The sequence below is a fragment of the Senegalimassilia faecalis genome, assembly GCF_004135645.1.
Classification (GTDB): domain Bacteria; phylum Actinomycetota; class Coriobacteriia; order Coriobacteriales; family Eggerthellaceae; genus Senegalimassilia; species Senegalimassilia faecalis.
In genome coordinates, this window is sequence record NZ_SDPW01000001.1 from 1 (window position 1) to 57,671 (window position 57,671).

Genomic DNA, 57,671 nt, shown 5'->3' on the forward strand with positions numbered 1-57,671 from the left:
GCCTGCGCGATCGCGACACCGTTGGCAAAGCGGGGCGGAAATGATGCGCGGGGCGGCGCGCGAGCAGGACAAGGTCACCTACGCGTGGCTGTTCGCGCAGTCTAAGGCTCAGCATGGCCGCATCGTGGCGCTATCGGCGCTGTGCGCATTGCAGGCGGCGGTGCTCGTGAGCTTCGCGCTGGCGTGCCGCGCCGTCATAGACCAGGCGGTCGCGGGAAACGTCGACGGCTTGCTGGCAAGCGCGGCGGCTCTTGCGGGCGTTATCGTCTCGCAGCTGGTGTTGCGTCTGGCCATCAACGGCACACAGGAGCGCATCCGCGCCCGCTTTGCCCTTGAGCTGCGAAAATCCATGCTCGACAGTATCTTCACCGCGCGCTACGGCAACGTTTTGCGCTTCCATTCCGGCGAGCTTTCCAACCGCATGTTCTCCGACGTGCAGGCTGTATCGAACGGCGTGTCCACCATCATCCCAAGCTTCGTGTCCATGATCGCACAACTGGTGTTCGCCATCGCGGTGCTCGCGCTGATCAGCCCGCCCATGGTGGCGCTGTTCGTCGGGGCGGCGCTGCTTTCGTTCGTGCTGGCGCGCACGTTGCGCGGACGTTTGAAGGCGCTGCACAGGGCGGTGCAGGAAAAAGAAGGAGCCGTGCGCGTCTTCTTGCAGGAGGCGCTTGAGCATCAGCTGGTCATCCGTTCGTTCGGTGCCCAGCCTGCCACAAGCGCGCATGCTGATGTGCTGCAGGAGGACCATTTTGCAGCGCAAATGCGCCGCCGCGGATGGTCTATCGCCGCGAACGCCAGTTTTGCGTTCTTCTTCAACGCGTTGTATGCCGTGGCGCTCACGTGGTGCGCGTTTGCGCTTTTACACGGCACCATGAGCTACGGCACGCTTATGGCGGTGCTGCAGCTGGTGGCGCGCATCCAGGCGCCGGTTTCCAGTTTGTCGGGCATGCTGCCGCAGCTGTATCAGGCGCTCGCGTCGGCGGAACGCCTAATGGAGGTTGCGGAGCTTTCGCATTCGGAGAACCGCTTGCCCATGACGGCTGCGGAGTTTTATCAGCGGTTCTCAGGCGTGCGGATATGCGATCTGGCGTTTTCCTATAGGGACGAAGAGGGCGGTAGCGAAGCCGAAGCGGCGCCGCAAGCTTCGGGTTGCGATGCTGCCGGCGGTGAGGGTGCGGGGGCTTTGAGCGATGCGGTCGGCGGCGTGCTTGCTGGTGACGCTGCCGAAAAGACGGCCCTAGCATCTTCCGAGGGCGAAGTTGCAAGCCTTTTCTGTGATGGCGCGTTTGTGCCGAAGGGCTCGTTCGTGGTGGTAGAGGGGCCTTCAGGCTCGGGAAAGTCCACGCTGTTCAAGCTGGTGTTGGGTGCCTACGACGCTGATGGTTTCGCATATGAGTTTGCCGACGATGCACCGGAGTGCGGAGAAGCTGCAGATGGGGAAGATCCCGGAGCGCTCGTCGCTTTCGATGCCCCTGCGGTTTCGTGTGGGCTAGTCGCACCTGCGATTAACGCAGCGGTTACGGCTTGCCCCGCGTCTCAGGTGCCGCCGAGGGTGTTCGCCTATGTGCCGCAGGATAACTTCCTGTTTGCAGGTTCGGTGCGCGAAAACGTGGCGTTTGCGGCTTCTGATGCGACCGATGACCAGGTAAAACGTGCGTGCGAAGCAGCGTGCGCGTGGGGTTTCGTGAAAGAGCTTCCGCAGGGGATCAACACGATGATAGGCGAGCACGGGCAGGGGCTTTCCCAAGGGCAGCTGCAGCGTTTGGCTATTGCGCGCGCGGTGTGCTCGGGTGCGCCTATCATGGTGCTCGACGAGGTCACAAGCGCGCTCGATGATGCGACCGAAGCGGCTGTGCTAGCCAACATAGCCGCATTGCCGGGCAAAACGGTTTTCGTCGCCGCACACCGTGCAAAAGCTCGCGAGTTCGCCACCATGCGCCTTCGCGTGGAGAACGGCATGATGCGCGAAGTGCGTTAGAGGATTTTCGGGCGTCGGTTGCTTTGGGCGCTTCGAGGCCTTTTGCCCCTTGTGCCGCCCTGATTTCCCGGTTAGACACTTAGGGGCTGTATCAAAACTATTGCTACAGCATGGCCCGCCAGGACCGAAAGGTCTTGGCGGGCCTTCCTTTTTCAGCCTCCCAGATTATCGCCTTACTATTGCGAATATCGATTCGTGTTCTTATAAAATGGCTTTTGACCTGCGCATATAGTATACGCGGCCTGCGCCATCCCGCGCTGCGAGCACGTCAAGGAGAGGATCGGGCGCCTGCCCGCAAGCTTCGCGGCCGATGCCGGCTACGGCAGCGAGGAGAACTACGCCTACGTCGAGCGCGAGGGCGCAGACGCCTACGTCAAGCACAGCGAGCTCTTCCGCGAGTGCCGCAACGAGAAATGGCGCGACGACGAGATGGGGGTCGCCAACTGGGCGCACGACGAAGAGTCCGACGAGCACGCCTGCCCGGAGGGCCGGACGCTTGCCTTTTGCGGAGAATCGCGGCGGGTGTCGGACCTGGGCTACGAGAGCGCGGTGCGGACATACGAGCGCGAGGACTGCTCGGGCTGCTCCCGCAGGGCGAGGTGCTCGAAGTCGGCGGACCCGGATTTCCCGAAGCGGATCCAGGCGAGCCCGGCCTTGAACGCCTTCAAGAGCCGCGCCGGCGAGATGCTGCGCACGGAGGCGGGGTCCGCCTTGCGGAAGAGGCGCTCCGTCGACGTGGAGACCGTGTTCGGCGACGTCAAGAGAAACCTCGGGTTCACGAGGTTCACGATAAGGGGTGTTAGCGTCAATATAGTTTTCACCATTTTCGCCAACGTATTTTCGCCAATCGCGCCAACGCGCTTTCGCCGAATCCGCCAACGCGGATGCGCCGCTTTCGGCGCCTAGCCGCGCTCGTCCTTCCCCTCGTCGCCGCCTATCGACACGTCCTTCAAGCGGTACGACCGCCCCGTTATCTTAATCATCGCGCAGTGGTGGCACAGCCTGTCGGCCACCGCCGACGCCGTCACGTTGCTGCCGAACACGTCGCCCCACCTGCCCACCGGCACGTTGGTCGTGACGATGGTCGACCGCTTGAGCGTGTAGCGCCTGTTGACCAGCTGGAACAGCAGGTCGGCGCCCTCCTTGCCGATGTCGAGGTAGCCGAGCTCGTCCACTATCAGCAGGCTGCAGTGCTCGTAGAAGCGCATCCTGCGCGCCAGCGCCTCCTTCGCCGAGGCGTGCTTGAGGTCCTCGACGAGCCTCGAGCAGTCGGCGAAGTACACCTGCTTGCGCGCCATCACGGCCTCGTAGCCTATGGCTATCGACAGGTGGGTCTTGCCCACGCCCGGGCTGCCGACGAGCACGACGTTGTCGCCGCGGTCGATGAACTCCAGCGTGGCCAGCTGCTCGACCAGCCCGCGCGGGACGCTGGGCTGGAAGCCCCAGTCGAAGTCGGCCAGCGTCTTTATGTAGGGGAAGTTGGCCATCCTCGTGCGCCGGTCGTCGTCGGCGCGCCGCTTGAGGGATATCTGGGCGTCGGTGAGCTCGAGCATGGCGTCGACCAGGCCCTTCCTGCCGTCGGCGACGAGCCTGACGTACTCGGGCACCGACGAGGCCATACCCTCCAGGCCGAGCTCCTCCAGGTTGGCCGCCAGCCTGTTCAGCGGGCTGGCCTGCACGGCGGCGCTCACAGCGAGCCCCCTACCGAGTCGAGCAGGCCGAGGTTGGCCGCGGCGGCGGCCTCGATGTCGCCGGCGGCGTCGCCGAACCACCGCTTGCCGGCCATGGCCTCGGCGTAGTGGGCCGGGTCGTAGGCCGGCCCGCCCGCCACGTGCGTCGCCACCAGCTCGCCGCCGACGTAGCAGTCCATCGCGCCGCCGGGCATGCAGACGATGCGGGCGGGCCTGCCGATGCAGCGCCTGGGCACCGACATGGGCTCGCCGTGCGCGCTCACCAGCATCGTGGCCGGCACCCTGGCCACGCGCACCACGTCGCCCATCGCCTCCTCGAGGGCGCGCAGGTTGCCGACGGGCAGCAGCGCGTCCTTCTCCTCCATGAACAGCGCGGAGGGCGGCAGCCCCGTGGTCTCGTTGGGCTCGGAGTTGCTGGCGTCCTCGATCCGCGCGACGATCTCGTCGATATCGTCCCAGCCGTCGAAGTCGCCCTGGTAGGCCATGAGCCGCGACAGGAAGCGGTTCGACGACTCGACCTTGCCCTTCGTCTGGGGGCTGCGCGGGCGGCACAGCTTCAGCTCGAAGCCGGCGGCCTTGGCGAACTCGTATGCGCGCTGGACCTTGAGGCGCCTGCCGCCCTTGATCGTCACCAGGGCGGACATGTTGTCCGTGACCCACTCGCGCGGCACGCCGCCGAGCCTCGCGATCGTGGCGTACATGCACCTGACCAGGTCGTCGGTCGTCCTGGTCCTCGACCGGATGAATATGTGCCTGCGGGAATGGCCCAGCGTCGCCGCGAACACGTTGAACTCGAACAGCTCGCCGTCGCGGTTTGCCATCTTGACGGACTCCTTCCAGTCGAACTGCAGCTGCAGTCCGGGCGGCGTCTCGAAGCGCGGGTGCGGCTCCGGGCCCCCGGAGGCCCCGACGGCGATGCCGTTCTTGCGCATGAACTGGGTGAAGGCGTTGTAGCCGGCCAGGTCCTCGCCGGGATACCTGTGCAGCAGCCACTCGTGGATGCCCTTCTTGGTGACTCCCGGCAGTTGCGCCTTGGCTGCCACCTCCTCGATGTGCGCGTCGAACGAGCCCGCCCTGTCGCCGCGCCCGTCGTGGGGCCGCCCGCCCTCGGCCCTCCAGTACGACGCCACGGTGTGCCTGTCCTTGCCGTAGCGCTTCGCTATGTCGCTGAAGTTGGGCTTTATGCCCGCTTCCCTGTACATGTCCAACTCTCCGATCAGGTTCTTCTCCGCCACGGCCCGCTCCTCCCGAAAGCATCGTTCGCTCGTCGATCGAAGCGTAAGTCCCGGCGTTGGTGGAAATGGTGAAAATGCGTTGGCGGAGATGGCGGGATTGCGTTGGCGGAGATGGCTAATGAACGTTGGCGAAAATGGTTGTTTTTAGAGTAGCGCTAACAAGGGGCCTTGAGAAGGTGACGCTCGAGTGGAGATTGGTCGCCGCGGGCCGCAACATACGGAAGCTCTTCCTGGCGGAATGCGAAAAGGGGAAGAGGGCGGCAGGGGCCATGGCGTAAGCCGGCCCCTCTTTGCTTTTTCGCAGCAAGCCGCATCGTCTGAATGCTTTGGATGCAAGAAAAGGGCGCTGTATCGAAATCACTTTGGATACAGCCCCATCATAAAAAAGGGCCGGAAACAAATGTTTCCGGCCTTCGTGCTTCAGACAATACATAGTATAAGACAAAACCTAATAGTAGACAAGGTCAAATACCTAGAAAGTTTGGCGATTTCTCTCAAATCGAAATCTTCAGACCGTCAGCGGCCACGCGCACGCGGTCGTCGTAGGGGGCGAGGTGCGCCTTAAGCTCCGCCAGCGTGACGGGCGTGTTGTAGTGCATGGCCAGGTGGGTAAGGTAGATCGTGCCCGCATCCAGCTCCAGGCCCTCCTCGATGGCCTCCTGCACGCTGTGATGGGCGGCGGGGTTCCAGTTGCGGCCCCAGAAGGTCGCGTCCAGAATGAGCGTCTCGCAGCCGTGCACCCGCTCGGCGGTCTCGGCCGGCAGGCGCCCCGTGTCCGAGGCGTAGAAGGTGCGCCCGCGCTCGGTCTCCATGAGGTAGCCGTAGGTGCCCGCAGCGTGGGTCACCGGCAGGGCCGTGTAGCGCACGCCGTCGAAGGCCACGGTATCGAAGGGGGCCACATCGTGGAAGTCGAGGATATCGTCCAGGTAGTGGAACTCGGCGAGGATGCCCCGGCGCGCCGTCTCGCTTGCGAAGCAGGGAAGCGACGGTCGGCCGCCGAGACGTACCATATACTCCAGCTCACCGAGACCGCCCAAATGGTCGAAGTGGCAATGGGTCCACAGGACGCGGTCCACCGATCGCACGGATTCCCGTTCCAGCTGGTGGCGCAAATCCGGCGGCGTGTCGATGAGGGTCGCCTCGGCGTTGCGCACGAGCACGCCGCAGTCGCCGCGCCGGGCCCGCGGGTCGCGCCGGGCCTCCTCGCAGGCGGGACACTCGCAGAAGAAGGCGGGGACCCCGCAGCCGGCGCCCGTGCCGAGGAAGGTGAGCGTGGGGCCTGCGGACGAGGGGGTCTCGGCCGTGCCGATGGCGTACGATGGTGGTTCAGGGATGTTCATGGCGATTCCTTGGAATGTTCGGGGGGCGCTAGAGGGCAAGTCCGAGCCGCTCGCAGCCGCGGCGCCAGCCTGCCAGGGCGTCGGCGAGATAGGCCTGCGGATCGGCGATGACGGGGACGCTCACCGTCGCCCGGGGCGCGCCTGCGGGCGCGGGCTCGAGGTAGCCGACGGACAGCATCCGCTCGTCCAGGGCGACGTCCATTTCCCGCTGTTCGAACAGCTCGGGCTTGATGAGGGCCGCCGCGGCCACCTGGTCCCAGACGGCGAAGCCGTCCCAGGCGTAGCGCTCGCCCATGTCGGCGAACCAGTAGTCGATGGCCCGGGCGAGCCAGGAGTCCGCCGAGAAGGAACGTTCTGTCAGCTCGCGGGTCACGTGGGCCGGCAGGCAGTTCTGGGCGCAGGCGATGGTGACGGCGGCCGGGGAGGCCAGTGCGGCGAGGGTGGCCGTCGGATCGCAGGACAGGTTCAGCTCGTCCATGATGCGTCCGTTGATGACGAGGCTTTCCGTGATGCCGCCCATGAAGGTGAGGTCGGCCACATTCCCGAAGAACGCCGAATCGCAGCGCCGGGCGCCGAGCAGGTTGGTCGTGGCGCCCGTGACGAGGACCGATACCTCTCCCGGCGCGGCGGCGCAGATGCCCGCGAGGAATCGTGCGGCCGGCGTGTCGACGTCTTCGGGGGCGCCCGCGCCGCGATAGACGGGAACGTCGAGTCCCCATTCGGCGAACAGGCGCCGGGTGTTGCCGTCGACGGTGCCGATGTCCGCGTTGCCGAAGCAGGTGCACAGGCCCTCCACCGTACAGCGCTCCGGATTCCCCAGAAGGTACAGAAGGGCGAGCCCGTCGTCGACGTCGCAGCCGCGCACGCCCATGGTGTTGTCGCAATCGAGGACGATTCGCTTCACGATGGATCCTCATCTCCTGTCGTCCGGCGTCTCGGACCGCCGCCGTTTCAAAGTCATTTATAGTATACTCTCACATATAGTAGATTATATCAACTAAATGAGCCATCGAAACGATGAGGGGGAGAGGTTCCATGGAAGAGGCGATTCGCTTCGTGGAGGGAAACGACGAGTTGGCGCGCGCCCTCGGCGTGGAGGGGCCCGAGGAACTTGCCGTGCGCCCTTTGGCCCAGGGCGAGCACAACGCCAACTTCCTCCTTAGGGCCGGCGACGGGCGCCGTTTCGTGCTGCGCATCAACTGCGCCAGCCAGCTGGGCCTCGCCGATCAGATCGGCTACGAATACGGGGCCCTGCGCGTTCTGGCCCCGATCGGGCGGACGCCCGAGCCGCTCTATGTGGACGGCACCCACCGCCGCATCGGGCACGGCGTTCTGGTGGAGAGCTTCGTGGAGGGCTCGTGGATCGATCTTCGGGATCCGCGGCAGGTGCGGGAGGCGGCCCGGGCCCTCGCCGACGTGCACAGCGTGGCCGCGCCGCCGGACGGCGTGCTCCTTCGCCCGGAGGATCCGCTGCGCGCCCAGCTGGAAAGCTGCCGGAGGCTCTTCGACGGCTATCGGGGAAGCGATCTTGCCGAGGCGCGGGTAGTGGGCGCGGTGGACGAGCTGCTCGCCTTGGCCCAGCGGGCCGTCGACGCGGCCCCGGCGGCGTCGACGGCCGAGTGTTCCCATGTCCTCAACACCGAGGCGGTGCCGTCCCATTTCCTCATCGATGCCGCGGGGCGCGCCTCCATCGTCGATTGGGAGAAGCCGGTGCTCGGGGAGGTGGCGCAGGATGTCGCCTACTTCCTTTCCCCGACGACCACCATCTGGGACAGCGATGTCGTCTTCGACGCAGAGGGGCGGACGCAGTTTCTCGACGCCTACTGGGAGGCGGTGGGCGGCCGCTTCCCCCGGGGTTCCTTCGACGCCCGCTTTCCGGCCTATCGCATGGTCAACGCCCTGGTGGGCATCACCTGGAGCTGCAACGCCTGGGTGGAGTACCGCGATCCGGCGCGCCCCTTGCGCAACGAGAGGACCTTGCGGCTGCTGCCGACCTATTTCTCCGAGGAGTTCCTCGATCTCGTACGTCGGGACTGCTTCGCCACGCAATAAAGGGAGAGCCCCTCGCAATGAGGGGCTCTCAGGAGATAGGAAGCTTGGTTGGAAGGGGAGCGGGCCTACCAGTTGCAGGGAGCCTCGCCCTTCTCCTGGCGCTCGGACTTGAAGATGGTGTCCGGTACTTCCTCGCCGTGCCAGCACTTGATAGCGCCGTCGGCTTCGGCCTTCGCGATTTGCTCATCGGTGTAGCCCAGCTTGCCCATGATCTCGGCGGTGTGATAGCCGATGGGCTTGGACAGGATGACCGGCGGGTCGCCATAGCCACCGAAACGCAGCGGGGACATAGGCAGAGCCTTCTTGCCGTACTCCTTGTACTCGACCCAGCGCAGGGAGTCGTTGTCGTAGGCTTCCTGGTCCTTGACGATGTCGGTGTAGCGGAAGCACTTCTGATGCGGAACCTCATGCTCGCGCAGGATTTCGTCCCACTCTTCGAAGGTCTTCTTGGAGAATCCTTCCTCGAGCCAGCTGATGACCTCAGGCTGCTTGCCGGATTCCTTCAGGGCAGGCAGGTTGCAGGTGTCGGGCTGATCGATGTGCTCGGCGTTGCCGGTGATCTCCATCATCATGTTGTAGTACTTGTCGTACTGCGGCATGCAGATGAGCATCCACTTCTCGTCAGCGGTGCGGTAGGTGTTGTTGAACGGGTTGGGCACGTGCTTACGCGACTTCGGGTACGGAGCGCCGAACTGCGTAGCCATGATGCCGATGTTGCCGCCCCAGATTGCAGCGCCGTACAGGTTGCAGGTGACCTTGTCGCCCTTGTTGGTGCGGGTGCGGTTGAACAGAGCAGCCAGGATGCCGCCAGCCATGATGGAAGCAGCGTTGTAATCGCCGAATGCCTGCGGCGGGATAGCCGGGGACTCGCCGTCCTCACGGAAGCAGTTTGCAACGCCACCGCGAGCAGCCCAGCACACAGCGTCGAATCCAGGCGTGCCGGCCTCAGCGCCGAACTCGCCGTAGCCGCGCAGCTGAGCCCAAATCAGCTGAGGATACTTAGCAGCCAAGGTCTCGTAATCCAGACCAAGCTTCACCAGCGCCTTGTCGCGCAGGTTGCAGACGAACACGTCAGCCTCGGAGAGCAGCTTGTCCATGACAGCGAAGCCCTCTTCGCTCTTCAGGTTCAGAGCGAGCCAATTCTTGTTCGTGTTGTTCAGGTCGATCGTGGGATCCTCGGTGTCGTTCTGCTCGCAGCCGAAGCCGGGGCCCTGGGTGCGCTGAGCATCGCCGTGAAGCGGCTCAACCTTCATGATTTCAGCACCCATCTCGGACAGGATACGAACAGTTGCGGGGGCAGCAACCCACTCGCAGAGCTCGACGACCTTGACGCCGTTCAGCGGACCGTAACCGTTGAGTTTTTCAGTCACCGACATTTGCGGCGCTCCTTTCTTTTCGTCTTTGGGCGGTTCTTGCGTTTGCAGAACATATATTTACAGGTAAGTTGCATGAGTTCTATGGACAAACAATCAGAAATGTGTGGTTGCCTATAAGAATCGATGCAAAACATATAGGGAAATCTTTGAAAACAAGCCCATTACGCTGGACAATCGTCCTTATATGTTTCCGGTGCTCAGGAAGATAGCGGTCAAAAGTGGAAGAATGTGAGACATTTTCGGTACATTTTGAGTGCAAATGCGTTGGTCGAATTGGCTATATTGGCCGGCCGGGGATTTTGCGGTCGCTGGTATATTGTTCAGCAGAGTAATTGTCAGGCGATTTTGTACGGTGGTTAAAGGGGAAAGCCCCATGGATTTCAATTTATCTTCTGAGCAGAAAAAGCTCGTAGCTTCGTTTCGCGCTTTCGGCACCGAAGTTTTCACGCCCGATCATGTGTCGCAGTGGTGCAAAGACCAGGGTTTGCCCGACGATGTGATGAAGCGGTTTGTCGATACGTATTATAAGTTCTCCGACAAGGAATCTACGAGCGCTGCGGGCCATAGCTTGCTTGATCAAGCGCTTATCATCGAAGAGCTTTCGCGATGCGCGGGCGCTACGCTGCCATTCCAAAACGATTTGTTCAACCTTCAGATCGTTGACGCGCTTTCCGAGGCGGGAAACGTCGACTCAGCCGTTGCGGATTATCGCGAGACGGGGCGCTTGATGTTCGCGTTGGCCATCTCCGAGCCCGATGGCGGTTCGGACGTCATGTCGATGAAGACAAGCACCAGGACGCTTGACGGCAAGATTGTGCTGAATGGTCGCAAATCGTATGTGAACAACGGCGAATACGCACCTTATATTGTTGTTGCTGCAATTGATGCAGACGCGCAGACCGACGATTCGTATCCTGCGCTGGCTCTGTGGCTGGTCCCTCGAAATCTCAAGGGCATCGCCGCCGTTCCCATCGATAAGATCGGTCAAGACATGCTTCCGTTCGCCTCGCTGTCGTTCCAGGATGTCGAGTTGAAGCCGGAATATCGCATCTCGGCCGAGCACGGTGACTTCCGCCGCCTGTTCCAGATGTTGGAATATGGCCGCGTTTTGCTGTGCGCCTCTTCTTTGGGCATGGCTCAAGCTGCCATGGAGGATGCTTGCGCACACGCCCGCTCTCGCAAGGCGTTCGGCGTGCAGGTCGGTCGTTTCCAGCAAATCGAGACCATGCTCACGGATATGGAGCTTCGTTTGACGAACATGCGGTCGATTCTGTATCGCGCGGCATGGGCCGTGGACAAAGGCGATTCGGAGCGCCGTCTTGCCGTTGCCCTCATGAAACGCTATATCCCGGAAACCTCAGTTGAGGTTGCATCCGATGCCATGCAGATTCTTGGCGGCCTTGGATACACGGAAAGCTCCCGCACGTGCCGCGTGTGGCGCGATTGCCGTGGCAACCAGATCGCTGAGGGAACCGATCAAATCATGGTGTATATCGCAGCGCCTTTGATTGTTGAGAAATACCGCGATTTTTAAAATCTGTCCTGTCGTAGTTTTTGTGAACCCTCTTTTGCTGCCGAAACAGGCTCATTTAACGATTCCTATAGCTTATAGTTGATTCTGATATATGCACATATTCACAGAGTTGACCACTTTAATTCTACGGAACCGGATAAATGAGTGAGTTCTGTCCATTTTTTCTGTGCTGCGCGTGAGGTAAAAAGTATCTCGGATAAGCGGAAGGGTGCTTATCCGAGATATCCACCAGGGGTTCTAGGTTTGCGTTTTGCGAAGGAAAACCTACGACAAGGAGGTATGTTTTGGCATCATCGACGAAAGAGAAGATGAGCGTACGCCATCTTCTCGTGGTGCTCACGGGCATCATGATCACCTTCGGCTGCTCTGCACTGTGCTTTTCCACGTGGGGTCTGTTCCAGCCGGTAGTTGCCGAGGGTCTGGGCGTTGAAAAGACCGCTTTTGCTATGTACGTTACCGTTATGTATTTGACGATGACGGTTGCGTCCCCGTTCGCTGGCAAGCTCCTGCAATCCATGGATGCTCGCGTTATCCTGTCTGGTTCTGCCATCCTGGTTATCGCCGCGTTCGTGCTCATGAGCTTCTCGAACACCATTGTTCTGTTCTACGTTGCCGCTGTTATGCTTGGCCTTGGCGAGATCACGCTGCTGTGGCTTGCGGTTCCTACGCTGATCAACCGCTGGTTTGCCGACCGCGCCGGTTTCTTCATCGGCCTGTGCATGGCCTTCACCGGTATCGGTGGCGCTATTTGGTCTGCTGTGTTCACCGCTCTGCAGGCTTCTGGTATGGACTTCCACACCATCTATCTGATCTGGGCCGTTATTGCTGCTGTCACTTCTCTGCCGTTCACGTTGTTCTGCGTGCGCAGCACGCCTGAGGAGTGCGGCCTGCAGCCTTATGGCGCTGCCGCTGCTGCCGCTGCTGCCGGTGGCTCCACGAAGCCCTCTGGCCTGTCCGCTTCCCGTGCGATGAAGACCCCGACGTTTTACGCTGCGTGCGTGTTCGCCGGCATCATCAACATCGCCATCCTCATCGCCATGCAGTTCCCGAGCTACACCAAGACCCTGACGAGCGCTCCGTTCGACGTGGCCGTTGTCGGTGGCCTCATGACCACGGTCATGATGGTCGGCCAGGCTCTGTTCAAAGTTATCCTGGGCACTGCTGCTGACAAGAGCGCGAAGGGTGCTTTGATCTTCGCCTTCATCGCTGGCGTTGCTGGTATCCTGCTTTGCTGGTTCGGTGCAGGCTCCGAGTACATGCTGTACGCCGGCGCGTTCATCTTCGGCGGCTGCTACGCTACCGCTGTGGTTCTGGTTCCCGTTGTGGTTCGCCAGTCTTTCGGCTCTCGCGAGTACTCGCTGATCTACTCCCGCGTTTCTACCGTGTTCAATCTGATCGCGGCCTTCGCTTCCATGATCTGGGCTTGGGTGCAGACGTCCTTCGGCTTCACCACCGTCTTCATCACTGGTCTGGTCATGCTGGTCGTCATCCTGCTGCTCGGTCTGTACGTCTTCCAGAGCGCGAAGAAGTACAAGTCTGAGTGGACTACTGATTAAATGGTTTTCCGCCAGAGCTTACTCTAGAACCTAGTACAAGGGCGGCTCCACAAAGGGGCCGCCCTTGTTCGTTTAACCCGGTTCGGGGGTTGAAATTCGCTGGCGAGGTCAGTAATATTTATCGGCGTTTTGGTGGGTATGGCATTATAATGGAATCTGATGGTTTTCATCATTTATTGATGCTGGTTGCTTGTTTGTTTGGGGGTAGGGGATATGAATTTATCGCAACTTCATTACTTCAAGAAACTTGCCGAAGTGCTTCACTACACTCGTGCTGCGCAAGAGCTGTTCATCACGCAGCCGACGCTTTCCGGCGCCATCTCTTCTTTGGAAAACGAGCTTGAGGTATCGTTGTTTGAGCGGTCTGGCAGGTCGGTCAGCCTGACGCCTCAAGGTGAGGTTTTTTACGAGCACGTTTGCCTGGCGCTGCGTGCCCTTGATGATGGTATTGCTGCCGTACAAGACCGCGGCCACTCTGTTGTCGGTTCCGTGAGCATCGGTACGACATTCACGGTGCAAGACGACTATTTACCGTCGTTGATGAAGGATTATTGTGCAGTTTGCAACAACACGGTGCTTACGAAAACGTATCAGGGCTTCACGAACTATTTGCTCGATCAGCTTCGTAAGGGCACTGTTGACGTTGCATTTTGCGGCAAGCGCGAAGGCGATCCGGAGCTCGTGTATTATCCGGTCACGTATCGCGATTTGAAACTGTGTGTCCGTGAAGACCATCCGTTGGCTAAACGCGATCACGTGAGCTTCGCTGAGATTTCCCGCATGGATTTGTGCACGTATCGACGCGGGGCCCCCATCGGAGAGATGGTTAACAAGTTGCTTATCGAGCAGGGGCTTGAAAACGCGAAGCAGATTTATGACGACGATGTGTCCATGGGCTCGTTCATTTCCTTTAACGCGCCTGTGTGCGGGGCGCTCATGCTTGATTCGCTGGCTACACGTTTGTTCTCGAACTTGAAGTTCCTGGTGGTTGATGAGGTGCCCCAGGAGTTTTACCGCATTTACATGGTGTACAACAAGAAGCACAACCACTCCCGTGCGGTGAAGGACTTCGTCCAGTTCGCTCGCACCTATCAAGGCAACGATACGTTCGATGACGAAGAGCAGGATGCGTAGGTCGTAAGATGCATGCCGAGGTACGGGATTGCATGCAATCGTATTATCGCGCCTTACCGCGCGATGGGCGCTTGCCGGGTCGTTGTTCGATGGACGTCCCGGACGATTTACTCGGCAAGCGCGTTATCGACGTGTTGTGCCGTAAAGGGAAGGGCGCTTATCAGCTGAGTGACTTTACGGGCGATAAGGGGTTTGTTCTGGGCGTTGATCCCGATGCGTCTTTTGTTGATGCGGCAAGCGCTTGCGCGGCCGACAACCACTGGAGCGGCGCGCAATGGCAGCGTTATCTTCGTTTTGAGGTTGGCTGCCCTGAGGATTTATCGGAAGCGGGCGTTCGAGACGGTTCGTTTGATGTGGCGTATGTGAACTCGGCCATCAATTGCGTCTTTGACTTAGCGCTTGCCTTGGCGGAATGCGCCCGATGCTTAACGCCTGATGGATATCTTTGGGTAGCTCAAGGCGTGTTTCGCAATGCCGATGCACCTTCGATTGGCGCTGCCGCTTCTGGATCTGTTTGGGGCAACGTGTTCTTGCGCGCTGTTTCACTCGAACAGTTCGAGGGGTTGTGCCTGCGCGTAGGCTTTCGCTCTGTTGAGGTGTTAAGCAGGGCGGTCATCGTGCCTGATGGGGATGATGCGCGGGAAACGTGTGGTGCAAGCGAGTATTTGCAAGCTACGGTGCGCGTGCGGCGTTAGCGCGTCCCTTGGCTCGATGCGAGCTCAGTTTCTCTGCATGATTATGGGGAACTTGCGACCAAGCCTGCCTAGGATGGCAATCGGCTGCTTCGTGTGGTATAAATTGGTATGCATTGCAGCAAGCGCGCGACGGCGCGCACCATACTTTCGAAGACAGAAAGTGGGTTTTTACCCGCTTTTTTGTATGTTTGGGCACAGAAAGGAGCTTTGAGCGTGCTTAGCAAGAAAGAAGCGCAACTGCTTGACGCGCTTGAGCCCCGAGCGGCTACCGAGGGCATCGAGATCGTGACCGTGCAGGTTGTTGGCGCTAAAAAGGCGCCGACAATTCGCGTGTTTATAGACACGCCCGAGGGCGTGAGCTTTGATCAGCTGGCGAAATCTCAAGCCTGGATCAACGAGATCATGGACGCTATAGACCCGTTTCCGGGTGCGTACACGCTTGAGGTCTCTTCGCCGGGCATTGACCGTCCTTTGCGCACGCCCGAGCATTTTGCGCGGTTCGCCGGGCAGGTGGCCGTGGTCAAGATGGGCCATCCGCTTGACGGGCGAAGCAACTTCACGGGCAAGATCGTTTCAGCGGACGATACCTGTGTGGTGATGGAGATTGACGGCGAGCAGATCAGCTTGCCGATGGACGATATGAAGCGTGCCCACTTGAAAGGCATCGTAGATTTCAGCTCGTAGTCGGGCTGTTAGAGAAAGGAAGCTAAGACGTGGCAAGTTCGGAACTGATCGAAGCTTTGCAGGCGTTGGCGCATGAACGCAAGATCGACGAGTTCTACCTCATCGATCGACTTGAGGCGTCGCTGGCGAAAAGCTATCAGCATATTCTTGACCTCGAATGGGATGCTCGCGTCACCATCGACCGCCAGACCGGCCATATCTATGTGTATGAGCTTGTTCCCGTTGGCGAGCCTGATGAGGAGACGGGCGAATACACCGAGTTCGAAGAGCGCGACGTGACGCCGGCCGACGTGAGCCGCATCGCTGCGCAGAACGCCAAGAGCGTAATTTCCTCTATCGTGCGTGAGGCTGGCCGCCAGTCCATCTATGAAGAGTTCGCCGGTCGCGTGGGCGATTTGGTCACGGGCACCGTGCTTCAGGGCACGCCCGATTTCACCATCATCAAGATTCGCGATGGCGTTGAGGCCGAGCTGCCTCATTACGATGTGAAGCGCTATCCCGGCGAGCGCAACGAGCGCCCCAACGGCGAGCACTATCGTCACAACCAGCGCTTGAAGGTGCTCATTATCGAGGTTCGCGATCCCGGTTCGGATGCTCCTCGCATGCGCGGTGAGCAGGCTCGTCCGGCCATCGTTGTGTCGCGTACGCACCCCGATCTGATCCGCCGTCTGTTCGAAATCGAAGTCCCCGAGATTTACGATGGCCTGGTGGAGATCAAGTCCATCGCCCGCGAGCCTGGTGCTCGTTCGAAGGTTGCCGTGGCTTCTCGCGAGCGCAACCTTGATCCGGTGGGCGCGTGCGTCGGCCCGAAGGGCAGCCGCGTGCGCATGGTGGTCGAGGAGCTGCGCAACGAGCGCGTCGACGTGATTCAGTGGGACGAGGACCCGGCTCGTTACGTGGCCAACGCGCTGTCTCCGGCGAAGGTCGACCGCGTGCTCGTCGACGAGGAGAACAACTATGCCACGGTTATCGTGCCCGATGACCAGCTGTCTTTGGCTATCGGCAAAGAGGGCCAGAACGCTCGTCTTGCCGCTCGCCTGACCGGTTGGCATATCGACATCAAGTCTGCCAGTTTCACAGGCGCCCCGCTGCCGCAGGCAGATAATATGCTCATCGACGAAGACGACTTCGACGATGATGAGCAGCTGTGCGCGTTCGTCGATGACGAAGGCGTTCGTTGCCGCAACCATGCTCGCCCCGGCAGCATCTATTGCGGCATCCATGATGATATGGACGAGGAATAACAGGTAGGTAGCGTATGGCAACGGCAGCCCAAACGGTAAAGCGGCAACGCAGCTGCATCGCGTGCGGCGCTCAGGCTGACAAGGTCGGCCTGCTGCGCATCGTGCGCTCGCCCGAAGGCGCCGTTGCCTTCGATCCCTCTGGCCGCGCACCGGGCAGAGGGGCCTATGTGTGCTCCGCGGAATGCTTCGCAGCCGCGTGCAAGAAAAAGAAGCTCGACCGAGCGCTGAAGGCGACGCTCGGCAGCGATGATTATGACCGGATCGCCGCCGATATCGCCGCGCACGCGGACGATGCGAGGAAGATGTAGAGGAGTGGTATATGGCCAGTATGCGAGTGCATGAGTTGGCGAAGGAGTTCAACATGTCGAGCAAGGACATGCTTGACAAGCTCCATGAGATGAAGATTCCCGCTAAAAGCCACGCGAGCATGCTGGCTGAGGCCTACGTGGAGAAAGTTCGCAAGAACCTTGCTCCTGAAATCAAGGAACGCGCCGGCGAGCTGCCCGCGGAAGAGGCGAAGCAGCTTGCTGAAGAGCGCGCCGAGGCAAAGCGCCAGAAGGCCGAGCAGGAGCGTGCTCGTCGCGAAGCCGTCGAGCAGGAGCGTGCGGCGCGCGAAGCCGAGCGCGCCCGTCGCGCCGAAGAGGGCGGCCATGCCCCGAAGCCTGCGCAGGACAAGGCGCCGAAGAAGGTTTCGAACAGCCCGTTTGAAAGCCTGCAACATCAGATCGAGTCCGAGAAGGAGCGCGTGGCGCGCGAAGCCGCCGAGCGCAAGGCTCGTGCGCGTGCGGCTGCCATGGCCAAGGAGGTAGCGAAGAAGCAGGCCGTCGAAGAGGCGCTGCGCAACCGCAATTCCAAGGGAGGCTCGAAGGCTTCTGCCCCGGCGGCCCCGAAACGCCAGGCCCCTGTTTTGGGCGCTCGCAAGTCCAGCTTCGACAGCCTGCTTTCCCAGATTGAATCTGAAAAGCAGCGCATCGAGAAGCAGAAGGCCGAGCAGCCTGCTCGCGGCAACAACGGCAACGGCAACCGCCAGCAGCGCGGTGCCGGCCGCAAGCATGGCAAGAAGGGCATGCATATCGAGCAACACGTGCCCGAGCTTGAGCAGCAGAATCCTGCGGAGGATCGTTACGCCCAAATGGCCGTGAAGGCCGAGGAGCTGCAGCGCGACAAGGTGTTGGCCGAGGCCCGCGCCGCTGTTGCCGCCGCTAGCTCTCACGAGGGCGAAGGCCGTCGTAAGAAGCGTAAGCAGAAGCGCGAAGCCGAGGCGCGTGAGCGTTTGGAGATGGAAGCTATCGAGCGCGGCCTTGACCCGAGCCTGGTGCTTGACGACTCCGTCGTCGAGATCCCCCAGGGTTCCACGGTTGCCAAGTTCGCCGAGCTGCTTGGCGTGCAGCCCAACGATGTGATCAAGCGCCTGTTCATGCTTGGTCAGGTGCTTACGCTTACGCAGTCCATGTCCGATGAGCTTGTTGAGCTTATCGCTGACGACATGGGCCGCAAGGTGCGCGTCGTGTCGCCCGAGGAAGAGTTTGCGGTCGTGTATCACGACAGCGAGGAAGACCTTAAGCCGCGTCCGCCTGTGGTTACGGTCATGGGCCACGTTGACCACGGCAAGACGTCCCTGCTTGACGCCATCCGCCACACCGGCGTTGCCGAAGGCGAGGCCGGCGGCATTACGCAGCACATCGGTGCTTCCGTCGTGCGCATTGCCGATCATCAGATCACGTTCATCGATACGCCTGGCCACGAGGCATTTACTGCCATGCGCGCCCGCGGTGCGCAGGTCACTGACGTTATCGTGCTGGTAGTTGCCGCCGACGACGGCGTCATGCCGCAGACCATCGAGGCAATCAACCACGCGAAGGCCGCAGACGTGCCGATCGTTGTTGCCGTCAACAAGATTGATAAGCCTGGCGCGAACCCCGATCGCGTGCGTCAGGAGCTGACCGAGTACGGTGTCATCCCCGAGGACTGGGGCGGTCAGAACATGTTCGTCAACGTGTCGGCTAAGAAGAAGCTGCACATCGACGAGCTGCTCGAGACCATCTTGCTGCAGGCCGACGTGCTGGAGCTGAAGGCGAACCCCGATGCCGAGGCTTCCGGCTTCGTTATCGAGGCGAATCTTGACAAGGGCCGCGGCCCGGTTGCCACCGTGCTGGTGCAGCGCGGTACGCTGCATCCTGGCGACACCGTGGTTGCCGGCACTTCTTACGGTCGCGTTCGCGCACTGGTCGACCCGCACGGCAAGCACGTGGACGGCGCTCGTCCGTCAGACCCGGTTGAGATCCTGGGTCTGAACAGCGTGCCGACGGCAGGCGACGAGTTCCGCGTGTTCACCGACGAGCGCGATGCCCGCAAGCTCGCTGAAGAGCGTGCCCTGCGTGCGCGTCTGGCCGAGCAGGAGACGAAGGCCCACATGAGCCTGGACGACCTGTTCAACCGCATTGAGGAAGGCAAGCAGACCGACTTGAACCTGATCGTGAAGGCCGACGTGCAGGGCTCCATCGAGGCGCTGCGCGATGCATTCAACAAGATGGACCAATCCGAGGTGCGCATCAACATCGTGCACTCGGCTGTTGGCGGCATCACCGAGACCGACGTTACGCTGGCTGCGGCTTCCGACGCCATCATCATCGGCTTCAACGTGCGCCCGACCGGCAAGTCCAAGCAGCAGGCCGAGAAGGAAAAGGTGGACATTCGCCTGTATCGCGTTATCTACCAGGCCATCGAGGACATCAACGCTGCACGCGTTGGCCTGCTCAAGCCCGAGATCGTGGAAGAGGACACCGGCACTGCCGAGGTTCGCGAAACGTTCAAGGTCCCGAAGGTGGGCACCATCGCCGGTTGCTACATCATCGAGGGCGAGCTGCATCGCGACGACAAGGTGCGCATCGTGCGCGACGGCACCGTTATCTTCGAGGGCGAGCTTGCTTCGCTTAAGCGCTTCAAGGACGACGTTAAGTCCGTCAAGCAAGGCTATGAATGCGGCATGGGCGTGAACGGCTATCAGGACATCAAGGTGGGCGACACCATCGAGGGTTACACCGTCAAAGAGGTTGAGCGCACCGAGTAGCATCAACGCTATGGCAGCCTGGAATGCAGGCTGCCATATGCTTTTGTGGGCAGGTGATTTGGGCTCGATGCGGTATGCGGCAAACGGGCCTTGCGCATGAAGCGGTATTTGCTTTCGCGCGGGGTTATTGCCGGCATGCCGCAGCGGGCCCTTTCGCTGCGCTATCATGAATTCGCGGCTTTGGCGATGTGCATGTGCGCTTTTCGCAAGGTCGTTAGGTTATCGTATCCCTCTCTTCGCTGAAGACGTTAGGAGCAAGAGGTATGAAGCAAGGTTCTACGAACCGCAAAGTGAATGAGCAGGCGCGCGAAGTCATCGCGTCTATCCTGCTGTTTGAAATTTCCGATCCGCGGCTTACGCTGGTCACCATTACGGGTTGCGAGGTCAGCTACGACCGTAGCGTGTGCAACGTGTATTATTCCGCCGACCGAAACGAATACGAAGACGTGGCGGCGGCTTTCGAAAAGGCATCAGGCCGTATTCGCTCGCTTATGGCGCGTAAGCTTTCTTGGCGTGTGGCCCCTGCGCTACGTTTCATTCTCGATAAGTCCGTTGACGAGGCCGAGCGCATTGCTTCGGCGCTTGAGCGAGATGCCCAGCGCAATCGCGAATCCGCTGAGATTGCAGCAGCTCACGAGACGGCTCTTGCTGCCGAAGAGCGCGACGAGGAGGAATAGGTAACGCTATGGCAGTTTCTCCTCAAACGAATTGCACGCTCGCTGAGGTTGCGAATCGCATGCGCGAGCTTGACGATTTCGTGGTGTGCGGACACGTAAGCCCCGACGGCGACTGTTTAGGGTCGCAGCTGGCTTTGGCTGCAGCGCTGCGGCGTCTTGGCAAGCGCGTTACTTGCGTGCTGGTGAAAGACGAGCCGGTGGAGGTGAACTTGCTGCGCGTGCTGGATGGCGCGCAGGACCTGGTGTTCGCAGGCGCGTACAAGGGTGCACCCGGCGCGTTCGTGGGCGTTGACGTGCCTACGCGGGAACGCATCGGCGAAGCTGCGTGCGCGCTGCTTGACCAGGCGCCTTTCTCCTTCACTATCGACCATCACGCTGTTGACACGACGATGTGCGACATGGTGTATGTCGATCCCGATGCGGCATCCACCACTATGCTCATCTGGGAGCTTGCGGGCTACCTTGGCGTTGAGCGTACCGGCGCCGTTGCTAATTGCTGCTATACCGGCCTGGTCACGGACACAGGGCGCTTCCAGTTTCAAAACACCGACGAGCGCTGCATGAGCCTTGCCGCTGAGATGGTTGCCGCGGGCGCCGATCCAGCAAGCGTGTCGCGCGAGGTGTTCCAGAACCGCACGTACGCCTCTATGCGTCTTGAGGCAACGGCTATCATGCGTGCCGAGTTCAGCGAAGATGGAGCAACTGCTCTTGGCTACCTGACGCGCGAAGATTTCGCTCGTTTCGGTGCGCAGAAATCAGATGCCGAACCTGTCATCGACGCGCTGCGCCGCATCGAGGGCGTGCGCGTGGCATGCATGCTGCGCGAGCAGGAGGATTGCATCCGCGGGAGCCTCCGCGCAAAAGACGATACGGATGTGTCGGCCATTGCGCGCACGTTCGGCGGCGGAGGTCATGTTGCCGCGGCGGGCTTCACGCTGCACTGCACGCTTGATGAGGCCGTTGCGCAGGTTCGCGTTGCGCTGGCAGAGGCGGTGCGCGCTTCGTGAAGCGAGGGGAATCTGGGCTGTCGCTGGTCGTCGGAGTGGACAAACCCTCGGGCATGACATCGCACGACGTGGTGAATCGGTGCCGTCGGATTTTCGGCGAGAAGCGTGTGGGGCATACCGGCACGCTTGATCCGCTTGCCAGCGGCGTGCTTCCCATTTGCATCGGCCCTGCAACCCGATTGGGTGCGTACCTGACAGGGCATGACAAGGCGTATCGCGCCACCATCGCGTTCGGCGTGGGCACGGATACCGATGACTGCGAAGGCGCGGTAACCAGAACGGCGCCAGTGCCGGTTGAAGTTGGTGACCGGGCGTTTGCGGAGCAGTTCGTCGCGCAGATGGTGGGGCCTCAAAAGCAGCTGCCGCCTGCGTATTCCGCTATCAAGGTTAACGGTAAGAAGTCGTATGAGGCTGCACGCGAAGGCCATATCATCGAGCTGTCTCCTCGAGATATCGAGGTGTATCAGGCTGTTTTGCTTGCCGTGCGCGAAGGTAGCGGCGATGCGCTGCCCGAATGGGACGTGGAGTTCCGCGTTTCGAAGGGAACCTATATTCGAGCCTTGGCCCGCGATATGGGGCTGCGCCTTGGTTGCCCTGCGCACCTCAGCGGTTTGCGCCGCCTAGAGGTTGGCGGGTTGCAGCTTGACGAATGCGTTTCGCTTGAGGCGCTTGAGGATTTGAAGCTGCGCGCAGCGCTTGACCCGGTACGTTTGCTGGGCGTTCGCTTCGTGTATGCCGATGGCGCGCTGGCGAATGCCGTCAAGAATGGCAATGCGCTTCCTGCTGCTGCGTGCGCGTTGTTCGAGCGGCGCAGGACGACGGTGCAGGCCGAGCTGTGCGCCTGTACTGCAGGCGTTTGCGAAAGCGCCGAGCCGCCCGCCGATGGCGAAGTGGTGGCGGTGATCTTCGAAAACAAGGTCATCGCGCTGTATAAGTATGAAGAGAAGCATGCTCGTTTTAAGGCATGCTGCGTTTTTCAGACGGGGGTGCTTCGTGGCTCCGATATTTAAGGCCGACGATTCGTTTGACCGTAGCTTGTTCAAGGGTGCCTCGTGTGCGTTCGGCGTCTTCGATGGCGTGCATTGCGGGCATCGCTTCCTGCTTTCCTGCGCGCAGCAGACGGCTGCCGAAAACGGCGGGAGGTCGATTGCGCTGACGTTTGACATCGATCCTGACGAGATGTTCAACGCTGATCGTCTTCGCAAACTTATGTCGAACGATGAGCGTTTGGAGATGCTGACGCAAACGGGCGTCGACGCTGTGGTGGCGCTGCCGTTCACGAAGGATTTCGCTGCCAGTTCGCCTGAGGAATTCCTTGATCGCACGTTTGGGGGGCATGTTCCTGCGCATCTGCATGTGGGCTCCGATTTCCGTTTCGGCGCGAAGGCTGCCGGCACGGTGCCGGATTTGAAGGCATGGGCGAACTCGCATGGCATGGTGGTAGATGCCCATGACTTGAAAAGCGAGGACGGTGCACCCATCACGGCCACGCGCATCCGCAAGCTTTTGGCTGCGGGCGAGATTGTGAAGGCGAATCATTTGCTGGGGCGACCGTATTTCATGACCGGCATCGTCAAGCCGGGGCGCGGAGAGGGTGCCGACATGGGCATTCGCACGGCAAACCTGGTGGTGGGCGATCAGCTGCGCCCGCTCGGCGACGGCGTGTACGCGGCGTATGCGGATGTGGAAGGCAAGCGTTACAAGGCTGCGGTGAACGTTGGCATTGCCGCTTCGTTTGCCGATCGAGCCATCGCCACGTGCGAAGTGCATATCCTTGATTTCGATGGCGATATCTATGATCAGTACATGAAGGTGGAATTCATCGAATGGCTGCGCCCGATGCGCAAGTTCGATGACATCCAGGAGCTCATTGCCACCATTCAGGGGAACATCGATTGGGTTCGCAAGAACCTGTAGCCATACGTTTCGATAGTGCCTATTGTTAGGGCGGTCGGATTAGCAGTCCGGCCGCCCTTTCTGCGTTTCGCCATGAAAAAAGCGGCTCCGAAGAGCCGCTTTCGTAGAACCAGTTGAGCCTGAAATGCTTACACGATGCCCTGGGTCATCATGGCGTCGGCAACTTTCAGGAAGCCCGCGATGTTGGCGCCCATGACGAAGTTGCCCTCGTGGCCGAACTGCTTGGCGGTGTCGTCCACGTTGTGGAACATGCCGCGCATGAGCTGCTCGAGCTTGCCGTCAACCTCTTCGAACGTCCAGCTGAGGTGCTCGGCGTTCTGGCTCATCTCAAGGCCGGAAACCAGCACGCCGCCGGCGTTTGCAGCCTTGCCCGGCATGAACGCCACGCCGTTGGCCTGGAAGTACTCGGTTGCCTCAAGCGTGGTGGGCATGTTCGCGCCCTCGCCGACAACCTTGCAGCCGTTGGCCACCAGCGCCTTGGCGTCCTCGAGGTGCAGCGTGTTCTCGCGAGCGCAGGGAAGCGCGATGTCGCAGGGAAGCTGCCACACGCCGCGGCCGTCTTCGGCATGCCATGTTGCGTTCGGACGCTCGTCCACGTACATGGCCAGGGAAACGCCCTTGTCGTTGCCGGAGCGCTTCTTGTTGTAGATGTGCTCGAGCACCTGGTAATCGATGCCGTCGGGGTCTTCCACCCAGCCCTTCGTGTCGGAGCAGGCCAGCACCTTGCCGCCAAGCTGAGAAACCTTCTGAATGGCGTAGATCGCAACGTTGCCGGAGCCGTGCACCACAACGTTTTTGCCCTCGAAGCTGTCGCCGTTGCTCTTGAGGTACTCGTCCACAAAGTACACCAGGCCGTAGCCGGTGGCTTCGGTGCGGGCCAGCGAGCCGCCGAACGACAGGCCCTTACCCGTCAGCACGCCGGTCCACTCGTCGCGGATGCGCTTGTACTGGCCGAACATGTAGCCAACCTCGCGGCCGCCGACGCCCAGGTCACCTGCGGGAACGTCGGTGTTCGGGCCGATGTGACGGCACAGCTCGGTCATAAACGACTGGCAGAAGTGCATAATCTCGTTGTTGGACTTGCCCTTCGGGTCGAAGTCAGAACCGCCCTTGCCGCCGCCCATGGGTAGCGTGGTCAGAGCATTCTTGAAGATCTGCTCGAAGCCCAAAAACTTCAGCATGCCCAGCGTGACGGTGGGGTTGAAGCGCAGGCCGCCCTTGTAGGGGCCGATTGCGGAGTTGTATTCGACGCGATAACCGCGGTTGACCTGCACATTGCCGGAATCATCGACCCACGGCACGCGGAACATGATGATGCGCTCGGGCTCGATGATGCGCTCAAGAAGGGCGGCCTGCTCGAACTCCGGGTGGGCATCGAGTGCCGGCTGAAGGGTGCCCAGGATCTCGGTAGCAGCCTGGATGAACTCGGGCTGGTCGGCGTTCTTCGCCTTCACCTGCTCGATGATACGCTCGGCATAGCTCATTGAATGCCTCCTAGAAACGAAGTGGTAATACTCACAAGCCGCATTATATGATTCGCAATTGGGGCGTAACGGGAAGTTAACGAAGCCGAAACAATGGGCGTCGGCGGCCGGTTACTGGCTCTTCTGCGCGCGTGGACGGCACGTGAATGTTGCTTGAACGTGACGTGTTTCAGACGCGTTCTTCGCAGGGTGCGCATACAATCCGAACCTCGCGCTAGCAAATATCGGAAAGGCTTTTACCCGCAATGTCTCAGTTCGTCGACAAGAAGCTCTCGCTGTCCGAATGGCTGCCGCTTATCGGCATCACCATTTCCGCGTTCGTGTTCAACACCTCGGAATTCATGCCCGTGGGACTGCTGACGGATATCGGTGCCACGTTTTCAACCACGGAAGGCGAGACGGGGCTCATCATCTCGATGTACGCCTGGGCCGTTATGATGCTGTCGCTGCCGCTTATGATTTTGGGTTCGCGTTTGGCGTTTCGCCCGCTCATGCTGCTGGTGCTCGGCGTGTTCTGCGCTGGCCAGGTGCTTTCGGCGCTGGCGGTCAGCTATGGCATGCTCATGTGCGCGCGCCTGGTGGTGGCTTGCGCGCATTCCGTGTTCTGGGCTATTGCGGCGCCGGTTGCGGTGAAGGTGGTTGACGAGCGGCACGCGCCTATGGCCGTCAGCGCCGTGGTGACGGGGTCGGCGCTTGCCATGATCGTCGGTTTGCCGCTTGGCCGTGTTGTGGGGTTGGCGCTGGGCTGGCGACAGACGTTCGCGTGCGTGGGCATTGTTTCGGCGGCGGTGCTGGTGTACCTGGCATTCGTGTTCCCGAAGATTCCGCCTGCGAAACCGTTCACGCTCAAGCAGCTGCCAGGTATTTTGCACAACAAGGTGCTGGTGGGCATCTTCGTGGTGACGGCGCTGTACGCGATGGGCTATTACACGGGGTACAGCTACATCGAGCCGTTTTTGCTGCAGGTGGGCGGCATGGACGAGGTGGTGGTCACCCTTGCCTTGGTGGCGTTCGGCATTGCGGGAATTGTTGGCAGCATGATTTGCTCGCGGTTTTACCGGGGGCACAGGCGGGCTTTCGCCGTTGCGGTTGTTGCGGGCGTTGCCCTGGCGCTGGTGCTTCTGCGCGTAAGCGCGGTGTCGGTGGCCCTGCTGTTCGCCGTATGCGCGCTCTGGGGCATCGCGGGATCAGGCTACAGCATTGTGTACCAGGCAGAGATCATCGAGTTTTCGTCCGAGGGTGAGCAGACGGTTGCCATGGCCATCTTCTCGGGCATTTTCAACCTTGGAATCGGCACGGGAAGCTTCATCGGCGGCGGGGTGTGCACGTACGCATCCATTGCCGATGTGGGCTTTGCAGGTGCCGCTATTGCGCTGATCGCTTTGCTGTACTGCGCGTTTGTGCTGGTCAAGCACATGAAGGCGCAAAGCGATTGCTAGCTGGCTTGTTGTGCAGCGTCCTTTGCAGGGCGGTGTTTTCCCGCTTAGAGTAAACGAGCGAATTCTTACTAGAACAAACGTTCTATTTCTGTTATACTGCCTGCATGGAATCTTTGACGACATATCATGAGCTTGCAACTAGCGAGGCTGCGCCTCGGCTGAACGAGGCGCAACTTGAGGCGGTAACCGCTACGGAAGGTTACGTGCGGGTTATCGCGGGCGCCGGCACAGGCAAAACAAGGGCGCTTACCGAAAGGTTCGCCTATTTGGTGAATGACCTGGGCATTTTTCCGGGAAACATTCTGTGCGTCACGTTCACGAACAAGGCCGCCAACGAGATGAGGCACCGTATCAGGTGCTTGACGGGCGACAACGATACCGGCTATATCAACACGTTTCACGGGTTTTGCGTTTCGGTTCTGCAGGAAGACGCCCATGCGGTGCAGTACCCGAAAAGTTTCATGGTGCTCGATAACGTCGATATCGACGCCATGTTGCAGATCGTGTACGAGGAACGCGGGTTGACGCTGCGCGACATGACGTTTTCTGCCGCGCGCGACATGATAGAGATGCTGAAGCTGAAGGAGCGGCCGGATTATTTCCTGGACATGCTGGCAATGCCGCTTGAAAACCTGCATCAGAAATATCTTTCGGCCACCGAAGCGCGCGACATCATCTTCTATGGGTACCTGTATCAAGAGAAGAAGTGCTTTGGGCTTGATTACAACGACCTCATCGTGTTCACGCTGTATATCTTCGATGTGCACGAGGATATCAAGCTGAAGTGGCAGCAGCGTCTGGAATACATCATGATCGATGAGTTTCAGGATATCGATGCGTTGCAGTATCGGCTCATGGACGTGCTGCAGGGCTACCATAAGAACTTGTTCGTGGTGGGCGATCCCGACCAAACCATTTACACGTGGCGCGGCGCTGACGTGCGCTTTTTGCTTGATTTCGACAAGCATTATCCGGGAACCCATACGGTGCTGATGCTGGAGAATTATCGCTCGGTGCCGCAGGTTTTGGCGGCATCGAACTCGCTGATCTCGAAAAACCGCATGCGCATCGCGAAGAATCTGGTTCCCATGCGCGAGGCATATGGCCCTACGGTGTGGCACCATGCGACGTCAAGCGAGCAGGAGGCCGCTTGGATCGCGCAAGGTGTTGAAGCGTTGCACGCAGAGGGCGTTGCGTATCGGGATATGGCCGTTTTGTATCGAGCGCACTATGCCTCGCGTTCGGTGGAGGAAGCGTTTCTGAAGGCTCACATTCCCCATACGGTCTTTAGCGGTGTGCCGTTTTTCGGCCGCCGGGAAATCAAGGACGCGCTTTGCTATTTACGGTTGATCGCTTTGCAAGATGACCTGGCATTCCAGCGCGTTGCGAATGTTCCCAAGCGCAATCTGGGTATGCGGCGCATGGTGTATCTTCGCCAGTATGCCGACGAGCATGCGTGCACGCTGTATCAAGCGCTCGAGCAGACGCTTGACGACGACATCTTCAAGCGCACGAAGGCAAAACAGCTTGTTGCGCTCGTGCGAGACTTTCGCGCCTCAAGCGAGGGGAGGCCCGTTTCCGAAGTGCTGTCTTCGGTGCTTAACGTCAGCGGCTACGAGCAGATGCTGCGCACGGAAGGCAGCCAAGAGCGCTTGGACAACCTTGCGGAGCTGAAGCAGTCGGTGCACGAATTCGAAACGTCGTGTGGGGAAGAGGTGACGCTTGAGCATTACCTAAAACATGTGGCGTTGCTTACAAACGCCGATGCCGCCGATGGGTCGAAGGACAGCGTGAAGCTCATGACCATCCATGCCGCAAAGGGCTTGGAGTTTCGGCAGGTTTTTCTGTGCTCGCTTTCCGAAGGCGTTTTGCCTTCGCGGAAAACCCGCACTGCCGAAGCCATGGAAGAGGAAAGGCGGCTGGCGTTCGTGGCCTTTACCCGTGCGCAAGATGGTCTGTACCTTTCTGAAGCGGAGGGTTTCAATCACCAAGGGGCGGCGCGCTATCCTTCTCGCTTCCTGCTTGATATCGATCCTGCCGCCTTGGAGTTTTCCGATAAGCCCGCAGACGATAAGCTCGACGAGGCGCGCAACGCGTATGCTCTTACGGACAGATGGATTGCGGACATGGCGCAGCAAGCGTCGCATCCCGTGGGTTCGCGTGTAAGGCACAAAGCGTTCGGCGAAGGTAAGGTTTTGGGCATCGACGAGCAAAAACGGGCATACGTGATTGCATTTGACGGCCTTGAAACGCCGCGGAGCATTTCGTTTCGCGTGAAGTTGGAAACGGTGGGGTAGCACTACGTGAGCAAGCCAGAGGATTTTCAACAGTACAACCAGGCAAAGGGGTTTACGCCCGGCGGCGCCGGCGAGGACCCCGAATGCCCGATTGATCTTGCACCTGGGCGGCAACCGGGGCAAGGCTGCGCTGAAGCGGCGGGTGACGATGAACCGTTCGAGCAGAAGCTTGCTCGCATCAAACGGGAACTCGATGCCGTACCTGCCCTGCCGGGCGTGTACCTGTGGAAGGACAAGACGGGCCAGGTCATTTACGTTGGAAAAGCGAAGCAGCTTCGCGCGCGTATGCGCCAATACGTGAACTTCCAAGATGATCGCGCGAAGATTCCGCTGCTTGTCGATCAAATCAGCTCGTTCGAGTACATCGTGGTGGGCAACGAGCACGAATCGCTGGTGCTAGAGAAGAACCTCATCAACCAGTACGCCCCCTGGTTCAACGCAGACTTCAAGGACGACAAATCGTATCCGTTCATCGCGCTGACGAAAGGCGACGTGTTTCCCGCAATCAAGTACACGCGCGAAAAACATCGTGCTGATACGCGATATTTCGGGCCATATACCGATAGCCGCGCCGCTCGATACATGGTCGACATCGCGCGCCGCGTCGTGCCGATTTGCGCTTCCAGCTGCGCCGACTGGCGTTCGCTGAAACGGAAGCTGGAAAAAGACCCGCTTGCCTGCATGACAACCGATGTCCGCCCATGCTTCGATGCGCATGTGGGGTTGGGGCCCGGCGCGTGCTGTGGTCGCGTTACCCCTGAGCAGTACGCCGCCAACGTGAAGCGTGTCGAGCGATTTTTGTCGGGCCAGCATCGTGAGTTCGTCGAAGAGCTGGCTGAAGAGATGCAGCAGGCCGCCGCGGAACTCGATTTCGAGCGCGCTGGCCGCATCAAGGCGCGCATCGACACCATCAACGGCTTGTGCGACAAGCAGCACGCCGTCAGCTCGCGCAACTTGAATGCCGACGTCATCGGCTTCTATCGCGAAGAGACCATCGCTGGCGTGCACGTGCTTATGGTGCGCGAAGGTCGCATCATCAACAGCAACGAGTTCGTGCTCAACAGGGGCCTTGACGTACCCGACGAAGACTTGCTGCACATGTTCTTGCTGCGCTACTACGACACCACCACCTCCATTCCTCATGAGGTGATCGTCCGCCGTCTGCCCGAGGACGTCGATGCTATGTGCGACTGGCTTACCGAAAAGCTTGCCAGCTCCCACGGTGCGAAGGTGCGGTTCGCTTCGCCCGAACGCGGCGAAAAGGCAGACCTGGTGACCATGGCCGAGCAAAACGCGAAGCACACCCTCATGCGCTATAAGGTTCGCACGAATTATGAGGATAAGCGCATCAACGATGCGCTGCTGCAGCTGGAAAGCGCCTTGGCGCTCGATGCGCCGCCTTTGCGCATCGAATGCTTCGACATCTCCACGAACCATGGAACGTATACCGTGGCTTCCATGGTGGTGTTCACGAACGGGCGGCCTGACAAAAGCCAATACCGCAGGTTCAAGATCAAGGCGCAGCTTGACGAGGCCAATGACTTCCTGTCCATGCAGGAGGTGATGAGCCGCCGGTACTGCGCCGAGCGCATGGCTGATGAGCGATTCGGCAAAAAGCCCGACCTTATCATCCTTGATGGTGGTTTGCCCCAGCTCAATGCCGTTATCGAGCAGTTTGACCGCATGGGCGTTACCGACATCGCGCTGTGCGGCTTGGCGAAGCGCGACGAAGAGCTGTTCGTGCCGTGGCAGGACACCGGCCCAGTTGTGCTGCCAAGCGGAAGCGCAAGCTTGTACCTTGTCAAGCAGGTGCGCGATGAGGCGCACCGGTTTGCCATTACGTTCCATCGCGAGCTTCGCGGCAAGGGCATGACGGCAAGCATCCTCGACGAGGTTGCAGGGTTGGGCCCGGTCAGGAAAAAAGCGCTGCTCAAGCACTTCAAAAGTTTTAAGAACCTCAAGGCCGCAAGCCTGCAGAGCATCTTAGATGCCAAGGTGGTGCCGGTTGAAGTGGCCAACGAGCTGTATGCAGTGCTTCGGCAGTATAATAGCGAAGCGAAAAGCGAAGTTGTTGTCGGCGGGGAAGGAGAAGCATGATGGACGACCAGGCGAAAACGGACGACATGATGAAGAACATGCCCGAGCTGGTCATCGTCAGCGGCATGAGCGGTGCCGGTCGAACCGAGGCCATGCACGCGTTTGAGGATTTGGGCTATTTCTGCGTTGATAACCTGCCCAGCGCGCTTATCGGGAACCTGCTTGACTTGACGGGCATGCCCGGTCAGCCTGACAACCATCGGCGCATCGCCGTGGTCTGCGATGCGCGCAGCGGCGGCTTCTTCAAAAGCCTGATGGAAGAGCTGGGCAAGCTTAAAGCCGAGGGCATCGATTATCGCGTGCTGTTCCTTGACGCCGATGACGAAAAGCTTATCGCCCGCTATAAATCAAGCCGCCGCCGTCATCCGCTGTGTACCGATGGAAGCTCCATTGCGCAGGGCATCGCTCGCGAACGCGAGATGCTCTACGGCTTGCGCAAGGGCGCGCATCACGTTATCAACACCACCGATATGCTGCCGCAGCAGTTGCGCAGCACCATACGCGCCCTGTTCGCGCCGGGCGAAGAACGGCAGGGGCTGCAGGTTACCGTGTACTCCTTCGGTTTCAAGCACGGCGCGCCCGTTGATGCCGACCTGGTCATGGACGTGCGTTTCTTGCCGAACCCTTACTACGATCCCGAGCTGCGTCCGCTCACCGGTCTTGACAAGCCGGTGCGTGACTTCGTGCTGTACCGTCCCGAGACGGAGGAGTTCCAGAAATGTTGGCGCGCGCTGCTTGATTGCGTCATGCCCGGCTACGTGGCGGAAGGCAAGCAGCAGCTTGCCATAGCCGTAGGGTGCACGGGTGGACAACACCGCAGCGTGGCCCTAGCCGAGTCGACGGGCGATTATCTCAAGCAGAAGGGGTATCGCGTAAGCGTGGCGCATCGCGATTTGAAGCTGGCCGAAGGTGCCGACGGCTCCATCGTCAGCGCCCAGGGGGCGCGCTAAGGGGCCGATATGCAAGTAACGAACACACACCTGAATGATGGGGCGTTTCCGCACGACCCTTCTATGACCGAAGCGTTTGCCCCGCTGTACGCTGCAGATCCTGTTGTTCCCCAAACGGCGCACTTGCGTGCCGTTGTCATCGGCGGCGGCACGGGTGCGCCTGTTTCCATTCGTACGTTGCTGTCCATGGGCGTGGAAACGTCTGCCGTTGTGGCCATGGCCGATGATGGCGGATCGACGGGCATCCTGCGTGAGGAAGCGAACGTGACGCCTCCCGGCGACATCCGCAAATGCATCTGCGCCATGGCCGCCGATCCGGAAGATCCGCTTACGAAGGCGTTCAAGTATCGTTTTCCGTTTGCGGACAACCATACGCTTGGCAACCTCATGCTGTCTGCGTTAGAGGAGGCCACGGGCGCATTTCCCGAGGCGGTAAGCATCTGCGAGAAGCTGCTGCATGCGCGCGGGCACGTGTACCCTTCCACGCTCGACCGCGTGTCGCTGGTGGCGCGCACGCGCGATGGCCGCTATATCGAAGGGCAGGCGGTGGCGTGTCATTCGCGCACGGCCCTTGCTCACGTGCAGCTGCGCAGCGCTGGCAACATCGTGGCGTATCCGCCTGCGCTTGAGGCAATCCGCAACGCGGACCTTATCGTGTTAGGGCCGGGAAGCCTGTTCACGTCCATCATCCCGAATCTGCTTGTCCCCGGCGTTATCGATGCTATTCGTCAGTCGCGCGGGGCCACGCTGTTCGTGTGCTCGCTTGCCGATATGCAGGGCGAGACGTGGGGGCTGACTGCGCGCGAGCATGTTGAGGCGCTTATGGAGCACGGCATGCGCGGCCTTCTAGACTACGTGCTTGTTCACAGCGCCGTGCCCATCAAGCCGGATTCCTCGGAAACGGGCGTGTTCCGCGCGGTGACGGGCGCCAACATCGGTGCAAGCCGCTTCGTTGTCGACGACGAAGCCGAGCAACGCCGCGTGCGCCCCGTGCGTATAGACTATGCCGACCTGCGGCTTATCCAAAGCAAGGGGCCGGTCGTGATCGCTCGCAACCTTGTAGACCCCGAGCATCCCACGTGGCACGATCCGTTTGCGTTGCGCGAGGCATTCACGGGGGTGTTGCGTCTATGTCATTCACGGCGGAGGTAAAAGACGAGCTGGCGCGCGTTCCCGCGGTTTGCAGCCATTGCGACAAGGCGGTGCTTGCGGCGCTGGTGCGCATCGAAGGCACGCTGTTCGTGTCGGGGAAAAACCGCTATCGCGTGGAAATCGCCACGGATGCGCCGTCGGTTGCTCGTCAGGTCATCAAGCTGCTGCACGAACTGTACCAGCTGAAAACGAACTTGACGGTTCGCCGCAGCGTGCTGCATAAAACGCCGAACTACCTTATCGAGGCGCCTGCGCAGCCCAATCTTGCGCCGGCGTTGCTTGACATGGGCGTGCTCTCTCCTGAAGGCGGCCTGGTGCTCGGCATATCCGACCAGCTTGTTGCGAAGGATTGCTGCGCGGCGGCGTATTTGCGCGGCGCGTTTCTGGGCAGCGGTTTCGTGTCGGACCCGCGCGGCGATTTCCACTTCGAGACCATCGTGGAATCCGAAGAGCTTGCCGAAGGGCTTGTCGGCCTGATGGCGCGCAAGAACATCAAGGCGCGCATCATGCAGCGGCGCAACTCGTATATGGTGTACCTGAAAAGCGGTAGCGCCATCCTGGAGTTTTTGGCGCTTGTCGGCGCGCACCAAAGCGCGCTTGCCATGGAGAACGCGCGCGTCATCAAAAGCGTGCGCAACGACGTGAACCGGCAGACAAATGCCGAAATAGCCAACCAGGCGAAAACGTCGCGAGCGTCTATCGACCAGATTCGCGCTATTCGCATGGTGCTTGAGGCTCACGGCATGGAGAACCTGCCGCCCGCGCTGCAGGACTTCATCAAGCTGCGCGTTCGCTATCCCGATGCCACGCTCAAAGAGCTTGGCGAGCTCGCGAACCCGCCTTTGTCGAAGTCGGCCGTCTACCACCGCGTTCGGCGCATCGAGCAGATGGCCAAAGAGCTTGGATAGGCGCGTTTGCCGCCGCGCATCGCGCCGCTTGCCCTACCGTCCACCTAATAACCGGCGCGTGAATTTGACATTGCGGTAGACTGAGTGTTTGTACGGCCCCAGAATTTGAGTATCTAATGAGAAGGAGATACGCAATGGCAATCAAAGTAGGCATCAACGGTTTCGGCCGCATCGGACGTTTGGCGTATCGCGCCATGGTCAAGGACCCCGCTATCGAGGTTGTGGCCGTCAACGACCTCGGCGACATCCCGACGATGGCTCACCTGCTGAAATATGACTCCGTCCACGGTCGAGCGTTCGACACGGTCGAGGTCACTGAAGACGGTTTCGTGGCTGATGGCCACGCGGTGAAGGTGCTGTGCGAGCGCGATCCCGAGAATCTGCCGTGGGGCGAGCTCGGCGTCGACGTCGTTGTTGAGTCCACGGGCATCTTCAAGACCGGCGAGCTTGCATCCAAGCACATCAAGGCCGGCGCCAAGAAGGTCGTCATCACCTGCCCCGCGAAGGGCGAGGACGTCACCATCGTCATGGGCGTCAACGACGATCAGTACGACAAGGAAAAGCACAACATCATCTCCAACGCTTCCTGCACCACGAACTGCCTGGCTCCTGTGGCCAAGGTGCTGCTTGAGAAGTTCGGCATCAAGCGTGGCTACATGAACACCATTCACTCCTACACGAACGACCAGAAGATTCTTGACCTTCCGCATAAGGACCTTCGTCGCGCTCGTGCGGCCGCCATGTCCATGATCCCCACCACCACGGGCGCCGCTCGTGCCGTGTCGCTCGTGCTGCCCGAGCTTGCGGGCAAGCTCGACGGCTTCGCCACGCGCGTTCCTACGCCCGACGGCTCCATGGTCGACCTGACGGTCGAGCTTGAGCGCGAGGTCACCATCGAAGAGATTAACGCTGCCATGAAGGAAGCCGCCGAAAGCGAGCTGGCCGGCATCCTCGAGTACACCGAGGACCCGATCGTCTCCATCGATATAGTCGGCGACAACCACTCTTCCATCTTCGATAGCAAGCTGACCATGGTCATGGGCGGCAAGTCCAACCTCGTGAAGGTCGTTTCCTGGTACGACAACGAGTGGGGCTACTCCAACCGCGTTAAGGACCTGGTAAAGATCCTGCTGTAGCATCAAGCCTGAACGGGGCGGCTTCGTGCCGCCCTTTTTCGTTGAAAGGAGCCTGAAATGGCCGATATCGCCTCTGTCGACGATCTTGACGCGCGCGGCAAGCGCGTGCTCGTACGCGTTGACTTCAACGTGCCGGTTTCCGACGGCGTCTGCACCGACGATACGCGCATCCGCGCGGCGCTTCCCACCATCAACAAGCTTGTCGAGGGCGGCGCCCGCGTCATCCTTATGAGCCATCTTGGCCGTCCTTCCGGTGAGGGCTTCGAGGAAAAGTTCACGCTGCGACCGGCGGCATTGCGCCTGGCCGAGCTGCTGGGCAAGCCCGTGGCGTTTGCGTCCGATACCATCGGCGAAGATGCGCACGCGATGGTTGCTGCGCTGCAAGATGGCCAGGTGCTGGTGCTTGAGAACCTGCGTTTCGACAAGCGCGAGAAGAAGAACGACCCTGCGTTCTGCGAAGAGCTGGCTTCGCTTGGCGATGCCTACGTCAACGACGCGTTCGGCACCGCGCACCGCGCTCACGCCTCCACGGCGGGCGTTGCTGCGCTTCTGCCCGCGTATGCCGGCTACCTTATGCAGCGAGAGGTCTGCACGCTTTCGGGCATGCTCGACAAGCCGCGCCGCCCGTTCGTCGCCATTTTGGGCGGTTCGAAGGTGTCGGACAAAATCAAGGTCATCGACGCGCTTTTGGAAAAATGCGACACGCTCATCATCGGCGGCGGCATGTGCTTCACATTCCTGCTGGCGCAAGGCAAGCAGGTGGGCACTTCCCTGAAAGAGGAAGACTGGGTCGAGCGTGCCGCGGCCATGCTGAAGAAGGCCGAGGAGCGCGGCGTGAAGCTGTTGCTTCCCGTTGATGTGGTGTGCGCCGACAAGTTTGCCGAGGACGCGCGCACGGAAACGGTTTCCGTCGATGCCATTCCGGCCGACATGATGGGTCTTGATATCGGCCCCGAAACGTCGAAGCTGTATGCCGACGCTATCGCCGAGGGCGCGACGGTGTTCTGGAACGGCCCCATGGGCGTGTTCGAGATGGACGCTTTCGCCGCTGGCACGAAAGCGGTTGCGCTTGCGGTTGCGGAAAACCAGCAGGCCGACACCATCATCGGCGGCGGCGATTCCGTTGCGGCCGTCAACAAGTTCGACCTGGCCGACCGCATGACGTTTATCTCCACCGGCGGCGGCGCCAGCATGGAGCTGGTGCAGGGCGAAGCGCTTCCCGGCGTGGAGGCTTTGAGGCGCTAACAGGGAAGGGGGCCGCGCGTCCCCTTCTTGCATTATGGTGAACCCCGGGCGGCTGGCTATGTTGTGCCGCCGGTATCGTGAAAGGAGCAGTTCCATGGCTCGCAAACCGCTCATGGCGGGAAACTGGAAGATGAACAACACGTACGGCGAGGCCGTCGTGCTTGCGCAGGAGATCTCGAACAACTACAACAAGTCGTGGACAGGCAAAGTCGACGTGCTCGTATGCCCCCCGTATATCGACTTGAAGCCGGCTAAAACGGTATTCGAATTCGATCGCACGCCGGTGGAAATCGGTGCACAGAACGTGTACTGGGAGCCGAAGGGCGCGTTTACCGGTGAAATCTCCATCCCTATGCTCAAGGAAGTCGGCTGCACGTGCTCCATCGTGGGCCATTCGGAGCGCCGCGGGTACTTTGGCGAGACGAACGAAGAAGTCAACCGCAAGGTTCGCGCGCTGGTGGATGCGGGCATGTACGCCATCGTGTGCGTGGGCGAGTCGCTGGCGGTCCGCGACGCTGGCACCACCGAAGAGTTCGTATGTGCTCAGGTTCGTGCCGCATTCGCCGGCATCGACGCGCAGGAGGCGCAGCGCTGCGTCGTGGCATACGAGCCCATCTGGGCTATCGGCACTGGTCGTACCGCCACCCCCGAGCAGGCTCAAGCGGTGTGCCACGCCATTCGTCAGACGCTTGCCGAGCTGTTCGGGGCGCAGGTAGCCGACGAGATGCGCGTGCTGTACGGCGGCTCCATGAACGTCGGCAACGTTGAGATGCTTGTGGCGCAGCCCGATATCGACGGCGGCCTTATCGGCGGTGCAAGTTTGAAGGCCGACCAGTTCATCCAGCTTGTGAAAGCGTGCCTGTAATGGCCGCGAACGAAACGGTGCGCAACGCATTGACGCTGCCGGTGTGCCTCATCATCATGGACGGCTTGGGTCTTGCCGAGCCTGGCCCGGGCAACGCCGTGTCGCTGGCGAACACCCCTACGCTCGACCACTTGTTCGAAACGTGCTCATGGACGAAGCTTGCAGCTTCGGGCGAGGCGGTGGGCTTGCCGGCCGGGCAAATGGGCAACTCCGAAGTGGGGCACCTTAATATCGGCGCCGGCCGCGTGGTGCACCAGGAGCTCTCGCGCATCAACATGGCGTGCCGTGATGGCTCCATCTGCGAAAACGAGGTCATCAACCAGGCCATCGAGGCCGCGAAGAAGCCTGGTGCGGCGCTGCATCTTATGGGCCTGTTGTCCGACGGCGGCGTGCACTCCAGCAACGAGCACCTGTTCGCGCTCATTCGCCATGCCGTGCGAAGCGGCGTGTCCGACGTGCGCGTGCATGCGTTCATGGACGGCCGTGACGTTCCTCCTGCCAGCGGAAAAGACTACATGGCCGAGCTTGTCTCGCTCATCGAAAGCAACGGATTCGCTGATGCGGTGCGCATCGCAAGCGTTTCGGGGCGCTATTACGCCATGGACCGCGACAAGCGCTGGGAGCGCGTGCAGAAAGCGTACGAAGCCGTGGTGGAAGGCTCGCCCCAATCTAGCGCATCGGGCCCTGTTGAGGCCATGCAGGCTTCTTACGACGAAGGTGTCACGGACGAATTCGTCGTTCCCGTCGCCTTCGACGAGCGCGGTGTGCAGGAAGGCGATGCCGTCATCTTCTTCAACTTCAGGCCCGACCGCGCACGCGAGCTCACACGCGCGATCGTCGACGAGTCGTTTGTCGGGTTCGACCGTGGTTCGCATCCGCGCGTGAACTTCGTCTGCTTGACGGAATACGATCCGGGCATCGCCGCCCCCGTGGCATTCCCCAAGACATTCCCGGAAGATGTGCTGGCAGATGTGCTGGCCAAAGCGAACTTACGCCAGTACCACATCGCCGAAACTGAAAAGTACGCCCATGTCACGTTCTTCCTTAACGGCGGTAGGGAAGAGCCGAAAGTGGGCGAGCAGCGCAGCCTCATTCCCAGTCCGAAAGTTGCCACGTACGACTTGCAGCCCGAAATGAGCGAGCCTGCCGTTGCGCAGACGCTTGCGGACGCCATCGACAACGACGAGGCGGACGTCTACATCGTGAACTTCGCGAACCCCGACATGGTCGGCCACACCGGCATCGTGCCGGCCGCCGTTGCGGCCGTCGAGGCCGTTGACGCGGGCGTTGCACGGGTGCTCGACGCCATCAAGCGCAAGGACGGTGTTGCGTTTATCACGGCAGACCACGGTAATTGCGACAAGATGATTGCGGACGATGGTACGCCCCATACCGCTCATACCACGGCGCCTGTTCCGTTCATTTTGGTGGATGCCGCGCAAACCGGCCGTCATCTAGGCGACGAAGAGGGCGCTTTGTGCGATATCGCGCCGACGCTGCTCGATGTGATGGGACTTGCGGCCCCGCAGGCGATGACGGGCCGAAGCCTGCTCGCCTAGCTTGAGCTGCTGGATTAGTCTGAGCGGAGTATGTTCCGTTCGTGCATGCCCGCAGGGGTTCTTGCCCCCGCGGGCTGCTTTAGCTATACTTCAAGACTTGCATACGTAGTTTTCGAGTGAAAGTGGCAATACGTGAGTCCTCTTTTGATCATCCTCATCGCCTTGCTGGTTATTTCCGGCCTGGGCCTCATCATCTTCATTCTGCTGCATTCGGGCAAGGGCACGGGCATTTCTGACATGATCGCAAGCTCCGTGTACTCGTCTCAAACGGGCACCAGCATCGTTGAGAAGAACCTCGACCGTATCACCATCATCTTCGCAGTGGTGTTCCTGCTGTCGCTTATCGCGCTGATGATCGTGTATCCTTCGGGCTCCATTGCCACGCGCTAAATTTTTTTGAAATTGGGGCTTGGCAGACGGTAAACGTTCCGTTATAGTAAACGTCGTTGCTTTTCAAGCAATCTTTTGTCGGAGTGGTGGAACGGCAGACACGCAAGCTTGAGGTGCTTGTGCCCATTACTCGGGTGTGCGGGTTCAAATCCCGCCTCCGACACCAACTGTTCAGAGACGGCCGAAAGGTCGTCTCTTTTTGTATTGCAAGAACATTCGCTATTGTTCAGAATCCGTTTCGGCGGCTTTTTGCATCGCTTGCTATTCGTTGCGCTTTATCCCGGTTGATAAGGCCGATGGTATCCATTCGACAATTTTTGCTTGTCTATAAAGCTGAAAGCATCCTGTGAATGTTGTTTCCCAATTGAGCGAATGAGGGAAGCGGGCGCCACGCGATAAGAGGCACGGTTGACGATCGCCTTGGTTGGATGTCGGTCCTATATTTTGCGAAGGCCTTGTCAGCGATTCATGCCTCCATCAAAGATGATGCTCGGAATGTCGGTGCCCCTTGCTTTCTGTGCCGAAACGACTCTGCTTTCGCTTGCTTTGAATAGTTATGCTGCATAGGAAACGAACGCTGACCTGGTATTTCTTGAAAAAGTTGATATCTGTTGCAAAAAAAGTTCCAACTTTTTCAAAAAAGGGGGTTGCCAGAATCTCTCGTTCCGGTATTATATCTCCTTGCCGACGCGCCCAAGGCGCTGAAGCAAACCACTGGATGTGGGCGTTTAGCTCAGGGGGAGAGCGCTTCCCTGACACGGAAGAGGTCACAAGTTCAAATCTTGTAACGCCCACCATGCAATTGCAAGCCAGAGGAAATATCTTACCCTCTGGCTTTTATATTGCAAGGAAGTCCTCTTGAAAAGAAATTTTCAAATTGGGACTTGCATCCATTCGGAAGTTGAGTTATCATACTTCCTCGCGATGCGGACATGGCTCAGCTGGTAGAGCATCACCTTGCCAAGGTGAGGGTCGCGGGTTCGAATCCCGTTGTCCGCTCCATTGTCTTAGCTGAGCTGGTCAGGAAACTGGCCAGCTCTTAATAAGACGAAAGACGCCAGGATGGCGACGTGGCCAAGTGGTAAGGCAGAGGCCTGCAAAGCCTTCACCCCCGGTTCGAATCCGGGCGTCGCCTCCAAAAAGAGGCACTTGAAAGTTTAATATGCGGACATGGCTCAGCTGGTAGAGCATCACCTTGCCAAGGTGAGGGTCGCGGGTTCGAATCCCGTTGTCCGCTCCATGAATTTTTAAGCGATCGGTGTTCCGGTCGCTTTTTTGATTTACGAGGTTGTTTTCTTCCACGTGTCGTTGCGATTGATCGCAATAGTTTGTGCGAATGCCCTACTTATTTACCGGTAGGAATCTCATCGACATGAATCGCCCGCTCATAAAATATGTGGCGCCCAATTTCTCATATACAAACACCTGTTCGTATGATAGGATACCACCGAACCATAAGCGTGAAAGGCTGGAGCAGCATGAGCCAAAATGCAATCGTTATCAAAGGCGCCCGCGAACATAATTTAAAAAACGTTGATGTTGAGATTCCTCGTGACAAGCTTGTTGTTATTACGGGTCTGTCCGGCAGCGGTAAGTCGAGCCTGGCGTTCGACACCATGTATGCGGAGGGGCAGCGTCGCTATGTCGAAAGCCTTTCGAGCTACGCGCGCATGTTCCTTGGCCAGATGAGCAAACCTGACCTTGATAGCATCGACGGTCTTTCTCCAGCTGTGTCCATCGACCAGAAAACGACGTCGCGCAATCCTCGCTCGACGGTGGGCACCACCACGGAGATTTACGACTATCTGCGTTTGCTGTATGCCCGTGTCGGCGTTCCTCACTGCCCTGATTGTGGGCGCGTTATCAAGAAGCAAACCACCGATCAGGTAACCGACGATATCCTTGCACTTGACCCAGGTGCAAAGGCCATCATCATGGCGCCGGTTGTTGCGGGCCGAAAAGGTGAGTTCACGAAGCTGTTCGCCGATTTGGCTCACGAGGGCTTTAGCCGCGTGCGCATCGACGGCGAAATCGTGCGTTTGGATGGCGAGCCTCGCACGCTGAACAAAAAGATCAAGCACTTCATTGATGTGGTCGTCGATCGCGTGCAACTGAAAGAAAGCGCAACCGGGCGTATTGCAGAAGCGGTCGAGCTTGCCACGAAACTTGCCGAAGGCCGCGTGTTGGTGCAGGTTTTAGGGCCCGATGGTAAGCCACAGGGTGAAGCCGGTGGCTCGTCTAGCGGAGCGAAAGGCGGTCTAGGTGCTGGCGAGCATCTGTTCTCGCTTGCTCTGGCATGCCCTGAGCACGGGCATTCTATGGATGAGCTTCAACCTCGCGACTTCAGCTTTAATGCTCCGTATGGCGCTTGCCCTGATTGCTCGGGAATCGGTAGCCGCGAAGAAGTTGACCCGTCGCTTGTGGTACCCGATCCTTCACTGACACTGGCGCAAGGTGTTATTGCGCCGTTCAAGAATGGGAACTATTACCCGCAGGTGCTGCGCGCGGTCGCTTTGCATATGGGCTGCGATGAAAACACCCCGTGGGAAGATATGCCTAAGAAAGTTCAGAAGGCGTTGCTGCACGGCTTGGGCGACGAAAAGGTGCGCGTCGACTACACCACGGTTGATGGTCGCAACACATATTGGTTCCTAGAATGGGAAGGCGCGTTGGCGGCGGTCATGCGTCGTTACCAAGAGGCGCAAAGCGATACCCAGCGCGAGAAACTGCAAAGCTATTTCGCTATCGTGCCGTGCCCGACGTGCGGCGGAAAGCGCTTGAAGCCCGAAATCCTTGCGGTTACGGTGGGTGGCAAATCAATTCACGAGATTTGCGAGATGAGCGCCGTTGACTCGCTCGAATTCTTCCAGGGGTTGCACTTTTCCGGTCAGCAGGGCAGCATCGCGAACCCTATTGTCAAGGAGATTGTCGCGCGCTTGAAGTTTCTCGTTGACGTGGGCCTTGACTACCTTACGCTCGAGCGCGCAACAGCAACGCTGTCGGGCGGCGAAGCGCAGCGCATCAGGCTTGCCACGCAAATCGGCGCTGGCCTGATGGGCGTGCTGTACATTCTGGACGAGCCTTCTATCGGTTTGCATCAACGCGATAACGAGCGGCTTATTGCCACGCTTGAGCACTTGCGCGACCTGGGAAACACCGTCATCGTTGTCGAGCATGACGAGGATACTATCCGCGCGGCTGATTATGTTGTGGACATGGGCCCTGGGGCGGGCGAGCGCGGCGGCCAGGTGGTGGCGTGCGGCACGCCTGAAGAGGTGGCGCAGACGCCTGGTTCCATGACGGCGGACTACTTGTCCGGCAGGCGATCGATTCCTGTGCCTGAGAAGCGTCGCAATCCGCGTCGTGGTTCGTTGAAGCTGACGGGTGCGTGCGAAAACAACCTGAAAAACGTGACGCTTTCGGTGCCGTTCGGCACGTTCACGGTCATTACGGGTGTGTCGGGCAGCGGCAAAAGCTCGCTTATCACCGACACGCTTGCTCCGGCGTTGGCGAACCGCGTCAACCATGCGCATCGACGCACGGGCGGCTATAGGAAGATTACCGGCGTCGAGAACATCGATAAGGTTATCAACATCGATCAAAGCCCCATCGGCCGCACACCGCGAAGCAATCCTGCAACCTATATCGGCCTGTGGGACGATATACGTGCGCTGTTCGCCAGCACGCAGGAGAGCAAAGCCCATGGTTATGGCCCCGGGCGATTTAGCTTCAACGTCAGCGGTGGGCGTTGCGAAGCCTGCAAGGGCGATGGCCAGATCAAGATCGAGATGCATTTCCTCCCCGACATCTATGTGCCGTGCGAGGTGTGCGAGGGCAAACGCTATAACCGCGAGACGCTGCAGGTGACGTATCGTGGGAAGAACATCTCGGAAGTGCTTGACATGACCGTTGAAGATGCGCTCGTGTTCTTTGAGAACATCCCCGGTATCAAACGTAAGCTGCAAACCCTGTACGATGTGGGGCTTGGATATATTCGCCTTGGCCAGCCCGCTACAACGCTTTCGGGCGGCGAAGCGCAGCGCGTGAAGCTTGCAAGCGAGCTGCATCGCCGTCAGACAGGCAAGACGTTCTATATTTTGGACGAGCCCACTACGGGGCTTCATTTCGAGGATGTGCGGCAGCTTTTGGTGGTTTTGCAGCGGTTGGTGGATGCGGGCAACACGGTGCTGGTGATCGAGCACAACCTTGATGTCATTAAAAGCGCCGACTACATTGTGGACTTGGGGCCCGAAGGCGGCGACCGCGGAGGCGCTATCGTGGCGCAGGGAACTCCTGAACACGTAGCTACTGTGAAGGAAAGCCACACCGGTAGATTCCTTGCGCGCATGCTGTAGAATAGCCGTCCCAATGAAATGGCGCCTGCATTAGCGGGCGTCATTTGACGTTATCGGTAAGTATCAGCATCTTGTAAAGGCAAGAGGCTTGGAAAGGAAAAACGTGTCGCAGGCGGCGGTGGTGCAAGGTCAGCATATGATGCGCGGAGTGGTGTTCGCGCTGATAGGAGCTGTGTGCTGGGGGTTTTCGGGAACGTGCGCCCAATTGCTTATGAACCAGTACGGCGCTCCCTCCGATTGGATCACCTGCGTGCGCATGCTGCTCTCTGCCGTGTTCTTCCTAGGCGTTGCCATCGTCAAGGATTGGCGCGCGCTTGCGGCGCTGTTTCGCGACGTCCGCTCCGTCATCGGCATCGCGGTGTTCGCCGTCTTCGGTATCGTGCTGTGCCAGATGAGCTATCTCAACGTTATCCACTACACGTCTGCGGGCGTGGGAACCACGCTTGAGCAGCTAGGCCTTGTCCTTATCATGCTGTGGACGTGCTTGCGCAAGCATCGGCTTCCGAACGTGCGCGAAGTGCTGGGGCTTGTCTTGGCGCTGTTCGGGTTGGTGCTGATTGCAACCCAGGGCGATATCAGCCGATTGGCGGTTTCGCAAGAAGGGCTGTTCTGGGGCATGATGTCTGCCGTGGCGTTGGCGTTGTACACGCTTATGCCGGTGAAGGTGCTGGCGAAATGGGGTTCTATGCTGGTGACGGGCTTCGCCATGCTGTTCGGCGGCGTTGCGTTGACGCCTGTTGTGCAGCCTTGGAACGTCCCCATGGAGCTTTCGGCCGGGGCGTTTGGAGCGTTTGCCGCCATTGTGCTGGTTGGAACCTGCGCTGCGTACATGCTGTACCTGCAGGGCGTGAACGACTGCGGTCCGGTGAAGGCGGGCTTGCTGTGCGCGGCCGAGCCGGTGTCCGCCATGGTGCTTGCCGTCGTGTGGCTGCGCGACCCGGTTTCGGCATGGGATATCGCGGGGTGCATCTGTATTCTGCTTATGATCGTTATGGTTACCGAGCTTAAACCGAAAGCTGTCCCTGCGCCGGTTGCGGCCGACGTTGCGGGCGTCGAGGCGCCGGCTTACGTGCAGGATCCTCCGGTGTTTGCTGGCCGTGCATCGGTGCTTGGCTACTACAAAAGTCGTCCTGCCACCATGGACGATTTCAAGCGCGTGCAAACGTTGCTTGATGAAGCGCACGAGACGTATGCGCAGCTCGGGATCGACGAAGGGAAGTATAAGAAGTACCCCTCGGCTCGCCGTTTGACGCACAGCATCAAAAACGGTACCACTCATGTGGTGGAAAACGCGCTCGGGCAGCTTATCGCCGTGTACGCCGTGTCGTTTGCGCCTGATAAGAACTATGCGCGCGGGATTCACGGCGCCTGGCTGACCGATACGGCTGCCGAGCCTCAAAAGTACGCGGAATTGCATTGGGTTGCGGTTGATCGGCCGGCGCGCAGGCGCGGTGTCGGCTCGTTCATCCTTGACCGCGCTGCGCATATCGCGCGAGACGGGGGAAGGGCAAGCATCCGCGCAGACATCTATCCGGAAAACGAGCCCATGCGCTGGTTGCTAGAAAAACGCGGCTACAAGTTCTGTGGCACGCTGATGGTGAAAGACACGTTTGGGCGGGAAAAGCCGCGTTCGGCGTACGAATTGGTGTTTCGCGCATAGCAAATCGAAACAGTTTGGTTGCAGTTGCCGGAAATGCCGGTAGGGACGCAGCGGCCGAGGAGTACCATGGGAACGCCTTGTTCGGGCATGGGGAGATCGCCGGTTTTCGGCTGAAAGTAGGAGCGGTTATGACAATGCAGTTCCGTCTTGCGACGCGAGACGATCTTGAGGGGATTTGGAACGTTCTCATGGACGGTAAGGCCGTTTTGGGAAAGCTGGGCATCGACCAGTGGCAGGGGTCGTATCCCTCGCGCGACGTCGTGCTTTCCGATATTGATGCAGGGTATTCCTATGTCGTTGAGGAGGATGGCGTCATCATCGCGACGGAGGCCATCACCTTCAACGGCGAAAAGGTGTATGACTGCATCGATGGCGTCTGGCTTACCGATTCCACCAGCGCCGCTCCTCGTTATGCGGTGCTGCATCGCGTGGCGTCGCTGAGCACTCAGTCTGGTCGCGGTTTGGGGCGCATGCTGCTTGCATCGGGCCTGCAGGTTGCTCGAGAGCGTGGCAGCGAAAGCGTGCGCATTGAAACGCATCCCGCAAACGGCCCTATGCTGAAGCTTATCGAGCGTAGCGGCTTCACGCGTTGCGGCATCATCACCATCGACCATGCGGAAGGCGGCATTCCTGAGCGTGTTGCTTTCGAGGCCGTTTTGTAGCGTTTATGCACGACAATTTGTAATCTTCGCGCGCGTCCGCCGTCGGTTGGAGCCGCAACGAAAGCTTTGCCTATACTGATATCCATGTCTACGAGAACTCGCGAAAAACAAGCGCTCGGCGTATTCGCCGTGCTAATCGTCCTGAGCCTTTTAGGGCTGGGGTGGTACCTTGTTGCGGGCCATTCGTGGAACGTTGCCGCCTCGACCATCGACGAGAAGGTCGGCCAGATGGACGGTTACGTTGCACTGGTGTACTCGGGAACCGTGTTGCCCGATCCCGAAGAGGTGGCAAGCGCTTCTTCGCCGAAAAGCGCAGACGGGGATTCGGCTGCGGGGCGGAGCGAAAGCTCCCCATCGCGATCGGTGTTCGATTCGCTGACATCGGCTTCGAAAAGGTCCGCCTCTTCGAGTTCGACGATGGGGGATATGCGCTCGGACGAGGCTTCTGGGTTCACATCCGACGTGGCCGGCATTGCCGCCCCCGTGGTTTCAGACGACGAGGATTCCGCCGGCCGGTCTGCTTCTGCAGCTGCTGGCGCTTCGACCCCCTCTTCCCTTACCGGCGAGATGGAGTCTTATGCTGACGCTTCTCAAGACTCTTCTGCTGAAGATGCGGATGCCGATAAACGCGTTGCTGCTTTTTCGGATGATGGCTCGGCTCCTTCGGCTGAAGGAGACAGCGCTGCAGATGGCGCTAGCGCCGTCGATGACGATTCTGCAGCCGCGGTATCCGGCTCGTTGTCTGATGACGCTTCCTCGGATATGGCGTCGAGCGGCCGCAAGGCGCTGGTGTCTCCGAAAGCCAATCCCGTGGAACCGGAAAGCGTGCGCGACAGCTACCTGGAAAAGGGCGCGCAGGTGCTTGTGCTCGACACGAAGCACCCTTCGGTCTACGAGGACGGCATGATCGTGAAGCGTGGCTCGAAACGCATCGGCGTGTTCTCCGTGGATGTGCCGCTGTCGGAAGAGGCGGCGCAAGAGCGGCTCGATTACTTTAAAGAAGCTAAAGTCGACGTTGTCGTGTGCATTGCTTCGGTACGCTCATATGTGCGCAATGCCACGGGCATCGATGTGGTGGTGACGTTGCAAGACGACGTGTCCACCATGGGCACCAACGCGAACGGCACGTTCTACGTCAACGCACCGAGCATCGATTCGGTTGGCGCGGTGCTGCTTTCCCCGAACAACGTTGTTTCCGCAAAGGTTGTGGACAGCCTGTAGGTAATCGTTGTGCCTACAACGGGTTTGGTTCGCATTTGATGCGCGGGCGTCCAATGGGCAGCAAAGACAATCGGTTCTGCCTCGATGGCGCGGCCCGGTTTTTCTCGCGATTGCCAGCAAATCGCTAGCTAAAATACTCCCGAGGTCCTTTCTCTATGTATCAATATCGCATTCCTTGATACGGTTTGATACGGAACTGACTTATACAGAATCGCTATTTTGTCCTGGAAATTTCTATTATCCTTATTCCAGGTGGATACAAACTCTCAATTTAGGCCACTCTTGTACCCTTATCTGGCGAAATCAGGGAAATAGTCCTTTATGACCCCCTGACCCTAAAGGGGTTATTTTGCTCGAATGTTGTTCAAACGCTGCCATTTATCCAAGTTGTGTCAAAACCGTATCACTTTTTCCTCTATCATCGTCATTCGGTTACGTGCGTGCACGGCGCGTGGCCCGCGCACTGCGTCCAGCGCACTCCTGCCGCGACCTCCAGTCGGCAAGAGGGCACTGCGCAGCTTCGCAACAGAACAAAGACGAGTGCAAGACGAGTAGGAAAGGAGTGAGGACATGAACCTGTCACGCAGGGGCTTCTTTCAAGCCACTGGTGCCGCGTTGGCTACGACGATGGCGTTCGAGCTTTCCTCGCAGACCCAGGCGTTCGCGTCTGAGTCCAAGGAAGATTGGAAGCTGGTTAACACCGAAGAGTACACGAGCATCTGCTGCTACTGCGCAGGTGGTTGCGGTTCTCTGCTTTCGGTGCGCGACGGCGAGCTGATCAACCTGGAAGGCGACCCGGACCATCCCATCAACGAAGGCGGCCTGTGCCCGAAGGGCGCGACGATGTTCCAGCTGCGCAACGTCGTCGATCCCGAAACGAAAGAGGTCATCAAGAACCCGAAGCGCGTCACGCGCCCGCTGGTTCGTCGTCCCGGTGCTTCCGATTGGGAAGACATCACGTGGGAAGATGCCATCGCTGAAATCGCGCGCAAGGTCAAGGACACGCGCGACGCCTCGTTCATCGAGAAGAACGAAAACGGCCTGACGGTGAACTACACGCCGGCCATCGCAAGCCTGGGCGGCTCCCAGGAAAACTCCGAGGAGGAATACCTGATCCTCAAGATGATGCGTTCCTTGGGCGTCATCGCCATCGACAATCAGGCTCGTGTTTGACACGGCCCCACTGTTGCCGGTCTGGCAGCTTCATTCGGTCGTGGCTCCATGACGAGCCATTGGTGCGACTTCCAAAACACCGACGTTATCTTGAACTGCGGTTCGAACTCCGTTGAAAACCATCCCGTCAGCGCGCTGTGGCTTGAGAAGGCCCACGAGCAGGGCGCTAAGTGGATCGTTGTCGACCCGCGTTACACCCGTACCGCCGAGCAGGCGGACATCTGGTGCCCCATCCGTTCCGGCACCGATATCGCGTTCTACGGTGGCATGTACAACTACATCATCGAGAACCTCATCGAGCCTGGCCTGGCGAAGTACCTGGCCGACGGCGATATGAGCGAGTACAACTTCGAGTATCTGCTCAACTACACCAACGCTTCCTACATCCTTGACCCTGAATACGAATTCGATCCCGCAACGGGTCTGTTCAGCGGTTGGAACGAGAAGACCAAGACGTACAACGTGCACAGCTGGCACTATGAGACCGAGTCCACCGAGGACTGGGACACCAGCGAAACCGGCGCCTACTCTTGGGTCACGAAGCCCGGCACCCCTGAATTCACCACGCCGACGCTGACGAACCCGAAGAAGGACATGACGCTGCAGGACCCCATGTGCGTCTACCAGCAATTCAAGAAGCACTATTCTCGTTACACGCTTGACACCGTTTCCGGTATCTGCGGCATGGACAAGGACGTTCTTGAACTCGTCTACAAAACCTATACCTCTACTGCCAAGCCTGGCAAGGCCGGTACCGTGCTGTACGCCCTGGGCCAGACGCAGCACACCTATGGCGCTCAGAACACCCGCGCCATGTGCATCATGCAGCTGCTGCTTGGCAACATCGGCGTGCCCGGCGGCGGCGTGAACGCGCTGCGCGGCGAGCCGAACGTGCAGGGCGCCACGGACATGGGCATGATGGTGAACGAGCATCCTGCCTATCTGAAGTGGGCAAACACCACCGATCGCTCCAGCCTGCGCAAGTGGCTGGAGTCCCAGACGTACTCCGACGGCTACTATACGAACAAGCCGAAGTTCATCGTTTCCTCCCTGAAGGAATGGTTCGGCGAGAACGCTACCGTTGAGAACGACTACGGCTACGACTGGTGGCCGAAGGTTCCGTCCGAGACGGGTGCCGTGGACTACACGCACATCTCCACGTTCGAGCTCATGCAGCAGGGCGTCATCAAGGGCTACTTCAACTGGGGTATGAACCCCTGCCACTCGGCCCCGAACGCCGGCAACGTGCGCCGTTCCATGGCCAACCTTGATTGGCTGGTTGTTGCCGATCAGGTCATCACCGAGTCAGCCAGCTTCTGGAAGGCCCCGGACATGAACCCGGCCGACATCGACACCACGGTCTACTACCTGCCGTGCGCGCTGATCTACGAGAAGCCGGGCATCATCCTGAACTCCGGCCGCTGGATCCAGTACCGCTACCAGGCGTGCGAGCCGTGGGACCAGGCGAAGCCCGACTACGAGATGTGCGACCTCATCTGGACCGCCATCTGCGATTTGTACCGCAAGGAAGGCGGCGCGAACCCCGACCCCATCCTGAAGACGAAGTGGGACTACTACGTGGACGGCAAGATGGACCCGCGCCCCGTGGCCTGGGCGCTCAACGGCTACCGCGTGGCCGGCACCGATTGCAACTGCGATTCGAAGAACCCGAAGACCGACCTGCTCACCGGCTATGCCGAGCTGGGCGCCGACGGTTCCACCGCATGCGCCATGTGGATTTACTCCGGCATGTGGAGCAACAACAAGGCGCCGCTTGACCCGGCCGAGCAGCCGCTGTGCCGCCGCAGCACCGAGGACAAGTCCGGCATCGGCCTGAATTCCGAATGGGCGTTCAGCTGGCCGTCGAACCGCCGCATCCTGTACAACCGCAACAGCTGCGATATGCAGGGCAAGCCGTGGAACGCCGACAAGAAGCTCATGGAGTGGACGGGCGAGAAGTGGGATCTGGTCGACCAGGCCGACTTCGTTGCCGCCAAAGACGGCAAGCCGGTTCCGCCGAACAACAAGACGTTCTTCATGCTGTGGGAGCAGAAAGCCCGCCTGGAGAGCTACGGCATGGTCGACGGCCCGCTGCCTGAGCACTTCGAGCCGTTCGAGTCCCCGTGCGACGACAACCCGCTCAACGGCGCGTTCCAGAACCCCTGCGCGTTCGGCGTGAACTACGCATCCACGAAGCAGGGCACGAAGGAGCAGTACCCGATCGTCGGCACCACTTACTCGGTGACCGAGCATTGGCAGACCGGCGGCCAGACACGTCTGTGCCCGTCGCTGGTGGAATCCATGCCTTCGCAGTTCGTCGAGATGAGCGAAGAGCTTGCCGCCGAGAAGGGCATCAAGAACGGCGACGAGGTGCGCGTGTTCAACAACCGCGGTTCTGTTGTGGTTCCGGCCCTGGTCACGAAGCGTTTCGCGCCCATGATCGTCAACGGCAAGATGCAGCATCAGGTGGGCCTCACGCACCACTTCGGCTGGGCCGATTTGTACGGCACCGGCGACGTGGTGAACGATCTGACGCCGAACGTCGGCGACCCGAACTCGTTCACGCCCGAATACAAGGCGTTCCTCGTGGACATCGAGAAGGCATAGGAGGGATAGAACATGTCTGAAAAAGCAATCTACTTCGATTCCTCCAAGTGCACCGCTTGCAAGGGCTGCCAGGTTGCTTGCAAGTGCTGGAACAACCTTCCGAGCCCCTTGGGCACGAACGAGACGAAATGGTCGGGCACGCACCAGAACCCGGCCGACATCAACGGCAACACCCGCTTGATCGTCACGTTCAACGAGCTTGCCGGCGACAGCAAGATCAAGCCGGTGAAGTGGGCGTTTGGCCGTCGTGCTTGCCAGCACTGCACCGATGCTCCTTGCGCCACGGTGTGCCCTGGCGGCGCGCTTGTGCGCAATGAGGACACCGGCTTCGTCGAGGTGCACCAGGACAAGTGCGTGGGCTGCCAGTACTGCCACAGCGTGTGCCCGTTCGACGTGCCGCGCTACGAGTCCAACGGCCTGCTTGACAAGACCGTTATCGATAAGTGCACCGGTTGCGCCGACCGCGTGTCCCACGGCATGGCTCCGGCCTGCGTATCCACGTGCCAGCCGAATGCTCTGCAGTTCGGCGACCGCGACGAGATGATTGCCAAGGGCAAGGAAAAGGTCGAATGGCTGCATGAGAACGGCTATCCGGATGCTTGCCTGTTCGGCGAGAACGAGATGGGCGGCCTGCACGTCATCCAGGTGCTGAAGTACGGCATCGAGGCCCATGGCCAGGTTGCCGACCCGCAGGTGCCCGCAACGGCGCAGCTGACCCAGATCATGAAGCCGGTCACCGGCGCCCTGACGGGCCTGACCGTCGTCGGCTTGGCTGCCATGTTCGGCCTGGCCGTCGGCTACAAGCGCGATACGCTGGCGTACAACCCCGAGACCGAGGATACGGTGTCGGTTGTCACGGGCGACGTCGTGCAGCATGGCGACCCGCAGGACGACAAGTCTGTTGTTGAGCACATCACCGAGAATCTGCCATTCGGGAAGGGAGGCAAATAATGAGCCATACCGTTACCGTTTCCGCGGAAGCTCGTGCCAAAGACGATGCGTTCCTGAAGGACCGCAAGGCTTCCGGCAAGCAGAAGTACATCGTCCGCCACTCGAAGCAGGCGCGCATCACGCACGGCGTCACGGTCATCGCCTGCATCCTGCTGTGCATTTCCGGCCTGTTCGTGTTCGTGCCGCAGCTGACTCAGGCCGTCGGTGCTGACACGGTGTTCGCCATCCGCATGAGCCATCGCGTGATCGGCTGCATCTTCGTGCTGGTGCCGCTTATCAGCGCTATCCTAGCGCCGAAGGGCGTGGTCCGCATCTTCAAGAACCTGTTCGCTAAGTGGAACAGCGATGACAAGAAGTGGATGATGCTGTTCTTCCCGTACCTGTTCATGGCGAAGTGGATTCACATGCCCGACCAGGACGAGGTGAAGTCCGGCCAGCGCTTCGCTGACGGCATGCTGTGGTTTGCCGGCGCGCTTATGGCTGTGACGGGCCTCATCCTGATGCTCGGTTCCACCGTGTTGAACCTGGGCACGGGCTATGGCGTGGTGCTGTTCCTGCACGACTTGGGCTTTTTGCTCATCGCCGTGTTCGGCTTGGCCCACATCTTCCTGGGCGGTGGCATCTTCCAGCCGTACCGTGGTACGTACAAGCTTATGTTCGGCAATGGCCTGGTGTCCGAAGCCGACGCTCTGTACCACTGGGGTCACTGGGCTCGTAAAGAGCTGACCAGCGGCGAGAAGGTTGTTGAGAAGAACGCGAAATAGTTCTTCTCGCGGCATGAAATAAGGATGGGCGGCCTGAAGCCAGACCGCCCATCTAACCGGTAGCCCGGTGCTTCGCAGACATTCCTGCGCCTGAGCGCTGGAGTGAGCGCCGTGCTACCGTTTATGCATTCTATAGCTTGTTGGCAAATAGATGGATGACGAATCGGGTTCTTCCATCCATTTGGCAACATGAGCCGGCCTTACGGCGAACACCTGCGCATTCGGGTTTGTTCGCGGCGGTAAGCTGGCATTGTCAAACAAGGCGGAAACAACGAGAACGAGGTTGGACGATGAACCTGAAGCTGGCGGATGCGGCTATTGCCGCGTATGAACCGAAGCTGTCCGAGTCGGAAGCCGCGCGTCTGCGCTTCTTTCGCACGCTGTGGGGTGTTCAGGACGAGCTGCAGCACGAGTATCCGAACGCGGTTGCGTACGAGGTTCCGCAGGCAGCGGATTTGAAGGCCTGCTCCGAGGTCGAGCAGCCCACCATGCGCGCGTATCCCGTTTCGTTTGATAGCGAAGCACTGGTGGATGGCGTGGCCCGTATGGCGGCGGCCATGGCGCTGTTCGACGAGTTCGATCAGTCGTCGCGCGATGCGCTTGCGGGCGTGCGCTGGGACCGCATGGTTGCCGCTTCCGACGTGAAGCTTGCGGGCACTGATCCCGCGGCGTATGTTGATGCGTTCGTGGGGTTGCTTTTAGATGATGGCCTGAGCGAGGATGCCGCTCGCATGGGCGCGGCGGCTGTTTCGCTGTCGTTGCGCGCATTTTTGGAGCCCATGGCGCAGGCGGTGCAGCAGGCGCGTAGCGACAACGGCGTCGACAAGCCGTATCCCGTGCATTGCCCGGTATGCGGTTGCGAGGCTTCGGTGGCGCACGTGGGCACCGTCGGCACCAAGACGAAGGGCCGTGGACGTGCGCTGTGGTGCGCGCAGTGCGGCTGCGTGTGGGATTTCGAGCGCGTGCGTTGCGCCCGTTGCGGCACGCAGAACCAGGGCCACTTGCACTTTTATAACGTGGAGGGCGACGACGACCATCGCATTGCCACGTGCGACGAGTGCGGCGGCTACGTGCGCACGGTGTACGAGGAGGACACGCCTCAGGCGGCGCTGTACCCGTTCAGCTTCGAGGTTGAGGACGTTATCATGGCCAAGCTCGACCTGATTGCGTACCGTCAACTTGTTGCGCAGGAGCAGCAGGAAGGCTAGGCACGCGCTAGACGCGCGTGAAAACGGCTCGCTTTCACGGTTTCGCGAAACTGTTTGATAGAAGGCCCCATCGAGTTTTACTCAGTGGGGCCTTTTGCTTGCATGACATGTTACGCGATGATGAACTGGGAAAACAAGATTTGTACGTACTTTGCATGACAATCATTTTTTGCCAATACGTACAAATTCACGGGTTTGCATGATAGACGCTTCGGTGCGCGGAGGGCATGATTCGATGTGTTGAAACGAGCTGGCGAAAAGGTCGCCGGCCATAACGGCAAGCGATACTGCTCGAACGCGGTTCGCGCCGCGTGCGAGCGAATCAAAGGAGAATCACATGAAGTTTTTGGGCATGGGCGTTCCCGAGCTGCTTATCATCCTGGTCGTTGTTCTTTTGATCTTCGGTCCTAAGAACCTTCCCAAGCTCGGCAGCGCTATCGGCAAGTCCGTGAAGAGCCTGCGCGACGGCATGTCCTCCGACGAAGGCAAGCCCGAGATCGAGCTTGACGAGGACGAGGAAGTGGAAGTGCCGCAGCCGAAGAAAAAGCAGGCTGTGAAAGCCGCCAAGAAGGCTCCGGCCGAGGATTCCGTCGAGTAACCTTACAAGGTATTTCCTGCGCTTTCAGACGAGGCGCAGCGTAACAGCAAACCGTCAAACGCCTGCGCATTTCGCGTGGGCGTTTGACGTTTCTGGGCTGATGTTCGGGCCCGGGCGGCGGTTGCGGGCGCCCGGGCTGTTACACTGGGGGCATGTCGAAACTTGCTACCTCTCATACCGCCCCGCCGGCGTCTTCCGCGGTTCGCTTGAAGCTGCGCACGCTGCTTGGATATGCCTGCAACCAGGCGTTCATGTTCTCCCTTTTCTACATGGGGTGGAACAGCGCGCTGTGCGTTGGCGGCGTAACATTCGAGCGCGTGGACCTGCTGGTGACGCTGCTTTTGTGCGCGGGCTCGCTGACCGTCATGCGCATGCTGACGCGCCGCGTGCGCGACGTGCTGCTGTCGCGCAACTTCATTTGGTGCTATGCCGTGCTGCTGGCAATCGGCTCGTCCGTTTCGCTTCCCGCTGAATACGGCATCGTTTCGTTTTCGCTTGAGGGCTTGCTGGTGGGCATGCCGTTTGCCTGCATGCTTGCGGCGTGGGGACGCGCCTTGGCCGCTCGGCCGCATGGTGAAACCGCGCGCGGCGTGCTGCTTGCCACGGCCGTCGCCGCGGTGTTCGCGTTTTTGCTGCTGCTGGTCTGCTCGGTGCAGCCGTGGGCTTTAGCCGTTGCCAACCTGCTTCCGTTTGCCAGCGCCTGGGCGCTTGCCGGCGCGGCGCCTTTGTCAGGGGATGCTGCGGCATCGCAAGGCTCAGACGCCGCTGCGAAAGATGCGCAAAGCCAGACGGGCGCGGGCTTCTCGTTTGGGCAGCTGCTGGCAACGAAGCAGCAGCGCGCTGAAACCGCCCGCATTTCGCGCAAGGTCATTGCCGGCGCGGCTCTGTTCGGTTTGTCGGGCGGCCTGATGGAGACGTACGCGTCTGACCCTGGCATGATTGCCACGCCCACGTTCGCCGCTACGTTGCTGCTGCTGGCGCTGTTCTGCGCCGGGTCACTGCAGGTGGTGGGGACCCCGGGCAGGCGCGGGCAGTCGCAAAGCGAGGTCAGCTCGCTTTTGGTGGGCGTGTACCGCATCGCGCTTTTGGTGATGATGGCGGGCTATCTGTTCATGCCCGTGCTCGAGCCGTTCGGCGTGCCGGGCGACTCCATCGTGCTGGCGGGCTATCTGGGGCTTACGGCCGTGCTTGTGTCGCTGTTCATTTTGACGGCGAAGCTGACGGGCATGGACGGCGCCCTGTCGTTCTCGCGCGGTTTCGCGGCGCTGTACTTCGGCGAAGCGTTCGGCCTGGCGTTGGGAAACGCGCTGGAGATTGTTTCCCCGTCGGGCAACATGCCGTTTGCCGTTGCCTCGTGTGCGGGGCTTGCCACGCTGTATGCGTACGTGTTCCTGTTCACGGAAAGCGACTTCATCGCGCTGTCGTGCATCGCGAAGCAAGCCGATCGCTTCGAGGACGCGTGCCGAGCCATCATCGAGCGGTACAAGCTGTCGAAGCGCGAGTCGGAGATTCTGCCGCTGGCGTTGCGCGGCCGCACGGGCGAGCGCATTGCGTCCGAGCTGTTCATCGCGAAGAGCACGGTGGACACGCACCTGCGCCGCATCTATGGGAAATGTGGCGTGCACAGCCGTCAGGAGCTTATCGATTTAAGCGAGCGGCAAACGTAAGATTTCATTTCGGGTAAGGAGTCTTCATGACGAAGATTGACGCTACGTTGACAGAAGCGCTGCGCGGTATTGTCGGCCCTGAGGCCGTTCGCGTCGACGCGCCTATGAGCGAGTTGACCACGTTTCGCATCGGCGGTCCGGCTGCCGTGGTCGTCGAGCCTGCAACGGCCGATGAAGCGGCGCAGGTGCTGGTCGCGTGCCATGCGGCTGGCGCCGAGGTTCGCGTGCTGGGCTTGGGAAGCGACTTGCTGGTGTCCGATGCTGGCGTGGATGCTGTGGTCGTGCGGCTTGCGCAACGCTTCTCGGGCATCAAGGTGCAAGGCACGAAGCTGTTCGTGGATGCGGGCGCTTCGAACGAGCAGGTGGCACAGGCTGCTCTGGCGGCCGGGCTTGCCGGCTACGAGTTCGCCAGCGGCATTCCGGGTACCATCGGCGGCGCGGCCATTATGAACGCGGGCGCCTACGGCGGCGAGTTTCGCGACGTGTGCTGCGGCTTGACGTGCGCTACGCCGGACGGCCGCATCGTTGAGGTGACTGCCTGGCAGGCGTGCTGGGGCTATCGCCATTCCATGATGGGGGATGAGGGCTGGATCGTGTTGGGTGCCGTGCTGCAGCTGCACCCCGATAGCGCCGCGTCCATCCGCGCGCGCATGGACGACCTTGCGGCGCGCCGAGCGGAAAAACAGCCGCTTGATATGCCCAGCGCCGGCTCCACGTTTAAACGCCCGGCGGGGTATTTCGCGGGCAAGCTGATCCAGGATGCTGGGCTGCGCGGGTTTAGCGTCGGCGGCGCGCAGGTGTCGCAGAAGCACACGGGTTTCGTGGTGAATGCAGGCGGCGCCACCGCCGCTGATGTGCGCGAGCTTATCGCGCAGGTGCAGCAGCGCGTGTTCGAAAACGAAGGCGTGCGCCTTGATCCCGAGGTGCGCATGTGGGGATTTGCCGACGGGCAGTAAACGGTGCTGCGGCGTTGAGGCGGTTGTTCTACCAGGTGAAAGGTTGCAAGTAAGTCGATGTTCAAGATTAACCATGCCATTTTGCACGTGTTCGACTTCGTGTCGTGCGTGAACGTGTTCTCCGAAGATGAGCTTGACCTGACGAACAAGAACGTGAAGTCGTACGTGATGCGTATTGCACGTCATGCGCTTGGCGGCATGGACAACCGACGTGGCGAGTTTTTCGCCGATAGCGGGTTCGCTGCCGAGTTGACGGCGTATTTCAAGGGCGAGCGCACGTTCGTGGACTTGTCGGTGCAGGTGGCCCAGTTCATGTCCGAAGAGCTGGGGCGTATGGAGAATCCCGCCTCGTGCGACTTGCTGGTGGTCGACTTCGAGGACCAGGAAAAGCCGCCGGCCATGCCTCCCATTCCCGATGATGCCACCGAAGAGGAGATTGCTGCCGCTACTGCCGCCGCGGAGGCTGCGGCGTACAATGCGCGCAGCGAGCACTACTTCGGGTTGCTGCTGCTTGAAAGCAAGCCCGCGTTCATGCACGAGGTGGGACATGGCGAAGACGGTGCCACGCGCAACAACATCGAGCGTCACCACGCCATTTTGCCGAACCCTTCGCAGAAGATCGCCTCGTTTGCCCTGGTGAACGCTCGTACCATGGCCGTGCAGTTCGTGGATAAGCCGCGCGAGATTGCAGGCGAGGAACGCTGGCTTATTCCCGATGGGCTGCTTCAGTGTTCGAACGAGGCGTCCAGCAAAGAGCTGTTCGATACCACCATGGGGCTTGTGGAAGAGGTTGCCGAGGAATTCGGCGTGAACTCGGCGGTGGCCATGGGTCGTGCAAAGGCGTACCTGGCCGAAAATGCCGACGATTCTGACGAGGTGCCGTTCGACGAGTTCGTGGACGAAGTGTTCGATGACGAAGGACCGCGCCGTCGTTTCGAGCAGGCTGCAGCCGACGAGCAGCTGGGGGAGCGCGTCTACATGGAGCGCGACGTGGCCAAACGCGTCAGCCGCAACCACAAGATCGTTACCGACACGGGCATCGTGTTGACGTTCCCGGCCGAATACAGCCACAACACCGAACTCATCGAGTTCAAAAGCACGCCGAACGGGCTGATTCAGATCGAGCTGAAGAAT

Annotated in this window: 44 protein-coding genes and 5 tRNA genes (1 of these 49 running past the window's edge); 43 read left to right on the top strand and 6 right to left on the bottom strand. The window is 60.0% G+C overall.

Annotated elements, in window-relative coordinates:
- Positions 1-40: 40 nt before the first annotated feature.
- Together ET524_RS00005 and ET524_RS12110 are read left to right on the top strand one after the other, a co-directional pair.
- Positions 41-1,981, top strand: a complete 1,941-nt coding sequence (locus ET524_RS00005) for an ABC transporter ATP-binding protein (RefSeq protein ID WP_129422791.1) — start codon at positions 41-43, stop codon at positions 1,979-1,981.
- Positions 1,982-2,410: 429 nt separating this feature from the next.
- Complete coding sequence (locus ET524_RS12110; protein ID WP_129422792.1) at positions 2,411-2,887, top strand: transposase; 477 nt, start codon at positions 2,411-2,413, stop codon at positions 2,885-2,887.
- Here ET524_RS12110 and istB read toward each other — a convergent pair.
- The 4 genes from istB to ET524_RS00030 form a co-directional block, all read right to left on the bottom strand.
- Positions 2,884-3,672, bottom strand: a complete 789-nt coding sequence (gene istB, locus ET524_RS00015; RefSeq protein WP_129422793.1) for an IS21-like element helper ATPase IstB — start codon at positions 3,670-3,672, stop codon at positions 2,884-2,886. The two genes, ET524_RS12110 and istB, sit on opposite strands and share 4 nt — an antisense overlap.
- Complete coding sequence (istA, locus tag ET524_RS00020) at positions 3,669-4,907, bottom strand: IS21 family transposase (RefSeq protein WP_129422794.1); 1,239 nt, start codon at positions 4,905-4,907, stop codon at positions 3,669-3,671. The genes istB and istA overlap by 4 nt, the downstream gene beginning before the upstream one ends.
- Positions 4,908-5,401: 494 nt before the next feature.
- Positions 5,402-6,247 (bottom strand): MBL fold metallo-hydrolase, encoded by an 846-nt coding sequence (locus ET524_RS00025; RefSeq protein WP_129422795.1) that lies wholly within the window; start codon positions 6,245-6,247, stop codon positions 5,402-5,404.
- Between the two features lie 28 nt (positions 6,248-6,275).
- A complete protein-coding gene (locus tag ET524_RS00030) occupies positions 6,276-7,151 on the bottom strand; it encodes a nucleoside hydrolase (protein WP_129422796.1) in 876 nt (291 codons plus the stop codon).
- Between the two features lie 131 nt (positions 7,152-7,282).
- On the opposite strand from ET524_RS00030, the gene ET524_RS00035 reads away from it, so the two are divergent.
- Positions 7,283-8,299, top strand: a complete 1,017-nt coding sequence (locus tag ET524_RS00035; RefSeq protein ID WP_161566566.1) for a phosphotransferase family protein — start codon at positions 7,283-7,285, stop codon at positions 8,297-8,299.
- Between the two features lie 65 nt (positions 8,300-8,364).
- On the opposite strand, the gene ET524_RS00040 is transcribed toward ET524_RS00035, so the two are convergent.
- Positions 8,365-9,675 carry a CaiB/BaiF CoA transferase family protein gene (locus tag ET524_RS00040; protein ID WP_129422798.1) on the bottom strand — a complete coding sequence of 437 codons (1,311 nt, stop codon included), beginning with the start codon at positions 9,673-9,675 and terminating at the stop codon, positions 8,365-8,367.
- A gap of 373 nt (positions 9,676-10,048) precedes the next feature.
- Between ET524_RS00040 and ET524_RS00045 the strand changes: the two genes are divergently transcribed.
- The 12 genes from ET524_RS00045 (at position 10,049) to ribF (ending at position 23,193) form a co-directional block, all read left to right on the top strand.
- Positions 10,049-11,209: an acyl-CoA dehydrogenase family protein gene (locus ET524_RS00045; protein ID WP_129422799.1), complete on the top strand. Its 1,161-nt coding sequence runs from the start codon at positions 10,049-10,051 to the stop codon at positions 11,207-11,209.
- Between the two features lie 284 nt (positions 11,210-11,493).
- Positions 11,494-12,765 carry an MFS transporter gene (locus tag ET524_RS00050; RefSeq protein WP_236648217.1) on the top strand — a complete coding sequence of 424 codons (1,272 nt, stop codon included), beginning with the start codon at positions 11,494-11,496 and terminating at the stop codon, positions 12,763-12,765.
- Positions 12,766-12,978: 213 nt separating this feature from the next.
- On the top strand, positions 12,979-13,899 hold the full coding sequence (locus tag ET524_RS00055; protein WP_129422800.1) for a LysR family transcriptional regulator: 921 nt from the start codon (positions 12,979-12,981) through the stop codon (positions 13,897-13,899).
- A gap of 32 nt (positions 13,900-13,931) precedes the next feature.
- Complete coding sequence (locus ET524_RS00060; RefSeq protein WP_161566567.1) at positions 13,932-14,594, top strand: class I SAM-dependent methyltransferase; 663 nt, start codon at positions 13,932-13,934, stop codon at positions 14,592-14,594.
- A 213-nt stretch (positions 14,595-14,807) separates the two neighbouring features.
- Positions 14,808-15,278 (top strand): ribosome maturation factor RimP, encoded by a 471-nt coding sequence (locus ET524_RS00065; protein WP_129422802.1) that lies wholly within the window; start codon positions 14,808-14,810, stop codon positions 15,276-15,278.
- Between the two features lie 29 nt (positions 15,279-15,307).
- A complete protein-coding gene (nusA, locus tag ET524_RS00070) occupies positions 15,308-16,522 on the top strand; it encodes a transcription termination factor NusA (RefSeq protein ID WP_129422803.1) in 1,215 nt (404 codons plus the stop codon).
- A gap of 14 nt (positions 16,523-16,536) precedes the next feature.
- Positions 16,537-16,830, top strand: coding sequence for an RNase P modulator RnpM (gene rnpM / locus ET524_RS00075; RefSeq protein WP_129422804.1), 294 nt, complete (start codon positions 16,537-16,539; stop codon positions 16,828-16,830).
- 11 nt (positions 16,831-16,841) lie between these two features.
- On the top strand, positions 16,842-19,592 hold the full coding sequence (infB, locus tag ET524_RS00080) for a translation initiation factor IF-2 (RefSeq protein ID WP_129422805.1): 2,751 nt from the start codon (positions 16,842-16,844) through the stop codon (positions 19,590-19,592).
- A gap of 263 nt (positions 19,593-19,855) precedes the next feature.
- Positions 19,856-20,269 (top strand): 30S ribosome-binding factor RbfA, encoded by a 414-nt coding sequence (rbfA, locus tag ET524_RS00085; RefSeq protein ID WP_129422806.1) that lies wholly within the window; start codon positions 19,856-19,858, stop codon positions 20,267-20,269.
- 8 nt (positions 20,270-20,277) lie between these two features.
- Positions 20,278-21,276: a DHH family phosphoesterase gene (locus ET524_RS00090; RefSeq protein WP_129422807.1), complete on the top strand. Its 999-nt coding sequence runs from the start codon at positions 20,278-20,280 to the stop codon at positions 21,274-21,276.
- Positions 21,273-22,286: a tRNA pseudouridine(55) synthase TruB gene (gene truB, locus ET524_RS00095; RefSeq protein ID WP_129422808.1), complete on the top strand. Its 1,014-nt coding sequence runs from the start codon at positions 21,273-21,275 to the stop codon at positions 22,284-22,286. Before ET524_RS00090 ends, truB begins: the two co-directional genes overlap by 4 nt.
- Positions 22,270-23,193 carry a riboflavin biosynthesis protein RibF gene (gene ribF, locus ET524_RS00100; RefSeq protein ID WP_129422809.1) on the top strand — a complete coding sequence of 308 codons (924 nt, stop codon included), beginning with the start codon at positions 22,270-22,272 and terminating at the stop codon, positions 23,191-23,193. Before truB ends, ribF begins: the two co-directional genes overlap by 17 nt.
- A 128-nt stretch (positions 23,194-23,321) precedes the next feature.
- On the opposite strand, the gene gdhA is transcribed toward ribF, so the two are convergent.
- Positions 23,322-24,677: an NADP-specific glutamate dehydrogenase gene (gene gdhA / locus ET524_RS00105; RefSeq protein ID WP_129422810.1), complete on the bottom strand. Its 1,356-nt coding sequence runs from the start codon at positions 24,675-24,677 to the stop codon at positions 23,322-23,324.
- 245 nt (positions 24,678-24,922) lie between these two features.
- Here gdhA and ET524_RS00110 point away from each other — a divergent pair, with 245 nt between their 5' ends.
- The 28 genes from ET524_RS00110 to ET524_RS00250 all read left to right on the top strand — a co-directional run.
- The gene (locus ET524_RS00110; RefSeq protein ID WP_129422811.1) at positions 24,923-26,116 is read left to right on the top strand and encodes an MFS transporter; all 1,194 of its coding nucleotides are present in this window, start codon (positions 24,923-24,925) and stop codon (positions 26,114-26,116) included.
- 113 nt (positions 26,117-26,229) lie between these two features.
- Positions 26,230-28,413: an ATP-dependent helicase gene (locus tag ET524_RS00115; RefSeq protein WP_201738573.1), complete on the top strand. Its 2,184-nt coding sequence runs from the start codon at positions 26,230-26,232 to the stop codon at positions 28,411-28,413.
- Between the two features lie 6 nt (positions 28,414-28,419).
- Positions 28,420-30,510, top strand: a complete 2,091-nt coding sequence (gene uvrC, locus ET524_RS00120; protein ID WP_408005767.1) for an excinuclease ABC subunit UvrC — start codon at positions 28,420-28,422, stop codon at positions 30,508-30,510.
- Positions 30,507-31,460, top strand: coding sequence for an RNase adapter RapZ (gene rapZ, locus ET524_RS00125; protein ID WP_330852894.1), 954 nt, complete (start codon positions 30,507-30,509; stop codon positions 31,458-31,460). Before uvrC ends, rapZ begins: the two co-directional genes overlap by 4 nt.
- A 9-nt stretch (positions 31,461-31,469) precedes the next feature.
- Complete coding sequence (locus ET524_RS00130; RefSeq protein ID WP_129422813.1) at positions 31,470-32,612, top strand: gluconeogenesis factor YvcK family protein; 1,143 nt, start codon at positions 31,470-31,472, stop codon at positions 32,610-32,612.
- Entirely contained in the window at positions 32,591-33,520 is a 930-nt protein-coding gene (whiA, locus tag ET524_RS00135; RefSeq protein WP_129422814.1) for a DNA-binding protein WhiA, read from the top strand. Before ET524_RS00130 ends, whiA begins: the two co-directional genes overlap by 22 nt.
- A gap of 134 nt (positions 33,521-33,654) precedes the next feature.
- Positions 33,655-34,656: a type I glyceraldehyde-3-phosphate dehydrogenase gene (gap, locus tag ET524_RS00140; protein WP_129422815.1), complete on the top strand. Its 1,002-nt coding sequence runs from the start codon at positions 33,655-33,657 to the stop codon at positions 34,654-34,656.
- Positions 34,657-34,713: 57 nt separating this feature from the next.
- Positions 34,714-35,901 carry a phosphoglycerate kinase gene (locus ET524_RS00145; protein ID WP_129422816.1) on the top strand — a complete coding sequence of 396 codons (1,188 nt, stop codon included), beginning with the start codon at positions 34,714-34,716 and terminating at the stop codon, positions 35,899-35,901.
- Between the two features lie 94 nt (positions 35,902-35,995).
- Entirely contained in the window at positions 35,996-36,766 is a 771-nt protein-coding gene (gene tpiA, locus ET524_RS00150; protein WP_129422817.1) for a triose-phosphate isomerase, read from the top strand.
- A complete protein-coding gene (gene gpmI, locus ET524_RS00155) occupies positions 36,766-38,325 on the top strand; it encodes a 2,3-bisphosphoglycerate-independent phosphoglycerate mutase (RefSeq protein WP_129422818.1) in 1,560 nt (519 codons plus the stop codon). The genes tpiA and gpmI overlap by 1 nt, the downstream gene beginning before the upstream one ends.
- A gap of 132 nt (positions 38,326-38,457) precedes the next feature.
- The gene (secG, locus tag ET524_RS00160) at positions 38,458-38,715 is read left to right on the top strand and encodes a preprotein translocase subunit SecG (RefSeq protein WP_129422819.1); all 258 of its coding nucleotides are present in this window, start codon (positions 38,458-38,460) and stop codon (positions 38,713-38,715) included.
- 77 nt (positions 38,716-38,792) lie between these two features.
- A tRNA-Leu gene (locus tag ET524_RS00165) sits at positions 38,793-38,881 on the top strand.
- A gap of 556 nt (positions 38,882-39,437) precedes the next feature.
- Positions 39,438-39,512 (top strand) — tRNA-Val (locus ET524_RS00170).
- Positions 39,513-39,641: 129 nt separating this feature from the next.
- Positions 39,642-39,717 (top strand) — tRNA-Gly (locus ET524_RS00175).
- A 62-nt stretch (positions 39,718-39,779) separates the two neighbouring features.
- Positions 39,780-39,853: transfer RNA gene (locus ET524_RS00180), tRNA-Cys, on the top strand.
- Positions 39,854-39,879: 26 nt separating this feature from the next.
- Positions 39,880-39,955: transfer RNA gene (locus ET524_RS00185), tRNA-Gly, on the top strand.
- A 238-nt stretch (positions 39,956-40,193) separates the two neighbouring features.
- On the top strand, positions 40,194-43,070 hold the full coding sequence (gene uvrA, locus ET524_RS00190) for an excinuclease ABC subunit UvrA (protein ID WP_129422820.1): 2,877 nt from the start codon (positions 40,194-40,196) through the stop codon (positions 43,068-43,070).
- 88 nt (positions 43,071-43,158) lie between these two features.
- Positions 43,159-44,730, top strand: coding sequence for a GNAT family N-acetyltransferase (locus tag ET524_RS00195; RefSeq protein WP_201738574.1), 1,572 nt, complete (start codon positions 43,159-43,161; stop codon positions 44,728-44,730).
- Between the two features lie 128 nt (positions 44,731-44,858).
- Entirely contained in the window at positions 44,859-45,392 is a 534-nt protein-coding gene (locus tag ET524_RS00200; RefSeq protein WP_201738575.1) for a GNAT family N-acetyltransferase, read from the top strand.
- Positions 45,393-45,476: 84 nt separating this feature from the next.
- Positions 45,477-46,613 (top strand): hypothetical protein, encoded by a 1,137-nt coding sequence (locus ET524_RS00205; protein ID WP_129422821.1) that lies wholly within the window; start codon positions 45,477-45,479, stop codon positions 46,611-46,613.
- 570 nt (positions 46,614-47,183) lie between these two features.
- On the top strand, positions 47,184-50,393 hold the full coding sequence (locus tag ET524_RS00215) for a molybdopterin-dependent oxidoreductase (RefSeq protein ID WP_331270603.1): 3,210 nt from the start codon (positions 47,184-47,186) through the stop codon (positions 50,391-50,393).
- A gap of 12 nt (positions 50,394-50,405) precedes the next feature.
- Entirely contained in the window at positions 50,406-51,344 is a 939-nt protein-coding gene (locus ET524_RS00220; protein ID WP_129422824.1) for a 4Fe-4S dicluster domain-containing protein, read from the top strand.
- Complete coding sequence (locus ET524_RS00225; RefSeq protein ID WP_129422825.1) at positions 51,344-52,108, top strand: cytochrome b/b6 domain-containing protein; 765 nt, start codon at positions 51,344-51,346, stop codon at positions 52,106-52,108. Before ET524_RS00220 ends, ET524_RS00225 begins: the two co-directional genes overlap by 1 nt.
- 290 nt (positions 52,109-52,398) lie before the next feature.
- The gene (locus ET524_RS00230) at positions 52,399-53,316 is read left to right on the top strand and encodes a formate dehydrogenase accessory protein FdhE (RefSeq protein ID WP_129422826.1); all 918 of its coding nucleotides are present in this window, start codon (positions 52,399-52,401) and stop codon (positions 53,314-53,316) included.
- A gap of 337 nt (positions 53,317-53,653) precedes the next feature.
- Positions 53,654-53,914, top strand: a complete 261-nt coding sequence (gene tatA, locus ET524_RS00235; protein ID WP_129422827.1) for a twin-arginine translocase TatA/TatE family subunit — start codon at positions 53,654-53,656, stop codon at positions 53,912-53,914.
- Positions 53,915-54,165: 251 nt separating this feature from the next.
- On the top strand, positions 54,166-55,581 hold the full coding sequence (locus ET524_RS00240) for a helix-turn-helix transcriptional regulator (protein WP_236648218.1): 1,416 nt from the start codon (positions 54,166-54,168) through the stop codon (positions 55,579-55,581).
- Between the two features lie 26 nt (positions 55,582-55,607).
- Positions 55,608-56,537: a UDP-N-acetylmuramate dehydrogenase gene (murB, locus tag ET524_RS00245; protein ID WP_129422829.1), complete on the top strand. Its 930-nt coding sequence runs from the start codon at positions 55,608-55,610 to the stop codon at positions 56,535-56,537.
- Between the two features lie 57 nt (positions 56,538-56,594).
- Positions 56,595-57,671, top strand: partial view of a nucleoid-associated protein gene (locus ET524_RS00250; RefSeq protein ID WP_129422830.1) — the 5' portion only. Its footprint extends 24 nt past the window's final position; only the first 1,077 of its 1,101 coding nucleotides appear in the window; it begins with the start codon at positions 56,595-56,597; the stop codon falls past the right edge of the window.

Coding starts and splice junctions, on each gene's coding strand:
- ET524_RS00005 (WP_129422791.1), top strand. CDS start 41: ATGATGCGCGGGGCGGCGCGCGAGCAGGACAAGGTCACCTACGCGTGG.
- ET524_RS12110 (WP_129422792.1), top strand. CDS start 2,411: ATGGGGGTCGCCAACTGGGCGCACGACGAAGAGTCCGACGAGCACGCC.
- ET524_RS00025 (WP_129422795.1), bottom strand. CDS start 6,247: ATGAACATCCCTGAACCACCATCGTACGCCATCGGCACGGCCGAGACC.
- ET524_RS00035 (WP_161566566.1), top strand. CDS start 7,283: ATGGAAGAGGCGATTCGCTTCGTGGAGGGAAACGACGAGTTGGCGCGC.
- ET524_RS00040 (WP_129422798.1), bottom strand. CDS start 9,675: ATGTCGGTGACTGAAAAACTCAACGGTTACGGTCCGCTGAACGGCGTC.
- ET524_RS00045 (WP_129422799.1), top strand. CDS start 10,049: ATGGATTTCAATTTATCTTCTGAGCAGAAAAAGCTCGTAGCTTCGTTT.
- ET524_RS00055 (WP_129422800.1), top strand. CDS start 12,979: ATGAATTTATCGCAACTTCATTACTTCAAGAAACTTGCCGAAGTGCTT.
- ET524_RS00060 (WP_161566567.1), top strand. CDS start 13,932: ATGCAATCGTATTATCGCGCCTTACCGCGCGATGGGCGCTTGCCGGGT.
- rnpM (WP_129422804.1), top strand. CDS start 16,537: ATGGCAACGGCAGCCCAAACGGTAAAGCGGCAACGCAGCTGCATCGCG.
- infB (WP_129422805.1), top strand. CDS start 16,842: ATGGCCAGTATGCGAGTGCATGAGTTGGCGAAGGAGTTCAACATGTCG.
- rbfA (WP_129422806.1), top strand. CDS start 19,856: ATGAAGCAAGGTTCTACGAACCGCAAAGTGAATGAGCAGGCGCGCGAA.
- ET524_RS00090 (WP_129422807.1), top strand. CDS start 20,278: ATGGCAGTTTCTCCTCAAACGAATTGCACGCTCGCTGAGGTTGCGAAT.
- gdhA (WP_129422810.1), bottom strand. CDS start 24,677: ATGAGCTATGCCGAGCGTATCATCGAGCAGGTGAAGGCGAAGAACGCC.
- ET524_RS00110 (WP_129422811.1), top strand. CDS start 24,923: ATGTCTCAGTTCGTCGACAAGAAGCTCTCGCTGTCCGAATGGCTGCCG.
- rapZ (WP_330852894.1), top strand. CDS start 30,507: ATGATGGACGACCAGGCGAAAACGGACGACATGATGAAGAACATGCCC.
- ET524_RS00130 (WP_129422813.1), top strand. CDS start 31,470: ATGCAAGTAACGAACACACACCTGAATGATGGGGCGTTTCCGCACGAC.
- whiA (WP_129422814.1), top strand. CDS start 32,591: ATGTCATTCACGGCGGAGGTAAAAGACGAGCTGGCGCGCGTTCCCGCG.
- gap (WP_129422815.1), top strand. CDS start 33,655: ATGGCAATCAAAGTAGGCATCAACGGTTTCGGCCGCATCGGACGTTTG.
- ET524_RS00145 (WP_129422816.1), top strand. CDS start 34,714: ATGGCCGATATCGCCTCTGTCGACGATCTTGACGCGCGCGGCAAGCGC.
- tpiA (WP_129422817.1), top strand. CDS start 35,996: ATGGCTCGCAAACCGCTCATGGCGGGAAACTGGAAGATGAACAACACG.
- gpmI (WP_129422818.1), top strand. CDS start 36,766: ATGGCCGCGAACGAAACGGTGCGCAACGCATTGACGCTGCCGGTGTGC.
- uvrA (WP_129422820.1), top strand. CDS start 40,194: ATGAGCCAAAATGCAATCGTTATCAAAGGCGCCCGCGAACATAATTTA.
- ET524_RS00200 (WP_201738575.1), top strand. CDS start 44,859: ATGACAATGCAGTTCCGTCTTGCGACGCGAGACGATCTTGAGGGGATT.
- ET524_RS00205 (WP_129422821.1), top strand. CDS start 45,477: ATGTCTACGAGAACTCGCGAAAAACAAGCGCTCGGCGTATTCGCCGTG.
- ET524_RS00220 (WP_129422824.1), top strand. CDS start 50,406: ATGTCTGAAAAAGCAATCTACTTCGATTCCTCCAAGTGCACCGCTTGC.
- ET524_RS00225 (WP_129422825.1), top strand. CDS start 51,344: ATGAGCCATACCGTTACCGTTTCCGCGGAAGCTCGTGCCAAAGACGAT.
- ET524_RS00230 (WP_129422826.1), top strand. CDS start 52,399: ATGAACCTGAAGCTGGCGGATGCGGCTATTGCCGCGTATGAACCGAAG.
- tatA (WP_129422827.1), top strand. CDS start 53,654: ATGAAGTTTTTGGGCATGGGCGTTCCCGAGCTGCTTATCATCCTGGTC.
- ET524_RS00240 (WP_236648218.1), top strand. CDS start 54,166: ATGTTCTCCCTTTTCTACATGGGGTGGAACAGCGCGCTGTGCGTTGGC.
- murB (WP_129422829.1), top strand. CDS start 55,608: ATGACGAAGATTGACGCTACGTTGACAGAAGCGCTGCGCGGTATTGTC.